The organism is Pseudomonas fluorescens (assembly GCF_041354075.1).
Classification (GTDB): domain Bacteria; phylum Pseudomonadota; class Gammaproteobacteria; order Pseudomonadales; family Pseudomonadaceae; genus Aquipseudomonas; species Aquipseudomonas fluorescens_CE.
In genome coordinates this window covers 1-56731 of record NZ_JARZGC010000021.1, presented here as the reverse complement: position 1 = coordinate 56731, position 56731 = coordinate 1, and the positions used below count along the sequence as shown (strand labels likewise).

The 56731-nt window shown below is 59.5% G+C and carries 56 protein-coding genes, 2 tRNA genes and 1 pseudogene (1 of these 59 cut by a window edge); 33 read left to right on the top strand and 26 right to left on the bottom strand.

The genetic code is table 11. The annotated features are described in order from the left end of the window. Positions 1 to 1751, bottom strand: partial view of a glycogen/starch/alpha-glucan phosphorylase gene (locus QIW53_RS22110; RefSeq protein WP_371051714.1) — the 5' portion only. Its footprint begins 700 nt before the window's first position; the window shows 1751 of its 2451 coding nt (coding positions 1-1751); its start codon is at positions 1749 to 1751; the stop codon falls past the left edge of the window. Positions 1752 to 2007: 256 nt separating this feature from the next. Here QIW53_RS22110 and QIW53_RS22105 point away from each other — a divergent pair, with 256 nt between their 5' ends. Further along, positions 2008 to 2445: a YkgJ family cysteine cluster protein gene (locus tag QIW53_RS22105; RefSeq protein WP_201193907.1), complete on the top strand. Its 438-nt coding sequence runs from the start codon at positions 2008 to 2010 to the stop codon at positions 2443 to 2445. A 209-nt stretch (positions 2446 to 2654) separates the two neighbouring features. On the opposite strand, the gene typA is transcribed toward QIW53_RS22105, so the two are convergent. Together typA and thiI are read right to left on the bottom strand one after the other, a co-directional pair. Then, the gene (gene typA, locus QIW53_RS22100; protein WP_371051713.1) at positions 2655 to 4475 is read right to left on the bottom strand and encodes a translational GTPase TypA; all 1821 of its coding nucleotides are present in this window, start codon (positions 4473 to 4475) and stop codon (positions 2655 to 2657) included. Positions 4476 to 4614: 139 nt separating this feature from the next. Further along, positions 4615 to 6069, bottom strand: coding sequence for a tRNA uracil 4-sulfurtransferase ThiI (gene thiI, locus QIW53_RS22095; protein ID WP_371051712.1), 1455 nt, complete (start codon positions 6067 to 6069; stop codon positions 4615 to 4617). 328 nt (positions 6070 to 6397) lie between these two features. Here thiI and glnA point away from each other — a divergent pair, with 328 nt between their 5' ends. The 5 genes from glnA to ntrC all read left to right on the top strand — a co-directional run bounded on the left by glnA (position 6398) and on the right by ntrC (position 11957). Continuing rightward, positions 6398 to 7804 (top strand): type I glutamate--ammonia ligase, encoded by a 1407-nt coding sequence (glnA, locus tag QIW53_RS22090; protein WP_192307541.1) that lies wholly within the window; start codon positions 6398 to 6400, stop codon positions 7802 to 7804. Between the two features lie 277 nt (positions 7805 to 8081). Continuing rightward, positions 8082 to 8591 (top strand): DUF4124 domain-containing protein, encoded by a 510-nt coding sequence (locus QIW53_RS22085; protein ID WP_371051711.1) that lies wholly within the window; start codon positions 8082 to 8084, stop codon positions 8589 to 8591. Further along, the gene (locus tag QIW53_RS22080) at positions 8588 to 9208 is read left to right on the top strand and encodes a DUF4124 domain-containing protein (RefSeq protein ID WP_371051710.1); all 621 of its coding nucleotides are present in this window, start codon (positions 8588 to 8590) and stop codon (positions 9206 to 9208) included. Before QIW53_RS22085 ends, QIW53_RS22080 begins: the two co-directional genes overlap by 4 nt. 230 nt (positions 9209 to 9438) lie before the next feature. After that, positions 9439 to 10524 carry a nitrogen regulation protein NR(II) gene (glnL, locus tag QIW53_RS22075; RefSeq protein ID WP_371051709.1) on the top strand — a complete coding sequence of 362 codons (1086 nt, stop codon included), beginning with the start codon at positions 9439 to 9441 and terminating at the stop codon, positions 10522 to 10524. Beyond that, positions 10521 to 11957: a nitrogen regulation protein NR(I) gene (ntrC, locus tag QIW53_RS22070; RefSeq protein ID WP_371051708.1), complete on the top strand. Its 1437-nt coding sequence runs from the start codon at positions 10521 to 10523 to the stop codon at positions 11955 to 11957. The genes glnL and ntrC overlap by 4 nt, the downstream gene beginning before the upstream one ends. A gap of 535 nt (positions 11958 to 12492) precedes the next feature. On the opposite strand, the gene QIW53_RS22065 is transcribed toward ntrC, so the two are convergent. Continuing rightward, a complete protein-coding gene (locus tag QIW53_RS22065) occupies positions 12493 to 12933 on the bottom strand; it encodes a hypothetical protein (protein WP_371051707.1) in 441 nt (146 codons plus the stop codon). On the opposite strand from QIW53_RS22065, the gene trmL reads away from it, so the two are divergent. Continuing rightward, complete coding sequence (gene trmL / locus QIW53_RS22060) at positions 12932 to 13387, top strand: tRNA (uridine(34)/cytosine(34)/5-carboxymethylaminomethyluridine(34)-2'-O)-methyltransferase TrmL (RefSeq protein ID WP_371051706.1); 456 nt, start codon at positions 12932 to 12934, stop codon at positions 13385 to 13387. The two genes, QIW53_RS22065 and trmL, sit on opposite strands and share 2 nt — an antisense overlap. Positions 13388 to 13505: 118 nt before the next feature. Here the strand turns inward: trmL and secB are convergent, their stop codons facing one another. The 3 genes from secB to QIW53_RS22045 are packed head-to-tail and all read right to left on the bottom strand — an operon-like array spanning position 13506 to position 14702. Continuing rightward, positions 13506 to 13991, bottom strand: a complete 486-nt coding sequence (gene secB / locus QIW53_RS22055; RefSeq protein ID WP_371051705.1) for a protein-export chaperone SecB — start codon at positions 13989 to 13991, stop codon at positions 13506 to 13508. Between the two features lie 41 nt (positions 13992 to 14032). Next, positions 14033 to 14287, bottom strand: coding sequence for a glutaredoxin 3 (gene grxC, locus QIW53_RS22050; protein WP_368556572.1), 255 nt, complete (start codon positions 14285 to 14287; stop codon positions 14033 to 14035). 1 nt (position 14288) lies between these two features. Next, positions 14289 to 14702 carry a rhodanese-like domain-containing protein gene (locus QIW53_RS22045; RefSeq protein ID WP_371051704.1) on the bottom strand — a complete coding sequence of 138 codons (414 nt, stop codon included), beginning with the start codon at positions 14700 to 14702 and terminating at the stop codon, positions 14289 to 14291. Positions 14703 to 14853: 151 nt separating this feature from the next. On the opposite strand from QIW53_RS22045, the gene gpmI reads away from it, so the two are divergent. The 4 genes from gpmI (at position 14854) to QIW53_RS22025 (ending at position 20033) form a co-directional block, all read left to right on the top strand. Further along, positions 14854 to 16383, top strand: a complete 1530-nt coding sequence (gpmI, locus tag QIW53_RS22040; protein WP_371051703.1) for a 2,3-bisphosphoglycerate-independent phosphoglycerate mutase — start codon at positions 14854 to 14856, stop codon at positions 16381 to 16383. A 237-nt stretch (positions 16384 to 16620) separates the two neighbouring features. Next, positions 16621 to 17913, top strand: coding sequence for a murein hydrolase activator EnvC family protein (locus QIW53_RS22035; protein WP_371051702.1), 1293 nt, complete (start codon positions 16621 to 16623; stop codon positions 17911 to 17913). A gap of 31 nt (positions 17914 to 17944) precedes the next feature. Next, a complete protein-coding gene (locus tag QIW53_RS22030; RefSeq protein WP_371051701.1) occupies positions 17945 to 19264 on the top strand; it encodes a S41 family peptidase in 1320 nt (439 codons plus the stop codon). Position 19265: 1 nt separating this feature from the next. Continuing rightward, positions 19266 to 20033, top strand: a complete 768-nt coding sequence (locus QIW53_RS22025) for a divergent polysaccharide deacetylase family protein (RefSeq protein ID WP_371051700.1) — start codon at positions 19266 to 19268, stop codon at positions 20031 to 20033. A 141-nt stretch (positions 20034 to 20174) separates the two neighbouring features. On the opposite strand, the gene QIW53_RS22020 is transcribed toward QIW53_RS22025, so the two are convergent. After that, on the bottom strand, positions 20175 to 20930 hold the full coding sequence (locus QIW53_RS22020; protein WP_371051699.1) for a substrate-binding periplasmic protein: 756 nt from the start codon (positions 20928 to 20930) through the stop codon (positions 20175 to 20177). A 215-nt stretch (positions 20931 to 21145) separates the two neighbouring features. Here QIW53_RS22020 and QIW53_RS22015 point away from each other — a divergent pair, with 215 nt between their 5' ends. Next, positions 21146 to 22645: a trypsin-like serine peptidase gene (locus QIW53_RS22015; RefSeq protein ID WP_371051698.1), complete on the top strand. Its 1500-nt coding sequence runs from the start codon at positions 21146 to 21148 to the stop codon at positions 22643 to 22645. A 41-nt stretch (positions 22646 to 22686) separates the two neighbouring features. Here the strand turns inward: QIW53_RS22015 and hisF are convergent, their stop codons facing one another. From hisF to QIW53_RS21985, 6 genes are all read right to left on the bottom strand, one after another. Further along, positions 22687 to 23457, bottom strand: coding sequence for an imidazole glycerol phosphate synthase subunit HisF (hisF, locus tag QIW53_RS22010; protein ID WP_007897430.1), 771 nt, complete (start codon positions 23455 to 23457; stop codon positions 22687 to 22689). A 9-nt stretch (positions 23458 to 23466) separates the two neighbouring features. Next, positions 23467 to 24204, bottom strand: a complete 738-nt coding sequence (gene hisA, locus QIW53_RS22005; protein WP_371051697.1) for a 1-(5-phosphoribosyl)-5-[(5-phosphoribosylamino)methylideneamino]imidazole-4-carboxamide isomerase — start codon at positions 24202 to 24204, stop codon at positions 23467 to 23469. A gap of 42 nt (positions 24205 to 24246) precedes the next feature. Continuing rightward, entirely contained in the window at positions 24247 to 24504 is a 258-nt protein-coding gene (locus QIW53_RS22000; RefSeq protein WP_371051696.1) for a DUF2164 domain-containing protein, read from the bottom strand. Then, entirely contained in the window at positions 24505 to 25143 is a 639-nt protein-coding gene (gene hisH, locus QIW53_RS21995; protein ID WP_371051695.1) for an imidazole glycerol phosphate synthase subunit HisH, read from the bottom strand. Next, positions 25143 to 25736 (bottom strand): imidazoleglycerol-phosphate dehydratase HisB, encoded by a 594-nt coding sequence (hisB, locus tag QIW53_RS21990; protein WP_024778052.1) that lies wholly within the window; start codon positions 25734 to 25736, stop codon positions 25143 to 25145. Before hisB ends, hisH begins: the two co-directional genes overlap by 1 nt. A 291-nt stretch (positions 25737 to 26027) precedes the next feature. Then, positions 26028 to 27692, bottom strand: a complete 1665-nt coding sequence (locus QIW53_RS21985) for an OFA family MFS transporter (RefSeq protein WP_371051694.1) — start codon at positions 27690 to 27692, stop codon at positions 26028 to 26030. 225 nt (positions 27693 to 27917) lie between these two features. Between QIW53_RS21985 and QIW53_RS21980 the strand changes: the two genes are divergently transcribed. From QIW53_RS21980 to QIW53_RS21940, 9 genes are all read left to right on the top strand, one after another. Then, the gene (locus tag QIW53_RS21980) at positions 27918 to 28322 is read left to right on the top strand and encodes an acetyl-CoA sensor PanZ family protein (protein WP_371051693.1); all 405 of its coding nucleotides are present in this window, start codon (positions 27918 to 27920) and stop codon (positions 28320 to 28322) included. Positions 28323 to 28398: 76 nt separating this feature from the next. Next, positions 28399 to 30621, top strand: a complete 2223-nt coding sequence (locus QIW53_RS21975; protein WP_371051692.1) for an AsmA family protein — start codon at positions 28399 to 28401, stop codon at positions 30619 to 30621. Beyond that, entirely contained in the window at positions 30618 to 31685 is a 1068-nt protein-coding gene (mutY, locus tag QIW53_RS21970; protein ID WP_371051691.1) for an A/G-specific adenine glycosylase, read from the top strand. The genes QIW53_RS21975 and mutY overlap by 4 nt, the downstream gene beginning before the upstream one ends. Next, on the top strand, positions 31682 to 31954 hold the full coding sequence (locus QIW53_RS21965; RefSeq protein WP_003220737.1) for an oxidative damage protection protein: 273 nt from the start codon (positions 31682 to 31684) through the stop codon (positions 31952 to 31954). Before mutY ends, QIW53_RS21965 begins: the two co-directional genes overlap by 4 nt. Positions 31955 to 32057: 103 nt before the next feature. After that, a tRNA-Phe gene (locus QIW53_RS21960) sits at positions 32058 to 32133 on the top strand. Between the two features lie 283 nt (positions 32134 to 32416). Beyond that, positions 32417 to 33475 (top strand): PDDEXK nuclease domain-containing protein, encoded by a 1059-nt coding sequence (locus QIW53_RS21955; RefSeq protein WP_371051690.1) that lies wholly within the window; start codon positions 32417 to 32419, stop codon positions 33473 to 33475. A 69-nt stretch (positions 33476 to 33544) separates the two neighbouring features. Then, positions 33545 to 34525, top strand: a complete 981-nt coding sequence (locus QIW53_RS21950) for an alpha/beta hydrolase family protein (protein ID WP_371051689.1) — start codon at positions 33545 to 33547, stop codon at positions 34523 to 34525. A gap of 19 nt (positions 34526 to 34544) precedes the next feature. Continuing rightward, positions 34545 to 34955, top strand: coding sequence for a hypothetical protein (locus tag QIW53_RS21945; protein ID WP_201193936.1), 411 nt, complete (start codon positions 34545 to 34547; stop codon positions 34953 to 34955). A gap of 6 nt (positions 34956 to 34961) precedes the next feature. Next, the gene (locus tag QIW53_RS21940; RefSeq protein ID WP_371051688.1) at positions 34962 to 35414 is read left to right on the top strand and encodes a hypothetical protein; all 453 of its coding nucleotides are present in this window, start codon (positions 34962 to 34964) and stop codon (positions 35412 to 35414) included. A 70-nt stretch (positions 35415 to 35484) separates the two neighbouring features. On the opposite strand, the gene gabP is transcribed toward QIW53_RS21940, so the two are convergent. After that, complete coding sequence (gabP, locus tag QIW53_RS21935) at positions 35485 to 36876, bottom strand: GABA permease (RefSeq protein WP_371051687.1); 1392 nt, start codon at positions 36874 to 36876, stop codon at positions 35485 to 35487. Positions 36877 to 37453: 577 nt separating this feature from the next. Between gabP and QIW53_RS21930 the strand changes: the two genes are divergently transcribed. The 11 genes from QIW53_RS21930 to QIW53_RS21880 all read left to right on the top strand — a co-directional run bounded on the left by QIW53_RS21930 (position 37454) and on the right by QIW53_RS21880 (position 47260). After that, positions 37454 to 38227 carry an ABC transporter ATP-binding protein gene (locus QIW53_RS21930; protein ID WP_371051686.1) on the top strand — a complete coding sequence of 258 codons (774 nt, stop codon included), beginning with the start codon at positions 37454 to 37456 and terminating at the stop codon, positions 38225 to 38227. Between the two features lie 13 nt (positions 38228 to 38240). Then, a complete protein-coding gene (locus QIW53_RS21925; RefSeq protein ID WP_371051685.1) occupies positions 38241 to 38987 on the top strand; it encodes an ABC transporter substrate-binding protein in 747 nt (248 codons plus the stop codon). A gap of 78 nt (positions 38988 to 39065) precedes the next feature. Beyond that, on the top strand, positions 39066 to 39761 hold the full coding sequence (locus tag QIW53_RS21920) for an ABC transporter permease (protein WP_192307511.1): 696 nt from the start codon (positions 39066 to 39068) through the stop codon (positions 39759 to 39761). Further along, a complete protein-coding gene (locus tag QIW53_RS21915) occupies positions 39758 to 40447 on the top strand; it encodes an ABC transporter permease (RefSeq protein WP_192307510.1) in 690 nt (229 codons plus the stop codon). Before QIW53_RS21920 ends, QIW53_RS21915 begins: the two co-directional genes overlap by 4 nt. Next, a complete protein-coding gene (locus QIW53_RS21910) occupies positions 40428 to 41678 on the top strand; it encodes a methyltransferase (protein WP_371051684.1) in 1251 nt (416 codons plus the stop codon). The genes QIW53_RS21915 and QIW53_RS21910 overlap by 20 nt, the downstream gene beginning before the upstream one ends. Positions 41679 to 41956: 278 nt before the next feature. Then, positions 41957 to 43198 carry a nucleoside deaminase gene (locus tag QIW53_RS21905; RefSeq protein WP_371051683.1) on the top strand — a complete coding sequence of 414 codons (1242 nt, stop codon included), beginning with the start codon at positions 41957 to 41959 and terminating at the stop codon, positions 43196 to 43198. Between the two features lie 119 nt (positions 43199 to 43317). After that, a tRNA-Thr gene (locus QIW53_RS21900) sits at positions 43318 to 43393 on the top strand. A 782-nt stretch (positions 43394 to 44175) separates the two neighbouring features. Then, positions 44176 to 45156, top strand: a complete 981-nt coding sequence (locus QIW53_RS21895) for an integrase (RefSeq protein WP_371051682.1) — start codon at positions 44176 to 44178, stop codon at positions 45154 to 45156. Then, positions 45153 to 45428 carry a hypothetical protein gene (locus QIW53_RS21890; RefSeq protein ID WP_371051681.1) on the top strand — a complete coding sequence of 92 codons (276 nt, stop codon included), beginning with the start codon at positions 45153 to 45155 and terminating at the stop codon, positions 45426 to 45428. The genes QIW53_RS21895 and QIW53_RS21890 overlap by 4 nt, the downstream gene beginning before the upstream one ends. Positions 45429 to 45665: 237 nt before the next feature. After that, a complete protein-coding gene (locus QIW53_RS21885; RefSeq protein WP_371051680.1) occupies positions 45666 to 46277 on the top strand; it encodes a hypothetical protein in 612 nt (203 codons plus the stop codon). 2 nt (positions 46278 to 46279) lie between these two features. Further along, complete coding sequence (locus tag QIW53_RS21880) at positions 46280 to 47260, top strand: DUF262 domain-containing protein (RefSeq protein ID WP_371051679.1); 981 nt, start codon at positions 46280 to 46282, stop codon at positions 47258 to 47260. 542 nt (positions 47261 to 47802) lie between these two features. Here QIW53_RS21880 and QIW53_RS21875 read toward each other — a convergent pair. The 3 genes and pseudogenes from QIW53_RS21875 to QIW53_RS21865 form a co-directional block, all read right to left on the bottom strand. Continuing rightward, on the bottom strand, positions 47803 to 48444 hold the full coding sequence (locus tag QIW53_RS21875; RefSeq protein ID WP_371051678.1) for a BRCT domain-containing protein: 642 nt from the start codon (positions 48442 to 48444) through the stop codon (positions 47803 to 47805). 204 nt (positions 48445 to 48648) lie between these two features. Further along, positions 48649 to 48931, bottom strand: a pseudogene (locus tag QIW53_RS21870) (type II toxin-antitoxin system RelE/ParE family toxin). Beyond that, positions 48921 to 49163: a CopG family ribbon-helix-helix protein gene (locus tag QIW53_RS21865; protein WP_371051677.1), complete on the bottom strand. Its 243-nt coding sequence runs from the start codon at positions 49161 to 49163 to the stop codon at positions 48921 to 48923. The pseudogene QIW53_RS21870 and the gene QIW53_RS21865 overlap by 11 nt, the downstream one beginning before the upstream one ends. A 774-nt stretch (positions 49164 to 49937) precedes the next feature. Between QIW53_RS21865 and QIW53_RS21860 the strand changes: the two genes are divergently transcribed. After that, the gene (locus QIW53_RS21860; RefSeq protein WP_371051676.1) at positions 49938 to 50144 is read left to right on the top strand and encodes a DUF6124 family protein; all 207 of its coding nucleotides are present in this window, start codon (positions 49938 to 49940) and stop codon (positions 50142 to 50144) included. 106 nt (positions 50145 to 50250) lie between these two features. Here the strand turns inward: QIW53_RS21860 and QIW53_RS21855 are convergent, their stop codons facing one another. The 8 genes from QIW53_RS21855 to aguB form a co-directional block, all read right to left on the bottom strand. Next, the gene (locus tag QIW53_RS21855) at positions 50251 to 50961 is read right to left on the bottom strand and encodes an SDR family NAD(P)-dependent oxidoreductase (RefSeq protein WP_201193955.1); all 711 of its coding nucleotides are present in this window, start codon (positions 50959 to 50961) and stop codon (positions 50251 to 50253) included. A 43-nt stretch (positions 50962 to 51004) separates the two neighbouring features. After that, on the bottom strand, positions 51005 to 51661 hold the full coding sequence (locus QIW53_RS21850; protein ID WP_371051675.1) for a DsbA family oxidoreductase: 657 nt from the start codon (positions 51659 to 51661) through the stop codon (positions 51005 to 51007). Beyond that, entirely contained in the window at positions 51658 to 51879 is a 222-nt protein-coding gene (locus QIW53_RS21845; protein WP_201193959.1) for a tautomerase family protein, read from the bottom strand. The genes QIW53_RS21850 and QIW53_RS21845 overlap by 4 nt, the downstream gene beginning before the upstream one ends. A gap of 102 nt (positions 51880 to 51981) precedes the next feature. Further along, the gene (locus tag QIW53_RS21840) at positions 51982 to 52203 is read right to left on the bottom strand and encodes a type II toxin-antitoxin system YafQ family toxin (RefSeq protein WP_371051674.1); all 222 of its coding nucleotides are present in this window, start codon (positions 52201 to 52203) and stop codon (positions 51982 to 51984) included. 150 nt (positions 52204 to 52353) lie between these two features. Continuing rightward, positions 52354 to 53640, bottom strand: coding sequence for an OprD family porin (locus QIW53_RS21835; protein ID WP_371051673.1), 1287 nt, complete (start codon positions 53638 to 53640; stop codon positions 52354 to 52356). Between the two features lie 434 nt (positions 53641 to 54074). Further along, entirely contained in the window at positions 54075 to 54287 is a 213-nt protein-coding gene (locus QIW53_RS21830) for a hypothetical protein (RefSeq protein WP_371051672.1), read from the bottom strand. Between the two features lie 246 nt (positions 54288 to 54533). Then, complete coding sequence (gene aguA / locus QIW53_RS21825) at positions 54534 to 55640, bottom strand: agmatine deiminase (protein WP_371051671.1); 1107 nt, start codon at positions 55638 to 55640, stop codon at positions 54534 to 54536. Between the two features lie 5 nt (positions 55641 to 55645). Next, on the bottom strand, positions 55646 to 56524 hold the full coding sequence (gene aguB / locus QIW53_RS21820) for an N-carbamoylputrescine amidase (protein WP_371051670.1): 879 nt from the start codon (positions 56522 to 56524) through the stop codon (positions 55646 to 55648). Positions 56525 to 56731 lie beyond the last annotated feature (207 nt).

The following is a 56731-nucleotide window of genomic DNA, read 5'->3' as shown; positions in this document are numbered from 1 at the left end:
CAGTCGATTTCAGGCTCGGCACGGATGGCCTGGTACAGCGCGACCGTGTGCAACAGGTTGAGCAGTTGACGCTTGTATTCGTGAATCCGCTTGACCTGCACATCGAACATCGCCGCCGGGTTGACCGCGATCCCCAGACGTTCGTGGATCAGGTAGGCCAGGGCCTTCTTGCTGTGCAGGCGCTGTTCGGCGAAGGCCTTGCGAAACGCCGGTTTCTCGGCGAACGGCTCCAGCTCCTGCAAACGCTCTTCCGGGTGATCCAGCAGGTCCGGACCGAGGGCATCGACCAGCATCGAGGTCAGCTCCGGGTTGGCCTGGTAGAGCCAGCGGCGGAAGGTAATCCCGTTGGTCTTGTTGTTGATCCGCTCCGGATAGAGTTTGTGCAACTCGGAGAACACCGTCTTGCGCATCAGCTGCGTGTGCAGGCCGGACACGCCATTGACGCTGTGCGAGCCAAGGAAAGCGAGGTTACCCATGCGCACGCGACGGCCATTGTCTTCCTCGATCAGCGACACCGCCCGTAGCACGTCGAAATCATGGATGCCCTTGGCGCGCAGCGAGTCGATGTGCTGGGCGTTGATCAGGTAAATGATCTGCATGTGCCGCGGCAGCATGCGCTCCATCAAACCGACCGGCCAGGTTTCCAGCGCTTCCGGCAACAACGTGTGGTTGGTGTACGACAGCGTGGCGACGGTCACTTCCCAGGCTGCGGCCCATTCGACGTCGTAGACGTCGACCAGTTGACGCATCAGCTCGGCGACGGCAATCGAGGGGTGGGTGTCGTTGAGCTGGATCGACGCGTGATCGCCCAGGGTCAGCACCGAGGTGTGCATGTTGCGATGGCGGCGCAACAGGTCCTGCAGCGATGCGGCGACGAAGAAATACTCCTGGCGCAGGCGCAACTCCTGGCCAGCTTCGGTGCTGTCCGCCGGATAGAGCACACGCGAAATGCTTTCCGCCCGGGCCACTTCGGCGACTGCGCCCAGGTGGTCACCCGCGTTGAAGCGTTCCAGGTGCAGGTCTTCCATGGCCCGGGCACGCCACAGGCGCAGGGTATTGACGCTCGCCCCGCGCCAGCCGACAACCGGAGTGTCGTAGGCAATGGCCCGCACGGTTTCCGCCGGGGACCACACTTGCCGGGCCTTGCCGTTCTCGTCGGTGACGGTTTCGACGCTGCCACCAAAACCGATCGGGTACACCACCTCCGGCCGTTCGAATTCCCACGGGTTACCGAAATCCAGCCAATGCTCGGTTTGCTCCTGCTGCCAGCCATCGACGATCGCCTGGCGGAACAAACCGTGCTCGTAACGAATGCCGTAGCCGTGGCCGGCGATGCCCAGGCTCGACATGCTCTCCATGAAGCAGGCCGCCAGACGCCCCAGGCCACCGTTACCCAGGGCCGCGTCGGGCTCCAGCAGGCGGATGCGCTCCAGGTCGACGCCCAGTTCGGTCAGGGCTTCACGGGCGACATCCAGCAGGCCAAGGTTGCTCAGACTGTCGTAGAGCAGGCGGCCGATGAGAAATTCCAGGGAGAGGTAATACACCCGCTTCTGGCCTTTGCGGTAAATCTGCCGGGTGTGGTCCATCCAGTGCTCGACCATGTGATCGCGCGCGGCGAGTGCAATGGCTTCGAACCAGTCGTGGTCGAAGGCGTGATCCGGGTCTTTGCCCACCGCGTAGGTGAGTTTGGTCAAGACGGCGTCGCGAAATGCGGCCACCTCTGCTTCGCGAACAAGTGGTTCTTGAGTCATCGATAGGACCTCGAGCGAGCGTGGAATAGTTGAGCCTAGACCGTCTGACAGACGTCGCCGGCTCTGGTTCGGCAGTTTTTCCGGTAAATGCGCGACAGGCGGCATTGGATTGTCGTGTGGTCTGAATCAATGCAGGGGCCGTGCCGGATAACCTCACGCACGACGCGGCACGGAAAAAATCTGGCGAAAGGTTGTTCAAAAATCCACCCGTCCCGGTATGATCGCGCGCCCTGATGCACACGCCTGGTAACAACCGATGATGAAGCCCAATTTGATCGCCGCCGCCGAGATCGATCGCCTCGATACCTGGGCCAAGTATTCCGCCCCGATGTGTGGTTCGTGCATGTCCAGCTGCTGCACCCTGCCGGTCGAGGTCAAGATCAAGGACCTGATCCGCATCGGCATCGTCGATGAATTCGAGCTGGGCGACCCGCCGAAGAACATCGCCAAGCGCCTGCAAAAGGAAGGGCTGGTCGAGCGTTTCAATCAGAAATCGGGCATCTTCACGCTGCAGCGCATGAGCAACAACGATTGTTATTACCTGGATCGTAAGAGCCGCCTGTGCACCATTTATGACAAGCGCCCGGACACCTGCCGCAACCACCCGAAAATCGGCCCGCGGCCGGGGTATTGCGCGTACAAGCCGAAGGAAGTGGAGCGTGAGCGCAATTCGCGGACGATCGAACGGTTCTGATCTGTCCTGAAAAATTCTGGCGGCTGACCGGCCGTCTTCGCGAGCAAGCCCGCTCCCACAGTTGATCGCATGCGTTCCGAAAGAACTCGGTCACTGTGGGAGCGGGCTTGCTCGCGAAGAGGCCGGCACAATCTCTACACAAACCCCAGACAAACAAAAACGCCCCCGGTCTCGCGACCGGGGGCGTTTTTTTCAGCCTTGGCTAAATCTTATGCCTTGGCTTTCTTGGCAGCGCGGGTACGCTCGCTTTCGTCCAGGATCTTCTTGCGAAGACGGATGGACTTAGGCGTGACTTCGCACAGCTCGTCTTCCTGGATGTATTCCAGGGCCTGTTCCAGGGTGAAGCGAACAGGTGGAACCAGAGCGATGGTTTCGTCTTTACCCGAAGCACGCATGTTGTCGAGCTTCTTGCCCTTGGTAGGGTTGACGCCCAGGTCGTTGTCGCGGCTGTTCTGACCAACGATCTGACCGTTGTAGATCTCCTGGCCGTGTTCGACGAACAGCTTGCCACGAGCCTGCAGGGTTTCCAGCGAGTAGGTCAGTGCCTTGCCGGTTTCAACCGAAACCAGTACGCCGTTCTGACGGCCGGACATGTGGCCGGACTTCACTGGAGCGTAACGGTCGAAGATCGAGGTCAGGATGCCAGCACCGTTGGTCAGGGTCAGGAACTGGTTACGGAAACCGATCAGACCACGAGCAGGGATGTTGTATTCCAGACGCACACGGCCTTTGCCATCCGGCACCATGTTGCTCAGGTCGCCTTTACGCAGACCCATCTCTTCCATCACCTTGCCCTGGGATTCTTCAGGGATGTCGATGGTGACGTTCTCGAACGGTTCCTGCTTGACGCCGTCAACTTCACGAATGATCACTTCAGGACGGCCCAGGGCCAGCTCGAAGCCTTCGCGACGCATGGTTTCGATCAGTACCGAGAGGTGCAGCTCACCACGGCCGGAAACCTTGAACTTGTCAGCCGAGTCGCCTTCTTCAACGCGCAGTGCAACGTTGTACAGCAGCTCTTTGTCCAGACGATCCTTGATGTTACGGGAGGTCACGTACTTGCCTTCTTTACCGCAGAAAGGCGAGTCGTTGACCTGGAAGGTCATGGAAACGGTTGGCTCGTCGACGGTCAGAGGCTTCATGGCCTCAACGGTCAGCGGGTCGCACAGGGTGTCGGAGATGAACAGCTCGTCGAAACCGCTGATGCAGACGATGTCGCCAGCTGCTGCTTCTTCAACGTCCACACGGTGCAGGCCGTGGTGACCCATCAGCTTCAGGATACGACCGTTGCGGCGCTTGCCGTCGGCGTCGATGGCGACCACCGGGGTGTTCGGCTTGACGCGACCACGGGCGATACGGCCAACACCGATCACACCCAGGAAACTGTTGTAGTCCAGTGCCGAGATCTGCATCTGGAAAGGACCGTCACGGTCAACAGCAGGAGCTGGAACGTGGTCGACGACCGCCTGGTACAGCGGGGTCATGTCTTCCGCCATGGCGGTGTGGTCCAGGCCGGCAATACCGTTCAGGGCCGAAGCGTAAACAACCTGGAAGTCCAGTTGTTCGTCGGTGGCACCCAGGTTGTCGAACAGGTCGAAGATCTGGTCCAGAACCCAGTCAGGACGCGCGCCCGGACGGTCGACCTTGTTGATCACGACGATTGGCTTGAGGCCAGCTTCGAACGCTTTCTTGGTCACGAAACGGGTTTGCGGCATAGGGCCGTCTTGAGCGTCAACCAGCAGCAGCACGGAGTCGACCATCGACATTACGCGCTCTACTTCACCGCCGAAGTCGGCGTGGCCCGGGGTGTCCACGATGTTGATGTGGTAGCCGTTCCAGTTGATGGCGGTGTTTTTCGCCAGGATGGTAATACCACGCTCTTTTTCCTGGTCGTTGGAGTCCATCACGCGCTCGTCGTTGAGCTCGTTGCGCTCCAGGGTGCCGGACTGACGCAGGAGTTTGTCTACCAGGGTGGTTTTACCATGGTCAACGTGGGCGATGATGGCGATGTTGCGTAGATTTTCGATCACTTGTGTATCTCGATCAGAGGATTCGGTGTGCTGACAAGTCTTGGCAGCGATTAACAGTAGCGTCCGTGAAAGCCGTTACAGCTTGACGGCGGCGTCGGGGGGCCGGTGACGCAGGCCACAGGCAAACAGCCCCGGGCACTTAGCTCGGTCGATAAACGCGCACATTGGCATGCCCCTCACTGAGCAAATGGTGGGCATGCAGGCGACTCATCACGCCTTTGTCGCAATACAACAGGTACTGGCGAGTAGGGTCCAGTTCCTTGAAACGAGCGTTCAGTGCATAGAACGGCATCGTTTGTACCTCGATGCCAGCGAGCTCCAGCGGTTCATCCTCGGCGGCATCCGGGTGGCGGATGTCGATCACGATCTGACCGGCCAGCGCGTCGCTGACTTCTTCAATCTGTACGTCCTGGCCCAGTTCATCGATCACGCGGTCGATGGGTACCAGCTTGGCGTTCTCGAGCGCCCGCTCGAGTACGGCCATGTCGAATTCTTTCTCTTCGTGCTCCACACGGTGGCGCTTGGCGGCCGTCTTCGGGTTGACCGAGATGACCCCGCAGTACTCCGGCATGTGCCGGGCAAAATCGGCGGTGCCGATTTCATTGGCCGTGTCGATGATGTCCTGCTTGTGACTGGCGATCAGCGGGCGCAGCACCAGCTTGTCGGTCACGCAGTCGATCACGGACAGGTTCGGCAACGTCTGGCTCGACACCTGGGAAATCGCCTCGCCGGTGACCAGCGCGTCAATGTGCAGTCGGTCGGCTATCTGGGACGAAGCGCGCAACATCATACGCTTCAATACGACACCCATATGACTGTTATCGACTTTGCCGAGAATTTCGCCCAACACTTCCTCGAACGGCACACTGACAAATAACACGCGTTGGGAGCTGCCGTACTTCTTCCAGATGAAATGCGCGACTTCCATGACGCCCAGTTCGTGGGCACGTCCGCCCAGATTGAAGAAGCAGAAATGAGCCATCAGACCACGGCGCATGATCTGGTAGGCGGCGACCGTGGAATCGAAACCACCCGACATCAGTACCAGCGTCTGCTCCAACGCACCCAGCGGATAACCGCCGATGCCATTGTGCTGGCTGTGGATGACGAACAACCGTTGGTCGCGTACTTCGATGCGGACTTCGATTTCCGGCTTTTTCAGGTCGATCCCGGCGGCACCGCACTGACGGCGCAACTGGCTGCCGACGTACTTTTCGATGTCGATCGAGCTGAACGGATGCTTGCCGGCGCGCTTGCAACGCACCGAGAAGATCTTGCCGGCCAATGCATCGCCGTAGTGCTGCTTGCACTTTTCGACGATGTCGTCGAAATCGCCCAGCGGGTATTCATCGATCTGCAGGAAGTGCGCGATGCCCGGCATGCAGCTCAGGCGCTCGCCCATCTCTTTCAGGGCCTTGGGGTCGCTGACGCGGGTTTCCAGCTCGAGGTTGTCCCACACACCGTTCACCACCACAGCCGGGTCCAGGTCGCGGAGCACGGCACGGATGTTCTTGGCCAACTGGCGGATGAAACGCATCCGTACCGGGCGGCTCTTGATGGTGATCTCGGGGAAGACTTTTACGATTAGTTTCATGAAAACAGCGCGCGCAGGGCCAGCCGAAAAAGGGGGGCGCGGATTATAGCGGAAATTGCTCAAGGTTTAACCAGTTAATGTGCAGAAGGTTTTGCACGCACCAAAACGGGTCGTTTTCGAATCCAGGCGCTACATTGTAGGGCGAGATTTTTCCGAATTTGCGCCCGCAAGCCTTTATAAGCCTGAAAAAGAGGCAAAAAACCCATGCTGGGGCACTGGCATGCAATTTGCTCCCTTGTGAGGCAGGTTGCCTTGGCAGAGTATTCGCGCCGGCATCACACATATCTAAGGGCATCCACTACCCGCCCTAAGCCACCCGGAGGACAGTATGTCGAAGTCGGTTCAACTCATTAAAGATCATGACGTCAAGTGGATTGATCTGCGCTTCACGGACACCCGCGGCACTCAGCACCACGTGACCATGCCGGCTCGCGATGCGCTGGATGAAGACTTCTTCGAAGTCGGCAAAATGTTCGACGGTTCCTCCATTGCTGGCTGGAAAGGCATCGAAGCTTCCGACATGATCCTGCTGCCAGACGACGAAACCGCCGTTCTGGACCCGTTCACCGAAGAGCCGACCCTGATCCTGGTCTGCGACATCATCGAACCTTCGAGCATGCAAGGCTACGATCGCGACCCACGTGCGATCGCCAAGCGCGCCGAAGAGTACCTGAAGTCCACTGGCATCGGTGACACCGTATTCGCCGGTCCAGAGCCAGAGTTCTTCATCTTCGACCAGGTGAAATTCAAGTCCGACATCTCCGGCTCCATGTTCAAGATCTACTCCGAACAAGGTTCGTGGATGTCCGATCAGGACGTGGAAGGCGGCAACAAGGGCCACCGTCCAGGCGTCAAAGGTGGCTACTTCCCGGTTCCGCCGTTTGACCACGACCACGAAATCCGTACCTCCATGTGCAACGCACTGGAAGAAATGGGCCTGACCGTCGAAGTTCACCACCACGAAGTGGCAACTGCCGGCCAGAACGAAATCGGCGTCAAGTTCAACACCCTGGTGAAGAAAGCCGACGAAACCCAGACCCTGAAGTACGTTGTGCACAACGTTGCCGACGCCTACGGTCGCACCGCTACCTTCATGCCAAAGCCTCTGTACGGCGACAACGGCTCGGGCATGCACGTGCACATGTCCATCTGGAAAGATGGCAAGAACACCTTCGCTGGCGAAGGTTATGCCGGCCTGTCCGATACCGCCCTGTACTTCATCGGCGGCATCATCAAGCACGGCAAGGCCCTGAACGGCTTCACCAACCCGGCCACCAACTCCTACAAGCGTCTGGTGCCAGGCTTCGAAGCCCCGGTAATGCTGGCCTACTCGGCCCGTAACCGTTCGGCTTCGATCCGTATTCCTTACGTGTCGAGCCCTAAAGCCCGCCGTATCGAAGCACGTTTCCCGGATCCAGCAGCCAACCCGTACCTGGCGTTCGCTGCACTGATGATGGCTGGCCTGGACGGCATCCAGAACAAGATCCACCCTGGCGACGCGGCTGACAAAAACCTGTACGACCTGCCGCCTGAAGAGGCGAAAGAGATCCCACAAGTTTGCGGCAGCCTGAAAGAAGCCCTGGAAGAGCTGGACAAGGGCCGCGCGTTCCTGACCAAGGGCGGCGTGTTCTCCGACGACTTCATCGACGCTTACATCGCTCTGAAAAGCGAAGAAGAAATCAAGGTCCGCACCTTCGTACACCCGCTGGAATACGACCTGTACTACAGCTGCTGATCCGTTGACGCCTGCGCAAGCGGCGTGACGAAAAGAGGCCTCCTTCGGGAGGCCTTTTTTATGCCCGTATTTTTACTGGGCATACAAAACCCTGTGGGAGCGGGCTTGCTCGCGAATGCGGTGTGCCAGCTACGTTGATGTCGTCTGATACACCGCATTCGCGAGCAAGCCCGCTCCCACAGGGTTCTGAAGATGTCGGTCCGATTGATAACAACTTGGGCCAATCGCCCACCCTGACCTATGCTGCAATCCAACGCTCTCGCTTCTGGTCGATTTTATGGGTCGTGGTTTTCTGTTCATCCTGCTGGTGGTCGCCCTGCCCGCCGCCGCGCAGATCTACAAGTACACCGATGCCGCCGGCAACACCGCCTACAGCAATCAACCGCCCGATGGCGTGAAAGCCGAGGCGGTCGAATTGCCGCCCCTCAACAGCGTCGAGCGCCAGGCACCTGCGGCGCCACCGGCCGAAGCGTCCAGCAGCGAACGACCGCGCTCCGCCTATGAGGTGCTGGAGCTGACCAACCTGCCGACCAGCGAAGCCCTGCGCGCCAACAATGGTACTTTCACGGTCAACGTGCTGATCAAGCCCAGGCTGCGAGGCCCGCATCTGTTCCGGCTGCTGCTGGACGACCAGCCGTATGGCCAGCCGAGCAACGTGCCGATCCTGCAACTGGTCAATATCGATCGCGGCACCCACAACCTGGCGGTTCAGGTGATCGACGGGGAAAACGTCATCCAGCAGAGCCCCAGCGTGACCTTCACCCTGCAGCGGGTCCACACACCGTGAACGGGTGGCTGCTGATCGCCTGCCTGGTCGTACTGCCAGCGTCGGCCGAGGTGTTCACCTATGTCGATGCCCAGGGCAACCGGGTCTTTACCGACCAGCCCGGCACCGGCAACGCCAAGCGCGTGCCCCTGGCGACGAGCAACCGCATGTCCGCCAACCCGACTGGCGCCGCACCGCTGAAGGCCGAGAAAAAAGCCGCCGCCAGGCCCGCGCTCCACTACGACATGCTCAGGGTGCTGGTGCCCGAGCCGGACGCCACCATCCGCAGCAGTGCCGGCGAACTGATCGTCAGCATCACCAGCGAACCCGGCCTGCAACCGGGTCACCGCTACCGCCTGCTGCTCGACGGCCAGCCCACCGCCGAACCCGGCCCCAGTCCGGTATTCGCCTTGAGCAACATCGACCGGGGCAGCCATCAGCTGTCCATCGAGATCCTCGATGAACAGGGCCGAACGGTCGAGCGCACGGCCAATCAGCCCTTTCACATGCAGCGCATCTCCCTGGCGCAAAAACGCAAAACCCAGCCATGCACACTGACCGACTACGGCCAGCGACCAGAATGCCCACTCAAGGACAAGCCGCCGGAGGAAAAGAATCCGTTCCTGCGCTTCTTTTAACGCCGTTCAGCTTGTCGCACTATATTGGTGCAAATGCATGCACCGCCCCCACCAGCCAGCCCATTTTGGTTCGAAAATACCCGCCCAAGCTGGCATAACGCCACAACATTGAGCGTAGAACGCCCGTTTCAGGCATCAAACGCTTCTTTTCGGAGCCTTGGTTTGGTTTTTGCATTTTCCGTGCATCTGCGCTGTATTCATGCGCGCGCCCTGCTCCAAAAGAGGTCCTGATGACCATTAGCGACGCACTGCATCGATTGCTACTCGACAACTTGACCACCGCCACCATTCTGCTCGACGCTGAACTGCGCCTCGAGTACATGAACCCGGCAGCGGAGATGCTCCTGGCCATCAGCGGCCAGCGCAGCCATGGGCAGTTCATCAGCGAACTGTTCACCGAGTCCACCGAAGCGCTGAATTCCCTGCGCCAGGCGGTCGAGCAGGCGCACCCTTTTACCAAGCGCGAAGCGATGCTCACCGCCCTCACCGGCCAGACCCTGACCGTCGATTATGCGGTGACGCCGATCCTGGCCAACGGCGCCACGCTGTTGCTGCTGGAAGTTCATCCCCGTGACCGCCTGCTGCGGATCACCAAGGAAGAGGCGCAACTGTCGAAGCAGGAAACCAGCAAGATGCTGGTGCGCGGCCTCGCCCATGAAATCAAGAACCCGTTGGGCGGCATTCGTGGCGCCGCGCAGTTGCTGGCCCGCGAGTTGCCGGAAGAAAGCCTGCGCGACTACACCAACGTCATCATCGAAGAGGCCGATCGCCTGCGCAATCTGGTCGACCGCATGCTCGGCTCGAACAAGCTGCCCTCGCTGGCCATGTGCAACGTCCACGAAGTGCTGGAGCGGGTTTGCCAACTGGTCGAGGCGGAAAGCCAGGGTTGCATCACCCTGGTGCGCGATTACGACCCGAGCATTCCCGACGTGTTGATCGACCGCGAACAGATGATCCAGGCCGTGCTGAACATCGTGCGCAACGCGATGCAGGCCATCAGCAGCCAGAACGAGCTGCGCCTGGGCCGCATCAGCCTGCGCACCCGCGCCATGCGCCAGTTCACCATCGGCCACGTGCGCCATCGCCTGGTGACCAAGATCGAGATCACCGACAACGGTCCGGGCATTCCTGCGGAACTCCAGGAAACCATTTTCTTTCCCATGGTCAGCGGTCGTCCGGACGGTACCGGACTCGGCCTGGCCATTACCCAGAACATCATCAGCCAGCACCAGGGCCTGATCGAATGTGACAGCCATCCAGGCCACACCACCTTCTCGATCTTTCTGCCACTGGAACAAGGAGCCACATCGACATGAGCCGTAGTGAAACCGTGTGGATCGTCGATGACGACCGTTCTATCCGCTGGGTCCTGGAAAAAGCCCTGCAACAGGAAGGCATGACCACCCAAAGCTTCGACAGCGCCGATGGCGTGATGAGCCGCCTGGCGCGCCAGCAGCCGGACGTGATCATCTCCGACATCCGCATGCCCGGGGCGAGCGGCCTTGACCTGCTCGCGCGGATTCGCGAACAACACCCGCGGCTGCCGGTGATCATCATGACCGCGCACTCCGACCTGGACAGCGCTGTCGCTTCCTACCAGGGCGGTGCGTTCGAGTACCTGCCCAAGCCGTTCGACGTCGACGAGGCAGTGTCGCTGGTCAAGCGTGCGAACCAGCACGCCCAGGAGCAACAGGGCCTGGAAGTGGTGCCGCCCTTGACCCGCACCCCGGAAATCATCGGCGAAGCGCCGGCGATGCAGGAAGTGTTTCGCGCCATCGGGCGTTTGAGCCACTCCAACATCACGGTGCTGATCAACGGCGAATCCGGTACCGGCAAAGAGCTGGTCGCCCACGCCCTGCACCGCCACAGCCCGCGCGCGGCCTCGCCGTTCATTGCGCTGAACATGGCGGCGATTCCCAAGGACCTGATGGAGTCCGAGCTGTTCGGCCATGAGAAGGGCGCGTTCACCGGCGCGGCCAACCTGCGTCGCGGTCGCTTCGAACAGGCCGACGGCGGCACGCTGTTCCTCGACGAAATCGGCGACATGCCGGCGGACACTCAGACCCGCCTGCTGCGCGTACTGGCGGACGGCGAGTTCTACCGCGTGGGCGGTCACGTGCCGGTGAAGGTCGATGTGCGGATCATCGCCGCGACCCACCAGAATCTGGAAACCCTGGTTCATGCCGGGAAATTCCGTGAAGACCTGTTCCACCGCCTCAATGTCATCCGTATTCATATTCCACGGCTGTCGGACCGTCGCGAGGACATCCCGACGCTCGCCAAGCACTTCCTCAGCCGCGCCGCACAGGAACTGGCGGTCGAGCCGAAGCTGCTGAAAAGCGAAACCGAGGAATACCTGAAGAACCTGCCGTGGGGCGGCAACGTGCGTCAGTTGGAGAACACCTGCCGCTGGATCACGGTGATGGCTTCGGGGCGCGAGGTGCACATCAGCGACCTGCCGCCAGAGCTGCTGAACCTGCCGCAGGACTCCGCACCGGTCACCAACTGGGAGCAGGCCCTGCGCCAGTGGGCCGATCAGGCGTTGGCTCGCGGCCAATCGAGCCTGCTCGACAGCGCCGTGCCGGCCTTCGAACGGATCATGATCGAGACGGCGCTCAAGCACACCGCCGGCCGTCGCCGCGATGCCGCCGTCCTGCTGGGCTGGGGGCGTAACACCCTGACGCGCAAGATCAAGGAATTGGGCATGAAGGTCGATGGCGGGGATGATGATGAGGGGGAGGAAGGCTAACAGGCCTTCAGCTCATCACCGACTGTCAGATCCAATCGCGAGCAGGCTCGCTCCCACAGGTTTTTCAGGTGTTCACACCCGTCCAATGTGAGAGCGAGCCTGCTCGCGATGCTTTTGGGGCCCCCATGCACCACAGCAAAGCACCCTGACCTGCAATCGCGCATGCCGCAGCCCGGCCAATCCCGCGAATACCGAAACAAAACCCCGCCACGCAAAAACACGAAAGCCCCGGAATCCGGGGCTTTCGTCGTTTCAGGGCGCCTTTGTGTTTCAACCTGTTAAAACCTGGCACGCCCCCTGCAATAGTCCATTCAGTGATTCAGTTCACTACCCGGTTTCGGGGACCTTGGTACAGGCAGGCCGGGGATTCCCCTCTTTACATCGGGCTCACACCGCACAAGCGACGAGCCCAGCCGTTTTGGGGCCCTTGATACAGGCAGGTCAGGGGTTCCTTCTTTACACCGGGCTCACGACGCAATGCGCGAGCCCTGCCGTTTTGGGGACCTTGGTACAGGCAGGCCGGGGATTCCCTCTTTTATTGCTCCCGGAGATGGATCTCCAGCCGCCAGCGGTCATCGACCTCACTCCCGGCCCATTCGCCTTGTAGCGGCCGGGCCGCCACCACCGACAGCAGCAAACCTTCCTTACTCTTGAGCAATCGCCAGTTCACGCTCTTGCCCTCGAGCTTGAGCTGACCGTTCTGCGCCCGGCCTTGCGCATCGAACAGCAGCGCCAGGCTGCCGTCCACGAACTCGCCATGGGTCTTGGGCTCATTGTTGAACCACACCACCAGCCCGTCGTCCGTCACCTCGATCTGCTGCAGCTCACTGGGGTCGGGCGTGGTCAGGCGACCGATCATCAGCCCCACCATCAACCCGAAAAGTGCCAGCGAGCCCATCACCCGAGGGAATAGTTTCGAACGCGGGTCCGCTTGCGGCGTAGAATGCCCGTCATCTTTACCTGCGGAGCCGTGCATGTTTCACGTCATCCTTTTCCAACCAGAAATTCCGCCGAATACCGGCAACGTTATCAGGCTGTGCGCCAACAGCGGCTGCCGCCTGCATTTGATCGAACCGCTGGGCTTCGAGATGGACGACAAACGCCTGCGCCGGGCCGGCCTCGATTACCACGAGTATGCCACCCTGCAGCGCCACGCTGACCTGGCCAGTTGCCTGGAAAGCCTCGGCCATCCACGTTTGTTCGCCTTCACCACCAAGGGCTCGCGGCCGTTTCACGATGCCAGCTTCATCGAGGGTGATGCGTTCCTGTTCGGCCCGGAAAGCCGTGGCTTGCCCGCCGACGTGCTCGACGCCCTGCCCGCTGAACAGCGCCTGCGCCTGCCGATGCGTGAAGGCTGCCGCAGCCTGAACCTGTCGAACACCGTGGCGGTGGCCGTGTACGAGGCCTGGCGGCAGAACGATTTCAAGTAGTCGCACACAAAAAATGTGGGAGCGGGCTTGCTCGCGAAAGCGGTGTGTCAGTCAGCCTATTCGTTGATTGACACACCGCTTTCGCGAGCAAGCCCGCTCCCACATTGGGACTGCTGCCTTACTGAACGGTCGGCGTCTCGCCAGCTTCCTGCATGCGTTGCAGTTCCTGGGCGTACAGCGCGTCGAAGTTCACCGGGGCCAGCATCAGGGCCGGGAACGAACCACGGGTCACCAGGCTGTCCAGGGTTTCGCGAGCGTACGGGAACAGGATGTTCGGGCAGAACGCGCCGAGCGTGTGGCTCATCGAGGCGTCGTCCAGGTTCTTGATCAGGAAGATCCCGGCCTGCTGCACTTCAGCGATGAAGGCCACTTCGTCACCGTTTTTCACGGTCACCGACAGGGTCAGCACGACTTCGTGGAAGTCGGCTTCCAGCGCCTTTTGACGGGTGTTCAGATCCAGGCCTACGCTCGGCTCCCACTGCTGGCGGAAGATCGCCGGGCTTTTCGGGGCTTCGAAGGACAGGTCACGCACGTAGATGCGCTGCAAGGAGAATTGCGGTGCGCTATCTTCTTCGGCAGCTGCAGTGTTCTGTTGGTCGGTCATCTCAGATCCTTTCTGATCCAGGGGGCTTGTAGGGAGGGCATTCAGGCCTTGAGCAGGGCGTCGAGCTTGCCGGCGCGCTCAAGGGCAAACAAATCATCACAGCCACCCACGTGGCGCTCGCCGATCCAGATCTGCGGCACGGAGGTCCGGCCGGCTTTCTGGGCCATGGCGGCGCGCACCTGTGGCTTGCCATCGACCTTGATCTCTTCGAACGCCACGCCTTTGTTCTCGAGCAGGTACTTGGCTCGCGAGCAATAAGGGCAGTAATCGCTGGAATAGACGACGACGTGGCTCATATCACTTCACCAGCGGCAGGTTGTCGCCTTTCCAGCTGGAAATACCGCCGGACAGCTTGGCGGCGGTGAAGCCGGACTTCATCAGTTCGCGGGCATGCGTGCCGGCGGTCTGGCCCATGGCATCGACCAGGATGATGGTCTTGGCCTTGTGCTTTTCCAGCTCGCCAATGCGCGCGGTCAGCTTGTCGTGGGGAATGTTCAGCGCACCGACGATGTGACCGGCGGCGAAATCCTTGGCCGCACGGATGTCGATGACGACGCCGGCGTCCTTGTTGACCAGGCCCGTCAGTTCGCCGGTGCTCAGGCTACGGCCGCCGCCTTGCATCTGATAAGCGACCAGCAGCGCCAGCAGCACGATGAAAAGACCGACGAGCAGATAGTGGTTAGTGGCAAATTCAATCAGGTGAGCAACCATCGAAGGAGGTTCCAGGGCGTTAAAATGTCGGCCAGTATACACAGCCACTATGGAGCGCCAAACCCCGTCCGGCGGTGACGCGGCCGGAACTTCGCTTTAAACTGCCACTCCCTTTTTCCATCGCCCTCTTATTCAGCCACGAGTCGAATCCATGACTACCACGCCTAAACCTTTGGTCCTGATCATTCTCGACGGCTTCGGTCACAGTGAAAGCCCTGAGTCCAATGCCGTGTTGGCGGCCAAAAAGCCCGTACTGGACCGCCTGTGCGCCACCGTACCGAACGGTCTGATCTCGGGCAGCGGCATGGATGTCGGCTTGCCGGACGGCCAGATGGGCAACTCCGAAGTCGGTCACATGAACCTGGGCGCCGGCCGCGTGGTGTATCAGGACTTCACTCGCGTGACCAAATCGATCCGCGACGGCGAATTCTTCGAGAACCCGACCATCTGCGCCGCTGTGGATAAAGCCGTGGCAGCGGGCAAGGCCGTGCACTTCATGGGCCTGCTGTCCGATGGCGGCGTGCACAGCCACCAGGATCACCTGGTCGCCATGGCGGAGCTGGCCTTCAAGCGCGGCGCCGAAAAAATCTACCTGCACGCCTTCCTCGATGGTCGTGACACGCCACCGAAAAGCGCCGAGTCCTCGATCGAACTGCTCGACGCGACGTTCCAGGCGCTCGGCAAAGGCCGGATCGCCAGCCTGATCGGCCGCTACTTCGCCATGGACCGTGACAACCGTTGGGACCGCGTGGCCCAGGCCTACAACCTGATCGTCGACGGCAACGGCCAGTTCAACGCCGCCACTGCCCAGGAAGGCCTCCAGGCAGCGTACGAACGCGGCGAAAGCGACGAGTTCGTCAAAGCCACCACCATCGGCGAACCGGTGAAGGTCGAAGACGGCGATGCCGTGGTGTTCATGAACTTCCGCGCCGACCGCGCCCGTGAACTGACGCGGGTGTTCGTCGAGGACGATTTCAAGGATTTCGAACGCAGCCGCCAGCCAAAACTGGCCGGCTACGTCATGCTGACTCAATACGCCGCCAGCATCCCTGCACCCTCGGCCTTCGCCGCCGGCAGCCTGGACAACGTGCTGGGCGACTACCTGGCGAAAAACGGCAAGACCCAGCTGCGCATTGCCGAAACCGAGAAATACGCCCACGTCACCTTCTTCTTCTCCGGCGGCCGCGAAGAGCCGTTCCCGGGCGAAGAGCGCATCCTGATCCCGTCGCCGAAAGTCGCCACCTACGACTTGCAGCCGGAAATGAGCGCGCCGGAAGTCACCGACCGCATCGTCGATGCCATCGAAAACCAGCGTTATGACGTGATCGTGGTCAACTACGCCAACGGTGACATGGTGGGCCACAGCGGCGTGTTCGAAGCGGCGGTGAAAGCCGTTGAATGCCTGGACCTGTGCGTCGGCCGCATCGTCGACGCGCTGGACAAAGTCGGTGGCGAAGCGCTGATCACTGCCGACCACGGCAACGTCGAGAAAATGGCCGACGAAGAAACCCACCAGGCTCACACCGCCCACACCACCGAGCCGGTGCCGTTCATCTATGTCGGCAAACGTGACTTCAAGGTGCGCCAGGGCGGCGTCCTGGCGGACGTGGCGCCTACGATGCTCAAGCTGATGGGCCTGGAAAAACCGGCGGAAATGACCGGAACTTCGATTCTGGTGTAAGCACTGCAATACCCCTGCAGAAGCGAGCTTGCTCGCGATAGCTATCTGACAGCCGACTAAGACGTTGAATGTCCAGACGCCATCGCGAGCAAGCCCGCTCCCACATGGCTGTGGTGGTTTTGAGAGAGTTTTTCGGGGTTTTTCAGGCCAGTTATCACACAGCCCCAATTGGGCGTTTTTTTTGCAGCGTATGGCGGGCATACTAGGCCGTCCCTTACCCTGGTGCCGCCCGCCTCTATGCTTCGCGTCCTGATAGCCCTCGCTCTGACTTGCCTGCTCCAACCGGCCTTTGCTGACGAGCGCGCGCAAACCCAGCAACAGTTGGACGCCACGCGTCAGGACATTGCCGAGCTGAAAAAGCTGCTGGGCAAGCTTCAGGAAGAAAAATCCGGGGTGCAGAAAGACCTCAAGGGCACCGAAACCGAGATGGGCAAGCTCGAGAAGCAGGTCGAAACCCTGCAAAAGGAGCTAAAGAAAAGCGAATCCGAGTTGCAACGACTCGATGCCGAGAAAAAAAAACTCCAGAGCGCGCGCACTGAACAGCAACGACTGATCGCCATCCAGGCCCGTGCGGCCTATCAGAATGGCCGTCAGGAGTACCTGAAGCTACTGCTCAACCAGCAGAACCCGGAAAAATTCGCCCGCACCCTGACCTATTACGATTACCTGAGCCAGGCCCGCCTGGAGCAGTTGAAGAATTTCAACGAAACCCTGCGCCAACTGGCCAACGTCGAAAAAGACATCGGCTTGCAGCAGGCGCAATTACTGGCGCAGAAGAGCGACCTCGACAGCCAGCGCGAGGAACTCGAGAAGGTTCGCAAGGAGCGCCAGCAAGTCCTGGCCAAGCTCAACGACGACGTCAAGGCGCGTGACCAGAAGCTCGCCGCCCGTGAGCAGGATCAGGCCGACCTGTCCAAAGTCCTGAAAACCATCGAGGAAACCCTGGCCCGCCAGGCCCGTGAGGCAGAGGAAGCGCGGCAGAAAGCGCTGATCGCCCAGCAGGAAGCCGAAAAAAAGCGTTTACGTGAGGCTCAGGCTGACGCAGAGGCCACTGACGCCCCACGTAAAATCACCCGTTCGACACCCGGCGCGCTGGTTTCCAGCTCAGGCGAAACCTTCGGCGGCGCTTTTGCTTCAACTCGCGGCAAACTTCCATGGCCGGTCGATGGTCGATTGCTGGCACGATTCGGTGAAACCCGTGGCGACGATTCGCGCACCAAGTGGGATGGCGTGATGATCGGCGCCTCCGCCGGCAGCCAGGTGCATGCCGTGCATGGCGGTCGCGTGGTGTTTGCCGACTGGTTGCGCGGGGCCGGTCTGCTGGTGATCCTTGACCACGGTAACGGTTTCTTGAGTCTTTACGGTCACAACCAGACGCTGCTCAAGTCTGCGGGTGACGTGGTAAAAGCCGGTGAATCCATCTCCACTGTCGGTAGCAGTGGCGGGCAGGATACGCCGGCGTTGTATTTCGCTATTCGTCAGCAGGGTCACCCCAGTGATCCGGCGCAATGGTGCCGCGCGCAAGGATAAGCGTGCCGCCTAATTCAGGAGTTCGTTCGACATGCTGCATTTGTCCCGTCTTACCTCGCTAGCCCTGACGATCGCCCTGGTGATCGGCGCGCCATTGGCGTTCGCTGCTCAACCAGCTCCGGCGGTCGCGCCAGCTGGCACTGCGGCAACCACCAAGGCGCCATTGCCGCTGGATGAGTTGCGCACCTTTGCCGAGGTCATGGATCGGATCAAGGCCGCCTATGTCGAACCGGTGGATGACAAGACCCTGCTGGAAAACGCCATCAAGGGCATGCTCAGCAACCTCGATCCGCACTCCGCCTACCTGGGCCCGGAAGACTTTGCCGAATTGCAGGAAAGCACCAGCGGCGAGTTTGGCGGCCTGGGCATCGAGGTCGGCTCCGAGGACGGCTTCATCAAAGTGGTCTCGCCGATCGATGACACCCCGGCATCAAAAGCGGGCATCCAGGCCGGCGACTTCATCGTCAAGATCAACGGCCAGCCAACACGCGGCCAGAGCATGACCGAAGCCGTGGACAAGATGCGCGGCAAGATCGGCGAGAAGATCACGCTGACCCTGGTCCGCGATGGCGGCACGCCGTTCGATGTGACCCTGTCCCGCGCCATCATCCAGGTGAAGAGCGTGAAGGCGCAGCTGCTCGAGTCCGGCTACGGCTACATTCGCATCACCCAGTTCCAGGTCAAGACCGGCGAGGAAGTCTCCAAGGCCCTGGCCAAGTTGCGCAAGGACAACGGCAAGAAACTCAACGGCATCATCCTCGACCTGCGCAACAACCCGGGCGGCGTGCTGCAGGCCGCCGTGGAAGTGGTCGATCACTTCATCACCAAGGGCCTGATTGTCTACACCAAGGGCCGCATCGCCAACTCCGAATTGCGCTTCTCCGCCACCGGCAAGGACGAAAGCGAAGCGGTGCCGATGGTGGTGCTGATCAACGGCGGCAGCGCCTCGGCTTCGGAAATTGTCGCGGGCGCCCTGCAGGACCAGAAGCGTGCCGTGGTCATGGGCACCACCAGCTTCGGCAAGGGCTCGGTGCAAACCGTGCTGCCATTGAACAACGATCGCGCCCTGAAGATCACCACGGCGCTGTACTTCACGCCAAACGGCCGCTCGATCCAGGCCCAAGGCATCGTTCCGGATATCGAGGTGCGCAAGGCCAAGATCACCAGCGAGCAGGACAGCGAGTACTTCAAGGAAGCCGACCTGCAGGGTCACCTGGGCAATGGCAACGGCGGCGCCGACAAACCGACCGGCTCCGGCGCCAAGGCCAAGGCCATGCCGCAGGATGACGATTACCAATTGGCCCAGGCCCTGAGCCTGCTCAAAGGGCTGAGCATCACCTCCGGCCGCTGAGATGCGCCTGAGGCTTCTCTTCGTCCTGTTGTGCTTGCTGGCGGGTGTCGTTCACGCGGCGCCCGCCCCGCAAAAGGCCTACATCAGCCTGATCATCGACGACCTGGGGCAAAACCTGCCCCGGGATCGCCGTGTCCTGGCCCTGCCCGGCCCGGTGACCACGGCGATCATGCCCGACACGCCCCACGCCACCGAGTTTGCCCGCGAAGCCCATCGCGCCGGCAAGGTCGTGATCCTGCACATGCCCATGGACCCGGCCACCGGTCCGTTCGCCTGGCACCCCGAGCTGCCGATCGACGAACTTGAAAAGCGCCTGAACGCCGCATTCAAGGCCGTGCCCTATACCGCCGGCATCAACAACCACATGGGCAGTCGCATGACCGCGCAGCCCGCCGCCATGGCGTGGCTGATGGCCGATTTGCAGCAGCGGCACAAGTTCTTCGTCGACAGCCGCACCAGCGCGCAGACCGTGGCCGCCGCCCAGGCGCAGAAGATCGGCCTGGCGAGCGTTTCGCGGGATGTGTTCCTGGACGACGAACGCACGGAAGCGGCGATCTACACCCAACTGCATACGGCGATCAACCTGGCGCGCAAGCAGGGTTCGGCGGTGATGATCGGCCACCCTTATCCGCAAACCCTGGCAGTGCTGGAACGGGAACTGCCGAAGCTGAAGGCCCAGGGCATCGACTGGATCGACATCAAGTTGATGATCAGTGTGCGCAGCAACAAGGCGACGGCCGCGCATGGCAAGGATGGGGTTTATCGCTGAAGAACCTTGTGGGAGCGGGCTTGGTCTGGGCGACATTCCGACGAAGGCGGCGTGTCAGTCGAGACATTTACAGGCTGACACACCGCTTTCGTCGGAATGCCGCCCAGACCAAGCCCGCTCCCAGAGGGGGGATGTGTGTAATCAGAGATACCGCGCCATGATCTCGTCGACTCCGCCTTCCTTGCGCAACTGATCGAGCGCCGCCTGCAGCTTGGCAACGGTCTCGTCCGGCACGTCCTTGTTCAACGCCAGGTACAGCTCGGCACTGTTGAAGCGCAGCACGGTCTTGAGCCCGGTCACGCCATCCTGACGTGCCAGATAACGCCCGGCCGGATCGCCCGTGGCCCACAAGTCGATCTGGCCATTGGTGAGCTTCTTCGCGTTGTCCTGGTCGCGCAGCACGACGATCGGCTTCAACCCCTGCTTGGCCAGTGTCTCGGCAATCGCATCACCCTTGTATGCACCGATCCTGTACTTGCGCGCATCATCCAGGGTTTCAAGGGTGATCTTGCTGTCGGCCTTGGCCAGCATGATCCAGTCATCCGGACCGATCGGGCCGACCCACTTGAACAGCTTTTCACGGTCAGGCAGCCGCGCCATCACGAACACGCCGTAGCCGGGTTTCTCGAGGGCGAGCTTGTAGATGCGTTCCCACGGGAAACGCAGCGTCAGGCTGTAGGAAATTCCGGCGCGCTTGAAGATCTCGCGGACGATGTCCACGGCAATGCCGTTGATGTTCTCGTCCTGGGCAAAGTTCTTGCCGTTCGTGGCCATGTTGTAGGGCGGGAAGTTTTCCGTCAGCAACACCAGCCCGGAGCCGGGGTGATCCGCAGCGTGTGCGCCGCCAACCAACAGGAGCGAGGCACTGGTGAGGGCAAGAAGAAGGCGTTTGAACATGTCTGGCTACCGGAATCCATGGCGTACCCAAGAGTGCCCTGCGCGTGTGACGCTGTCTACTGGCCTTTTGATCTCATTGCGATCAAGTGCTGCGGTTTGCACCCGACTATTTTTTGCACAATACATAGTTACCACCTTGCTCTGTGCAACCCCTGATTAATTACCCCTGCCCAGCGTGCGCTGGGTACATCATCAATTGATCAGAGGTTTCAAGGATGACACCGATTCCATTACTGCTTAGCAGCGCTCTCGCGCTGATGGGCTCAAGCGCTTTTGCAAACACACCTGACTATGGCGAAGGCGTAGAAAACTGGTCGACTGCAACAACCCTATACAACTCCGACGGCTCACTTGACCACTGGAAGGGCATTGGCCGCCTGACCACGAGCAACGTCTGTACCGCGACGCTACTCGATACTCAAGCCAGATCAGAGACCAACGCTCCGACGCCAGCCTATGTACTGACTTCCGGCAACTGCATTGATTTATCCAATGGAAAAATCATCACCAACCAACCCATCACTGGAACCGTGACCTTCAATTTCTTCAGCGATCGAACCCGCTTCAAACGGTACAACTTGAAGACGGTGAAATGGCGAAGCATGCAAGGCGTTGATATGGCCATCATCGAACTGGACGTCAGTCTGCAAACATTGATGAAACAAGGCATACAACCCTTGAAAATGGCTTCCGCTACTCCGACGGATGGATCAGACGTGTTGATCGTGGGTATTCCGGAGTATTCGACGTTGCAGATGGCAGCCTGCACGGTAGAGGCCGCATCTGACGTTGTAGAGGGAAAGTGGACCTGGCGTAACAACCTGACGGCACGATGCGCAGACTTTCGAAAAGGCAGTTCCGGAAGCCCGTTGCTGGATCGGTACTCCAATAACGTCATCGGTATAGTCGGCACGACAAATAACAATGCCCTGCTTTTTCCGTGCGATGAAAAAGCGCCGTGTGTCCGGACGGAACAAGACTATTTGGGAGTCCAGGGGAATATCTATGGCCATCCCGTTGCGCACCTCAATAGATGCTTCAGGAAGGGCGTGATGGTTGAGAACAGTTGCGAACTTTATCCGACATTCAGTATCGAGACAGGCGATAAAACCCCACCTTTTGTTAAGAAAATTCCGAAATCGAAAGAGGGTGATCCCATCGCGCCTACTTGGGATTATCGATTCTCCATTGATACCGCTTTCTATCGTCACAAAACCGTCAGCGTTGCGAAGCAATGCGAAAATCCAAGCAACTACTCCGCCCCGATATCCTCTGCCCAAGGCTATATCAATACCAGCGTAGGCTCGCGTGCCGGGCGCTATTTCCTGTGCATTATCGGAACGCAGACGGCTAAACAAAAGATGACGCCCGGCCTGTTGAGAAATGCGTTGTCGATACCGGTTGTCTTGACCGGCGACGAGCCCGCCCCGCGCCCGGAGTTGACGATAAAAAGGTCCGTGTACATAGAACGGTCGTCGTACGCGCATGAACACACGCGTCTTGTGTCCTACAAAGTGGGGCCTTCCAGAACGACGGACTGCAATAACCCCGAAGGCTATATGGAAAAATTCCGGTATTTTGGACTGGCTATTTCCGAAGACGATATGCCGGCGACGTTATGTACCATTGCGTATGACGTCTCGGATGTCCCGTCGGACATCAGAGTTGACCGGTTCGAGAAAACCGGGGAAGCACAATCACTCTCGCAGCGATGAGCTCGAAACACCCTCGGAGCATCCGCTCCGAGGGACAGCATTCAGCGCATCACAATCCCGCGATGCGCCATGTAGGCCTTGGCTTCCTGCACGGTGTATTCGCCGAAGTGAAAAATACTCGCCGCCAGCACCGCACTGGCGTGGCCTTCAAGAATGCCATCGGCTAGATGTTGCAGGTTGCCGACCCCGCCGGACGCGATCACCGGAATGCCCAGGGCATCGCTGATGGCCCGGGTCACGCCGAGGTCGAAACCGTTTTTCATGCCGTCCTGGTCCATGCTGGTCAGCAGGATTTCACCGGCGCCCAGGCCTTCCATTTTCTTCGCCCACTCGACGGCGTCGAGGCCGGTCGGCTTGCGCCCGCCATGGGTGAAGATTTCCCAGCGCGGCGTTTCGCCGGGGCCGGACACCTTCTTCGCGTCGATGGCGACGACGATGCACTGCGAGCCGAAGTGCTGGGCCGCTTCGCCGACGAATTCCGGGTTGAACACTGCGGCAGTGTTGATCGACACCTTGTCCGCGCCGGCATTGAGCAGGTTGCGGATGTCCTGCACGGTGCGCACGCCGCCGCCGACGGTCAGCGGGATGAACACCTGGCTGGCCATGCGCTCGACAGTGTGCAGTGTGGTGTCGCGGCCATCGACGCTGGCGGTGATGTCGAGAAAGGTAATCTCATCGGCACCCTGCTCGTCGTAGCGACGGGCGATTTCCACCGGGTCGCCGGCATCGCGGATGTTCTCGAACTTCACACCTTTGACGACCCGGCCGTTGTCCACGTCCAGGCAGGGGATGATGCGTTTGGCCAGCGCCATGGTCAGTCCTCAGCCTTTGTACGAATCGCAGAAAGCTTGCGCTTCGGCGACGTCGAGGGTGCCTTCGTAGATCGCGCGACCGGTGATCGCACCGATGATGCCCGGCGCCCTGGCGTCGAGCAGCGACTTGATGTCACCCAGGTTGTGGATGCCGCCCGAGGCGATCACCGGGATCTTCGTGGCAGCCGCCAGCGCGGCGGTGAACGGCACGTTGCAGCCCTGCATCATGCCGTCTTTGGCGATGTCGGTGTAGACGATGGCAGACACGCCGTCGGCTTCGAACTGCCTGGCCAGGTCGATGACCTGAACGGTGCTGATTTCAGCCCAGCCGTCGGTGGCGACAAAACCGTCCTTGGCGTCGAGGCCGACGATCACCTTGCCCGGGAACGCACGGCAGGCTTCGGTGACGAACGCTGGATCCTTCACCGCCTTGGTGCCGATGATCACGTAGCTCACGCCCGCTTTCACGTAGTGCTCGATGGTTTCCAGCGAACGAATGCCGCCGCCGATCTGGATCGGCAGGTTCGGGTAGCGCCTGGCGATGGCGGTGACCACTTCGCCGTTGACCGGCTGGCCTTCGAAGGCGCCATTGAGGTCGACCAGATGCAGACGGCGGCAACCGCCCTCCACCCACTTGGCAGCCATGCTCACCGGGTCATCGGAGAACACCGTGGAATCTTCCATGCGGCCCTGGCGCAGACGCACACAGGCACCGTCTTTAAGATCGATAGCGGGAATAATCAGCATCTGGCAAACCTTCAAATTCGATTGTTCAGCTTGGCTCGGGAATCAGTTTTTCTCGAGCGCCCACAGGTCGCTTTCGATGCTTTCGAACCTCTCCTTGAGGTGCGCCTGCACATCGAAAATCGCCCTGTTGTAATAGTGCGGAGCAATTTCACGGGTAAACAGCTCAAGGATTTCAGCCGCCTCGAATGAACCCAGGTCCAGTTCGAAGCGATCCTCCATGAACCGCTGGATCTTGTGACTGGCCTCGCGCTCCTGTTCGGGCGGGAGGGTCAGGATCGGCGGTTTCTTCCTGGCGGCCATTTACCAGCGACCGTCCCACGCGGCGAAGTTCTGCAGCAATTGCAGGCCATGGGTGTGGCTCTTCTCCGGGTGGAACTGCACGGCGAAACGCGAGCCGTCGGCCAGCGCGGCGGCGAAATCGACACCATAGTGCCCGCTGCCCACCACCTGACGCGCGTTGGCGGCATCGATGTAGTAGCTGTGCACGAAATAGAAACGCGCCAGGTCCGGAATGTCATGCCACAGCGGGTGATTGACCGCCTGCTTCACTTCGTTCCAGCCCATGTGCGGCACCTTCAGGTGCTCGCCCTCTTCGTGCAGGTCCTTGCCGAAGAACTTCACCGCGCCGGGAAACAGGCCGATGCAGTCGACGCCGTCGTTCTCCTCGCTGCTGTCGAGCAAGGCTTGCATGCCGACGCAGATGCCGAGGAACGGACGGTCCTGGCTGACTTCACGCACCAGCGTGTCGAAGCCCAGGCGACGGATCTCCGCCATGCAATCGCGAATCGCGCCCACACCGGGGAACACCACCCGGTCGGCTTCGCGAATCACGTTGGCATCGCTGGTGATCAGGACCTTGCCGGCACCGACGTGCTCGAGGGCCTTGGCCACCGAGTGCAGGTTGCCCATGCCGTAATCGATAACCGCAACCGTCTGCATTACAGAACGCCCTTGGTCGATGGCATCTGACCGGCCATGCGGTCATCGAGCTCGACGGCCATGCGCAGTGCGCGGCCGAAAGCCTTGAACACGGTCTCGATCTGGTGGTGGGTGTTGTGCCCACGCAGGTTGTCGATGTGCAGGGTGACGTTGGCGTGGTTGACGAAGCCCTGGAAGAACTCCTGGAACAGGTCAACGTCGAAGCCGCCGACGGTGGCGCGGGTATACGGCACATGCATCTGCAGGCCCGGACGGCCGGAGAAGTCGATCACCACGCGCGACAGCGCTTCATCGAGCGGCACGTAGGCATGGCCATAGCGGCGGATGCCTTTCTTGTCGCCGATGGCTTGGGTAAAGGCCTGACCCAGAGTGATACCGACGTCTTCCACCGTGTGGTGGTCATCGATATGCAGGTCGCCCTTGCTGACAATATCCAGGTCGATCAGCCCGTGCCGGGCGATCTGGTCCAGCATGTGCTCAAGAAAAGGAACACCGATGTCGAATCGGGCCTTTCCGGTGCCATCCAGGTTGATCGAGGCTTTGATCTGGGTTTCCAGAGTATCGCGCTCGACTGACGCCTTACGTTCGGCCATCACCAGCTCCGCAAAATCATTGGGCGAAAAAGGCAGCCATTATAGGGGTGCGGGCGGGAAACAGAAACACGAGAGGCGATATCGCTGACGGAGTGAATTCAGGGCTGCCGAGGATGTACCTGTCCATACAAGCCATTTGCAGACGCTATAAAACAAATGTGGGAGCGGGCTTGCTCGCGAAAGCGGTTTTTCAGTCGACATTCTCTTCGACTGAAACACTGCGTTCGCGAGCAAGCCCGCTCCCACAAGGTTGGGTGCATGGCCCGAACCCTCAAGTCCGGGCCAAGTCCCTTAGTGGAACAGCACCGCCGTTTTCTGCAGGGTCACCCAGATGCCCCACGCCAACGGAATGCCCACCACCAGCCACGCGGCAATCGCCAGTGGCTTGGTGCCTGGAGCCGCTTTCCACTCCAGCACGGTGCTGGCATCAGCACCCTTGTCGTGGCCCAGCGCCTGTTCGGCGGCCAGTTCAGCGTCGGTCATGAAGTACTTGTCGGCCACCGGGCGCACCAGCAGGTTGCAGATGAAGCCCAGCACCAGCAGGCCGGCGAGGATGTACAAGGTGATGTCGTAGGCCGCCGCACGTTCAACGCCGATGCTCAGCTGATATTCACGCAGGTAGTTGACCAGCACCGGACCCAATACGCCCGCCGCCGCCCAGGCCGTCAGCAGACGACCGTGGATCGCGCCGACCATCTGGGTACCGAACAGGTCAGCCAGGTAGGCTGGAACCGTCGCGAAACCACCGCCGTACATCGACAGGATGATGCAGAACGCCGCCACGAACAGCGCGACGTTGCCCAGGTGGCCGAGGTTCGGGATCAGCGCGTACAGGGCAAAGCCCAGGGCGAAGAACACGAAGTAGGTGTTTTTACGGCCCAGGTAGTCCGAGAACGAGGCCCAGAAGAACCGGCCGCCGATGTTGAACAGGCTCAGCAGACCGGTGAAACCGGCCGCGATGGCCGCGATCGAAGCGAGCTGACCGGCGTCCAGTTGACCAAACGGCAGGTCATTGCCCAACAACTTGCCGCCGAACACTTCCTGCAGCAGTGGCGAAGCCATGCCGAGGATACCGATACCGGCAGATACGTTCAGGCACAGCACCAGCCACACCAGACGGAATTGCGGGGTTTTCCACGCCACATTCACGTGCACGTGACGGTGGGTGATCATCGCGTTCGAAGCTTTTTTCGCGGGAGCGGTCCAGCCTTCAGGCTTCCAGCCGGTTGGCGGAACACGGTAGGACAGCGCGCCACCGATCATGAACACGAAATAGATCACGGCCATGACCACGAAGCTCTGCCATACGCCCACGCTGGTTGGCGAAGCGAAGTGGCCCATCAGGGCCGCAGCCAGTGGAGCACCGACCATCGCACCACCGCCGAAGCCCATGATTGCCATGCCGGTCGCCATGCCGCGCTTGTCCGGGAACCACTTGATCAGGGTCGACACCGGCGAGATGTAACCCAGGCCCAGGCCGATACCGCCGATCACACCGGAGCCGATCCACATCAGCCAGATCTGGTGCGTATACACGCCCAGCGCCGAAATCAGCAGACCACCGCACCAGCACAGGGCGGATACGACACCGGCCTTGCGTGGCCCGGCGTGTTCCAGCCAGCCGCCCCAGATCGCTGCCGAGCAGCCCAGGAAGATGAAGAACAGGGTGTAGATCCAGCCGAGCATCGAGATTGGCCAGTCGCACTCAGACGAGAAAACCTGCGCGATGAAGCTCATTTCCGGAGCGCAGGCCACAGCCTTGGTAATGCCCAGGGCTTTGGACAGTGGCAGCCAGAACACCGAGAAGCCGTAGGCCATGCCGATGCAAAGGTGAATGGCCAGAGCGGCCGGTGGAACAAGCCAACGGTTGAAACCGGGCTTGGCGATAATACGTTCCTTGGACAGGAACGAGGGCTGGTCGGCGCTGATGCCGCCCGCCGCAGTGCTAGTGCTCATTAGGTATCCCCCAATTATTAGAATGGTTCGCCAGCCACTCCTCACCCCCAGCCTCTATGCGCACGCATGACTGTTTTTTGCGGGGTGAAGCTCCATTTTGGTGCGACATCGGGTCGCAGAAGGACGGACGAACCCGCGAAGGGTACCATTTGCGCGTGACAGAAAAAGCAATCTGATATCACTTTTGCAAAGTCATCTGTATTCGTACCACTGTAAGGAACCGCCATGCCGATCATTGTCGAGCCACTGAACGAACTCACCAGCCAGGATCAGCAGGATCTGCAGAAGATCTTTCACGACGCTCCGCAGTGGCTGTTTGCCCCGTTTGATGACACGGCGCAGCTGATTGCCAGCGGGCTGCAGGACGGTGTTCTGATCGGTGGCCGTTTCAATGACCATCTATTGGGCGCGGCACGCCTGCACAGGCGCCCGGAGGTCTGGCACCTCTCCCATCTCTGCGTTCGAAAAATCACCCGCCGCCGTGGGGTCGCTGAACGAATGGTGAACGAAGCACGAAAAATGGCGTCGCAATCGGGTGCGACATTACGACTGCTGGCACCTGCCGGGCACCTCGAAGCCCAGGCACTGGCCGCCAAACTGAAAGTGCCGCTGGATGTGTCGCCGGACTGATCGATGACCGATCGTCCACTTCAGAGCGCTATACTCCCCGGCTAACTTCGAATTCGACTAATACAAGGACTCGCCCATGAAAGCGTTCGGCAAAATCCTGGGTCTGGTACTTCTCGGGCTGTTGCTGATCATAGTGGCGCTGGGCTTCGCCCTGACCCACCTCTTCGATCCCAACGACTACAAAGACGAAATTCGCCAGATTGCCCGCGACAAGGCCCACATCGAGCTGACGCTCAATGGCGACATCGGCTGGAGCCTGTTCCCCTGGCTGGGCCTGGAATTGCACGAAGCCAGTGTCGCGACCCTGGCCAAGCCCACCGAGCCCTTCGCCGACTTGCAGATGCTTGGCCTGTCGGTGCGTGTACTGCCGCTGCTGCGCCGTGAAGTGCAGATGAGCGACGTGCGGGTCGAAGGCCTCAACCTGCGCCTGAACCGCGACAAGGATGGCCACGGCAACTGGGAAGACATCGGCAAGGTACCGGCCTCCGCCACACCGGCTGCAACGCCGGGCGAACCCGCCCCTGCGCCGCAGACCACCGCGCAGGCGGAAAAACCGGCGCAGCCTATTCGCCTGGACATCGACAGCCTGACCGTCAACAACGCCCGGGTCGAATACAGCGACGAACAGACCGGCAAGCAATTCAGCGCCGAGAGCATCCAACTGAGCACCGGCCCGGTGCATGACTCCACCAACATCCCGGTCAAACTCACGGCGTTCCTGGGCAGCAGCCAACCGGTTTTGCGCGTGCGCACCGAACTCAATGGCCAGCTGCGCTTCGAACGAGCGTTGCAGCGCTACAAGTTCGAAGACATGAAACTGTCTGGTGAAGTGGCCGGCGACCCATTGCAAGGCAAGACCATGACCTTCGCCGCACAGGGTCAGTTGCTGCTGGATAAGGCGGCGAACGTCGCCGAATGGACTGGCATCAAGATTTCCGCCAATCAGTTGCGCGCCTTGGGCGAGCTGAAGGTCAACGATCTCGACAAGACCCCTCAGGTCAGTGGTGGCATCTCCATTGCACAGCTGGACCTGGCGAAATTCATCGACAGCATCGGCCAGCAACTCCCGGCCATGGCCGAGGGCAGCCTGAGCAAGGTCGAACTGGTCAGCCGCGTCGCCGCCACGCCCACCAGCCTGTCGCTGGACAACATCAACCTGAAAATCGATGACAGCAGCTTCAGCGGCCGGATCGCCATCGAGGATTTCGCCAAGCAGTCGCTGCGCGCGGTGCTCAAGGCCGATACGTTCAACGTCGACCGCTACCTGCCGCCAAAATCGGCCGAAGCCAACAGTGCCACGCAAGTGCGCCAGGCCGAAGTGGCCAGCACCGAAGCCGACGCCATGGCGAGCGGCGGCAGCACGCCGCTGCCGGACAAACCGACCAAGGGCGCGTGGAGCACCGAGCGCCTGTTGCCGGTGGAGCGCTTGCGCAAACTGGATGTCGAGGCCGACCTGACCTTTGGCCAACTGACCCTGGAAAAACTGCCGATCCACAACGCCGTGCTCAAAGCCACTGGCAAGCAGGGCCTGCTGACCCTGGAGAACCTGCGCGGCGACCTGTACGACGGCAATTTCGAGGCCAAGGCCACCGTCGACGCACGCCCCGACGTGCCGACCCTGAACCTGCAGACCAACATCAGCAAAGTGCCGGCGGAAAAGATCCTCGAAAGTCAGGGCAAGACCCCACCGGTCAAGGGCCTGGTCACGCTCAACAGCACGCTGACCGGCAATGGCAACAGCCAGAAGGCACTGATCGACACCCTCAACGGCAACGCCAGCTTCGTCATCAACAACGGCGTGCTGCTCAATGCCAACCTCGAACAACAACTATGCAAAGGCATCGCCACCCTCAACCGCAAAACCCTCAGCGGCGAGCCACGCGGCAAGGACACCCCGTTCCAGGAGCTCAAGGGCAACCTGACCTTCCGTAACGGCGTGGCCAGCAACCCGGACCTCAAGGTGCGCATCCCGGGCATGACCGTCAACGGCGACGGTGATATCGACCTGCGCGTGCTGGGCATGGACTACCGCGTCGGCATCATCGTCGAAGGCGACACCAGCGCCATGCCGGACCCGGCCTGCCAGGTCGGCGACAAGTTTGTCGGCATCGAATGGCCTCTTCGCTGCCGTGGCCCGTTGGAGCTTGGCGCCAAGGCCTGTCGTCTCGACAACGAACGCATGGGTCAGGTCGCCAGCAAACTGGCCGGGGACAAGATCAGCGAAAAAATCGACGAGAAGTTGGGCGACAAGGTCAGCCCGGAACTGAAAAATGCACTGAAGGGACTGTTCAAGCGATGAGGGCCGAGCAGTTTTCAACGGCGGTGCTGGACTGGTTCGACCGCCATGGCCGTCACGACCTGCCCTGGCAACAGGGCATCACCCCGTATCGGGTGTGGGTTTCGGAGATCATGCTGCAACAAACCCAGGTGAGCACGGTGCTCAATTACTTCGACCGGTTCATGGCCTCGCTGCCAACGTTCGAAGCCCTTGCTGAGGCGCCTGAAGACGAAGTGCTGCACCTGTGGACCGGCCTGGGCTACTACACCCGCGCCCGTAACCTGCAGAAGACCGCAAAGATCGTCGTCGCCGAGTACGGTGGCGAGTTTCCGCGGGATGTGGAAAAACTGGTTGAGCTGCCGGGGATTGGCCTGTCGACCGCCGGCGCCATTGCCAGCATCAGCATGGGCCTGCGCGCGCCGATCCTCGACGGCAACGTCAAGCGCGTGCTGGCGCGCTTTACCGCCCAGGAAGGTTACCCGGGCGAGCCGAAGGTGGCGAAACAGCTGTGGGCCAACGCGGAACGCTTCACGCCCCATGACCGGGTCAATGCCTACACCCAGGCGATGATGGACCTGGGCGCCACGCTCTGCACCCGCAGCAAGCCGAGTTGCCTGCTGTGCCCGCTGGAAAAGGGCTGCGAAGCGCACATGCTTGGCCTGGAAACCCGCTACCCGATTCCCAAGCCGCGCAAGGCCGTGCCACAGAAACGCACGCTGATGCCGATGCTCGCCAATGACGAAGGCGCAATCCTGCTTTATCGCCGGCCCTCCACGGGGCTGTGGGGCGGGCTCTGGAGCCTGCCGGAACTCGACGACCTCGACGACCTGCCACACCTCGCCGCGCAGCACTCGCTCGAACTGGGCACGCAACAGGCGCTGCCGAGCCTGGTGCACACGTTCAGCCACTTTCAGTTGTCCATCGAACCCTGGCTGGTTCAGGTCCAGGAGGCCGGCCATCACGTGGCCGAGGCCGACTGGCTCTGGTATAACCTCGCCACCCCGCCGCGCCTGGGCCTTGCCGCCCCGGTCAAAACCTTGCTCGAACGCGCGGCCGCCGTATTGAACGCAGGAGAGTCCTCATGACCCGCACCATCATGTGCCGCAAGTACAAAGAAGAACTGCCCGCCCTGGAGCGCGCCCCGTTTCCCGGCGCCAAGGGCCAGGACATTTTCGACCACGTCTCGGCCAAGGCCTGGGCCGACTGGCAGAAACACCAGACGCTGCTGATCAACGAAAAGCGCCTGAACATGATGAACGCCGAAGACCGCAAATATTTGCAGGGCGAAATGGACAAGTACTTCTCGGGCGAGGATTACGCCAAGGCAGAAGGCTACGTTCCGCCGGCAGAATAATCCCGCTGCACCGGGGGCCGGAACGTAAGCGACGGTAATAATTAAATATTTTTTGAAAACTTGCTTGACGACCCCCTGAAAAACCCGTTTAATGCGCCCCGTTGCCCAGATAGCTCAGTCGGTAGAGCAGGGGATTGAAAATCCCCGTGTCGGCGGTTCGATTCCGTCTCTGGGCACCAAATACCGAAAACCCTGAATCGCAAGATTCAGGGTTTTTTTATGCCTGGGATTTATTCCTGGCCCCCCCCGCCAAGCCAAAAACAGCCGAGATCAGATTTTATTAGTACTCGTGGCCATCGCGAATCGGACTACAAGCCGTATTGCTAAAACGCCTAGCGCGCCGGAGCGATCCCGCGAAGCACATTGAGCTTTCGTTCCGATTTACCGGCCAGAGCTGGCATCGCTTCCCCCGCCTCACCTGCAATCCTCTTCCGCCTGTTCACTCCACAGCGGAAGCCTTCCATGAGCGCACTCATCCCCGAAAACAATCAAGACCCGCAAATCGCTTCGCTCCTCGGTCATCTGGGCGAGCTGATTCGTGATGCACGACAGAAATTGCTGCGCACGGTCGATACCGTCCAGGTGCAGACTTGTTGGCAGATCGGCAGGCATGTCGTGGAGTACGAACAGCAAGGAGCTCGGCGGGCAGCCTATGGCAAACAGCTTTTGGCAATGCTGGCGAAAAGTCTGACGGCAGAATTCGGCAAAGGCTTTGACGAAACCAACTTGCGTAAAATGCGCCTGTTTTATCAGGCATTTCCAATTCGAGACGCACTGCGTCTCGAATTGAGTTGGACCCACTACCGCAGGCTGCTGCGGGTCGACAGTGACGCGGCGCGGGCCTGGTATATGGATGAAGCCGCCAACCAGAACTGGTCGAGCCGCGCATTGGAACGCCAGATCAGTACCCTTTACTACGAGCGCTTGCTGATGAGTCGAGACAAATCAGCCGTCATGACAGAAGCCGCATCGAACATCCATGCAATGAATAACGCTCCCAGAGGGTTCGTCAGGGATCCTGTGATGCTGGAGTTTCTTGGGTTACCTGATACGGGAATTGTGCTGGAGACCGACCTTGAGCAGGCACTCATAAAACAGCTTCAGGGCTTTCTACTTGAACTGGGAAAAGGTTTTGCTTTCGTGGCCCGACAACAACGAATAAGCACCGAGGGAAGAGATTTCTTTATTGACCTGGTGTTCTACAACTATCTACTCAATTGCTTCGTCATCTTTGATCTCAAACGTGGTGAATTAACCCACCAAGATGTCGGGCAGATGGATATGTATGTACGTATGTACGACGATCTCAAGCGCAAGGAGGGAGACGGACCGACTGTTGGCATCATTCTTTGCGCTCAAAAAAACGAATCCGTAGTGCGGTACTCGGTCTTGCAGGGACACGAGCAGCTCTTCGCGAGCAAATACAGACTCGTGCTGCCGAGCGAAGACGAACTTCGTGTAGAAATGGATCGGGAGCGCGAGGCATTGGAAGAGCGCCTGCTCGATCAAATCCCTCTTTAGCCTGGCCCGCATTGCTCAACCACCGTCCGCAGACTATCGTTGGCAGCTCCCCGCAGAGGTCCGCATGTGATGAACTCGCAGGACATGCCACAGGCCCCCACTCAAGTCGAGTTGCCACTGGCCAACGCCGTCTACGGTGAGCCGTTCAAGGAGCCCGCCGCAGACGGCTTCGTCCTCGGTGGTTTCACCTGGCGACACGCCGACCATGATGCTCGACGCCCGGTGGTGATCATCAACGCGGCCACCTCGGTGCGCTGCCGACATTATTCGCGCTTCGCCGATTATCTGTTCGCCAACGGCTTTGACGTCATCACCTACGACTACCGAGGCATCGGAGAATCGCGGCCCCGTTCACTGAAGGGGTTGCGAGCATCCTGGTCCGATTGGGGCGCTCTGGATTTCGAAGCGATGCTCAAGCGCGCCCAGCGAGACTTCCCCGGCCAGCCCATCGACGCTGTCGGCCACAGCTTCGGGGGCTGCGCAGCGGGCCTGGGGGCCTCCGGACAGGTTATTCGGCGTCTGGTGACCGTCGGCGCTCAATTCGCCTACTGGCGCGACTATGCGCCCGCCCACCGCTGGCGGATGTTCGGCAAATGGCACCTGGTGATGCCGCTGCTCACGATGATCTACGGCTACTTCCCCGGCAAACGCCTCGGCTGGCTGGAAGACACGCCCGCCGGCGTGGTTCGCGACTGGTGCACGCCAACCGCTCGCTACGAAAAGCGTCCCAGCGGTCGCGCCCTCCTTGCCCGCACCGGCTCACTGCCTTTCGCCGCGATGCGCGCCGCCACGCTGGCCATCAGCATCACCGACGACCCCTACGGCACGATTCCGGCCATCGAGCGCCTGCTCGGCTACTTCACCGGCGGCACGAATACCCACCTGCGCATTGCCCCCGAAGACATCGGCGAAGAAGAAGTCGGACATTTCGCCTTTTTTCGCAGCGCATACCAAGCCACACTATGGCCCATCGCATTATCCTGGCTGCAAGACGGCAAGCTGACCTCTGATACTCCGGGGCGGCTGGTACCGCGCGGCGAATCCTTTTAACGCACCACGGATCAACATCATGGCTTCCGCCAACAAGCAGCAAAAACGTGCCACCCGCGCCAAAGCCAAGGCCAAGCAGAACCGCACCCAGCGGGCTGCCGCGCCGGTCGAGCTGGACCCTAACGACGATCGCATCGACTTTGAATCGGTGGACCTGACCGAGCTGTTCAAGGAAATGATCGACGCGGCAAAAATCAGCCAGCAGGCTATGTGCCAAGTCTTTCTTGAACACCCGTTGCTCGCCCTGGTACTGGAGCAGGAAGGCGAAGAAACCGCCACGGACTTCATCATCGCCGCGCTGATCGAGTATCGCCAATGGTCGACCGAGACCGACGAAGCCGGCGCCCTGGCGTGGATCGAATCCCCGGCCTTCCAGGCCGATTACGTGGCTGCGTCCGAAGCCATGCAAATTCAACAGCAAGCAGACTGAGTTCCCATGGCCTCGCCGAACAAGCAACAGAAACGCGCCAAGCGCGCCAAAGCCAAAGCGAAACAAATCCGCATGGTCGGCCGAAAACCCGCCGCGTTGGACGATGACCTCGGTCATCTGGCAGAACCCATCCCGGAATACACCCTGGCCATGTTCAGCAAGATGCGCGACGCCGAAGCCGTCAGCCGCAGCGACATGCTCTCGGCCCTGCTGAACAATCTCTCGGGGATCATCAACGATCACCCCGAGCTGCTGGACCTGGAAAACGCCGACAACGAAGCCATGGCCGCCACGCACCTGGCCGCCGACATGCTCATCGACTACCGGATGTGGGCCGACGGCATGGACCGTGAAGCTGCACAGGCCAGCCTGAGCGACCCGCAGTTCATCAGCGATTTCGGCGATGCGCTGGACGTCTATCGCCAGTCGCTGGAAGCGCAGGAAGAAAAGGGCGAGTGAGTCGAACGCCCCGAATGAAAACGGCCGCTTGTCATCCCTGACAGCGGCCGCTCTGCATCACCTGTAACGATCAGCTCAACACCACTGCACCGCTCTTCTGCAGCTTGCGACGGCGAGCCACCAGCAGGCCGGCGGCGACTACCATCAGGCTGAGCAGACCGGTCGCGAGGATTTCCACGCGGTGGGCTTCCTGGAAGCCCATGATGGTCAGGGCCGCGATGATGAAGATGATCACTGCGTAGGTCAGACCCGGGAACAGCCACATACTGAAGGCGATTTTCTCGCCACGCGCCACGCGCTGTTTGCGCATGCGCAATTGCGAGAACGCGATCACCAGGTACACCAGCAACGCAATGGCGCCGGAGCTGGCCAGCAGGAATTCGAACACGGCGGCCGGGGCCACATAGTTGGCGAAGGTCGCCAGGAACGCCGCGCCGGTGGACAACATCACCGCCCAGTAAGGCGTGCCGCTCTTGTTGGTGCGCGTGGCCACAGCCGGTGCGTCGCCGCGCTTGCCGAGGGAGAACAGCATGCGCGAAGAGGTGTAGAGCGCCGAGTTCAGGCAACTGGTCACCGCAACGAGAACCACGATGTCGACGATCATCTTGGCGTTAGGGATGCCCATGCGCTCGAGCACGGTCTGGTAGGAGCCGAGGCTGGCCAGCATCGGGTCGTTCCATGGCACCAGCGCCACCACGATGAAGATCGACACGAGGTAGAACAGACCGATCCGCCAGATCACCGAGTTGGTGGCCTTGGAGATTTGCTTGCCAGGGTTTTTCGATTCCGCAGCCGCGATGGTCACGATTTCGGTGCCCATGAAGGAGAACATGGTGGTCAGGATGGCGCCCAGCACCGCACCCATGCCGTTGGGCAGGAAGCCCTGGGTGTCGAACAGGTGCGATACGCCGCTGACCTGGCTGCCCGGCAGGAAGCCGAAGATCGCCAGTACGCCGAGAATGATGAAACCGATGATCGCCACCACCTTGAGCAGGGCGAACCAGAATTCGAACTCACCGTAGTTTTTCACGCTGAACAGGTTGGTCACCGTCAACAGCATCGTGATGACCAAAGCAAACGCCCAGATGTCCACGCCGGGGAACCAGGCATGCAGGATGGTCGCGGCGGCGTTGGCCTCCAGCGGGATGACCAGCACCCAGAACCACCAGTAGAGCCAGCCGATGGTGAAACCGGCCCAGTGACCGATCGCGCGATCGGCGTAGGTCGAAAAGGAACCCGTGTCCGGCGAGGCAACCGCCATTTCACCGAGCATACGCATGACAAGAACCACCAGCATGCCGGCGGCGGCATAGGCCAGCAGTACGGCTGGGCCAGCGGCGGCAATGGCGTGGCCGGAGCCGACGAACAGGCCGGCACCGATAACCCCGGCGATCGACAGCATGGTCACATGACGCGGTTTGAGCCCCTGTTCGAGGCCGTTGGAGCTTGGGGTACTGCTCATTGAAACTACCTTTGTAAAGGAAAGCGATGTGCATCTGCCCGGCCTGGCATTCCTTCTCGTAAAAAGAAACCAACAGGGCGTTTCGGATTCTGCACGCAAATTTTGCGCCAAAATGTTTCACAGCCTTCAGGCGCGGGGCCTCCAGCGCGACCGGACAGTCATCGCAACCCATTGAGATTACTGGCAATTTGCCAGAACGTTACCCTGCGACCCACTTTGGGAACGAATCGGCGCACCAGAAACACACTGAAAAAAGGCTGGACGCACAATAAAAGTGCGGATCGGTAAAGTTTGGCCGGTTAGCGCTTCCAACACCCCGCCAAAGCTGGCAACATCGCGCCCCTTTTGCGAATGCCGCCGCGCTATTCATCTGGCTTTTCATTTGAATGCGGGCTTCAAACGGCTGTTCGGTTGATAGCAGCGCGACAGTCTGCTGTGCCGATGCGACAACCTGCCGCACGCCGTCCGATTACCGCCTGTGGCGCTGTTGGCTGGCATTCAGACGCTATGCTAGGTTGGCCGCCTCGTCAGGAAGGCCCGCCAACAGCAGGAGCGCAACACACTATGAGGAACGCACATGGCTGAGGCCACGCCCGCGCTTGAAATCCGCAACTTGCACAAACGCTACGGACAGCTCGAGGTGCTCAAGGGCATATCGCTGACCGCCCGTGACGGCGATGTGATCTCGATCCTGGGTTCCTCCGGTTCCGGCAAGTCCACGTTCCTGCGCTGCATCAACCTGCTGGAAAATCCGCATCAGGGCCAGATCCTGGTGGCCGGCGAAGAGCTCAAGCTCAAGACCGCCAAAAATGGGGAGCTGGTCGCCGCCGATGCCAAGCAGATCAACCGCCTGCGCAGCGAGATTGGTTTTGTGTTTCAAAACTTTAATCTGTGGCCGCACATGAGCGTGCTCGACAACATCATCGAAGCCCCGCGCCGCGTCCTGGGCCAGAGCAAGGCCGAAGCCATCGAGGTCGCCGAAGCCCTGCTGGCCAAGGTCGGCATCGCCGACAAGCGCCACGCCTACCCGGCGCAACTCTCCGGTGGCCAGCAGCAACGCGCCGCCATCGCCCGCACGCTGGCGATGCAGCCCAAGGTGATCCTGTTCGACGAACCCACCTCGGCCCTTGACCCGGAAATGGTCCAGGAAGTACTTAATGTCATCCGCGCACTGGCCGAAGAAGGCCGCACCATGCTGCTGGTCACCCACGAAATGGGCTTCGCCCGCCAGGTGTCCAGCGAAGTGGTGTTCCTCCACCAGGGCCTGGTAGAAGAGCAAGGATCGCCACAGCAGGTGTTCGAAAACCCGCTTTCGGCGCGCTGCAAACAATTCATGTCCAGCAACCGCTAACGGAGCTACCCGCATGCAGAACTACAAGAAGGTCTTCCTGGCCGCCGCCGTCACCCTGGCCTTCAGCGCCGGCGCCATGGCCGAAACCTTGAAGATGGGCATCGAAGCGGCTTACCCGCCGTTCAACAATAAAGACGCCAGCGGCAACGTCGTCGGCTTCGACAAGGAAATCGGCGACGCCCTGTGCGCCAAGATGAAAGTCGATTGCACCGTGGTCACGTCCGACTGGGACGGCATCATCCCGGCCCTGAACGCCAAGAAGTTCGACTTCCTGATCTCCTCGATGTCGATCACCGACGAACGCAAGCAGGCGGTGGACTTCACCGACCCGTACTACTCGAACAAGCTGCAGTTCATCGCCAAGAAAGACGCTGACTTCAAGACCGACAAGGACTCGTTGAAAGGCAAGGTGATCGGCGCCCAACGTGCGACCCTCGCCGGCACCTGGATGGAAGACAACATGCCGGGCGTCGAAGTGAAACTCTACGACACCCAGGAAAACGCCTACCTCGACCTGACGGCTGGCCGCGTCGACGGGATCCTGGCCGACAAGTACGTCAACTACGAGTGGCTGAAAAGCGACGCCGGCAAGTCGTACGAATTCAAGGGCGACCCGGTGGAAGAAAGCGACAAGATCGGTATCGCTGTACGCAAAGGCGACCCGATCCGCGAGAAGCTGAACGTTGCACTGAAAGAAATCGTTGCTGACGGCACCTACAAGAAAATCAACGACAAGTACTTCCCGTTCAGCATCTACTGATCCTGACGTGCCGGACCGGCGCCGTCCTGTGACGTCGCCGGTCCCCGGCCTTGCCTGCCGCGATTTGAAAAGAAATCCATGATTATCGACCTCTACGGATTCGGCCCGGCGCTCGCCGCCGGTGCGCTGATGACTGTGAAACTGGCGCTCTCGGCCCTGTGCCTGGGACTGGTGCTGGGTTTGCTCGGCGCCCTGGCCAAGACTTCCCCGTACAAGCCGCTGCAATGGCTTGGCGGCACCTATTCGACACTGGTTCGCGGCATCCCGGAATTGCTCTGGGTGCTGCTGATCTACTTCGGCACGGTCAACCTGATGCGTGCCCTGGGCGAGTTCTTCGGCAAGCCCGACCTTGAACTCAACGCCTTCGCCGCCGGCGTGATTGCGCTGGGGCTGTGCTTCGGCGCCTACGCCACGGAAGTGTTCCGCGGCGCCATCCTCGCCATTCCCAAGGGCCATCGTGAGGCCGGCGTGGCCCTGGGCCTGTCGAAGTGGCGGATCTTCACCCGGTTGATCATGCCGCAGATGTGGCGCATCGCCCTGCCCGGCCTGGGCAACCTGTTCATGATCCTGATGAAGGACACCGCGCTGGTGTCGGTGATCGGCCTGGAAGAAATCATGCGTCACGCGCAGATCGGCGTGACCGTCTCCAAGCAGCCGTTCACCTTCTATATGGTGGCGGCGTTCATGTACCTGGGCTTGACCGTTCTGGCCATGACCGGCATGTATTTCATGGAAAAACGCGCCGCTCGCGGCTTCGCCAGGAGCACCCAATGAACTGGGAAGTCATCATCAAGTGGCTGCCGAAACTGGCCCAGGGCGCCACGCTGACCCTGGAACTGGTCGCCATCGCCGTGATTGCCGGTCTGCTGCTGGCGATTCCATTGGGCATCGCTCGCTCGTCGCGCCTGTGGTGGGTGCGGGCATTTCCCTACGGCTACATCTTCTTTTTCCGCGGCACGCCGCTGCTGGTTCAACTGTTTCTGGTCTACTACGGTCTGGCGCAGTTCGATGCGGTCCGCAACAGCGTGTTGTGGCCGTACCTGCGCGATCCGTTCTGGTGCGCCACGGTCACCATGACCCTGCACACCGCCGCCTATATCGCCGAGATCCTGCGCGGTGCAATCCAGGCCATTCCACCGGGCGAGATCGAAGCCGCGCGGGCGCTGGGCATGTCCCGGAACAAAGCGCTGTTCTACATCATCCTGCCCCGTGCCGCGCGCATCGGCCTGCCGGCCTACAGCAACGAAGTGATCCTGATGCTCAAGGCCAGCGCCCTGGCCAGCACGGTGACCCTGCTGGAGCTGACCGGCATGGCCCGCACCATCATCGCCCGGACGTATTTGCCGGTGGAAATCTTCTTCGCCGCCGGCATGTTCTACCTGCTGATGGCTTACGTACTGGTGCGCGGCTTCAAGCTGCTGGAGCGCTGGTTGCGCGTCGATGCCTGCCAGGGGCGTTGATGCCGGTGTGCTGACGGGCGAGGCCCTGCTCGCCCGATTTCAGGCGCTGGATGCATTCCTGATCGAACACCAAGCGCTGTGGAAGCCTCGACCGTTTACTCATCTGCACCTTCCCTGGGAAGCGTCCTACCCCGAGCTGGCTTCATGGCTACGCAGCCGCTCGCTGGAAGACGCGGAAAACGCGCATAACCAACCGGCGCTGCTGGACGCGCCGGAGCCGTTTGCCTCACTGGCGGCGCGGTCTGTTGCATTGAGCGCGGTAGGACCATTGCCCGCGCATGCACTGGAAGCCGCCGGGCACCGGTTGAACGTCGACGTGCCGGGGCGCAAGTGGCAACAGATCGAAGCGTTTGCCAGCCGCCTATCGTTCGCCAGGTCGCCCACGCACTGGCTGGACTGGTGTTCCGGCAAGGGTCACCTGGGACGACGGCTGCTGCAGACCGACCAGCAACTCACCTGCCTTGAGCACGACCCGGCGCTGGTGGCGGCCGGCCAGGCGCTCAGCCTGCGTCATCAGTTGCCGGCGCAGCATGTCGAGCAGGATGTGCTGGCGCCCGATGCCACCTCATTACTGAGCTCCGTACACACGCCCGTGGCCCTGCACGCCTGTGGCGACCTGCACGTGCGCCTGATCCAGCTCGCCAGCGCCGCAGGCTGCAAGCAAATGGCCGTCGCGCCGTGTTGCTACAACCGGATCGATCGGACGCACTATCAGCCGGTTTCCTCGGTGGCGGCTCGCTCCAAGCTACAGCTGAGTCTCGACGACCTGTCACTGCCGATGAGTGAAACCGTTACCGCGGGCGCTCGCGTGCGACGCCAGCGCGACCTCTCCATGGCCCGGCGCCTGGCATTCGACCTGTTGCAACGGCAACTGCGAGGCGTTGATGAGTACCTGCCCACGCCGTCGCTGCCCAGCGCCTGGCTGGACAAACCCTTTGCCGACTACTGCCATCATTTGGCCGCGCTCAAGGAGTTATCCACAATCGGTAAGCAGGACTGGTCAGCTCTCGAGGCGGCTGGATGGCAGCGGCTGGCAGAAGTGCGCAATCTGGAGCTACTTCGCGGACTTTTCCGACGCCCACTGGAGCTTTGGCTGGTGCTTGATCGAGCACTTTTCCTTACCGAGCAGGGTTACACCCTTCGCCTCGGCACCTTCTGCGAAACACCGCTCACGCCGCGTAATTTACTGATGCTCGCGGAGCGCGATCAAGCCGTCGCAGCCTGTGGATAACTCTGTTGATGAAATATCATGGATCCAATATTTACAGCTGTTTCAGGCTTGAAACCAATTTGTTCAATTTTCGTACACAGGTAGAAAAAACCACAAAAACAGGTATTTGCAACCAAATGAGAACGGATCCACATTTTTGTGCCGCTTCAAGTGCGCCGGGCAGCCCGTTGTGCATAAGCGTTAAGCCAAAACAACATAAACACTCGGAAAATCCTCGACTATCTTTGCCAGGCGTCAGAATTCTCTGACCTCAGGGACCAGCAATGAGCTAAGCAATCATGAGCACATTGAACAGTGCGCAGGAAGCCGTCGATACCGTCGCCAATCAAGCCATTTACGCGGCGCTGCAACAGACCTTCGCCGTGGGCGGCGCCATCATCAACAACGCAACGGGCGAGCTCATCGCCGCTTTGCACAACAACGTACTGATGCCTTTTCCCGGCAACACCACCACCTGGTTTCTGCCCCACGACCCGACCGCCCATGGCGAGCGACAACTGGTGGACCGGTATTACCAGAATGCGGTGCGCCTGAACCTGCCCGCACCCGATCAGTTGACCGTGGTCACCACGCTGGACCCCTGCGCCATGTGCGCCGGTTCGCTGCTGACCGCCGGATTCAACGTCGCCGTCAGCGCGATCGATGACTACGCCGGCATCAACTACAACAGCCAGTTCAACTTTCCGTCCTTGCCACCGACAATCCGCCAGCAAGCCCAGGGCACCTGGGCTTACTACGCCGTTGCGGCGCCGGTGAGCCGCCCCTACCAAGGCTCGACCCGCCCGGTGTTCGGCGGCGAGAGCATCGACTCGGCGGGGTACTTCCTCTGCAGCTCGATCTTCTCCGCCAGCGTCAACACCGTACGCGACGCCAGCAACAACAGCGGCCTGCCACCGGACCAACTGCAAAACCCGGCCACCCTGCCCGCCAACAGCAAAGTGCGCCAGGCACTCACCGCGCTCAGCCCGTTCGCCCTGACCGTGCAATCGGCCAACCCCCGCGACCCGGGCGTAGAACTCGCCGCACCCCTGCTGAAAACGGCTCAGCAAAGCCGGGTGTTCAATGCGGTCGCGCTGATCGACCCCTTCGGCAACCTGCTGGCGTGCCTGGGCGGTGCGGAAGACCAGTCGCCGATTCGTACCGCCTTCATGGAAACCACCCGCAACTACGCCGTCATGCGCTGGACCCTGATGAATGACCCCGACCCCGCCGTCCGCGCCGAAGCCGGGCACTACCTGACCCACCCCAAATACGGCACCTTCGTCTTCCTCTACGCCCCCGACCCGACCACGCCGCAAGCCGTCATGACCTTCGGCGCCTACGGCTCCACCATGGAAGGCCCGGTGCCACAAAGCTACCCGTCCAACCTGCAATACGTGCTGCTGCCGGGCAACACCACGGTCCAGGCACTCTCGACCCTGGCCCAGAACCTCCCGCCGTTCTACACCCAAAGCGTCCAGGTCGCCCCTGCCCAGGTGCTGAGCCAGGACCTGATCAACGCCGTCAGGAACGGCGTGTAACACCACCCCGGCCAGCCCCGTGGAAGCGTCTGCGGGGCGGGTCTGGCGAGCGCGTAAAAATAGTCTGAATTCAGGGGTTTACAGAACCAACCCAATCGCTATAATCGTCGCCCTAACACGCCGGTATAGCTCAGTTGGTAGAGCAACTGACTTGTAATCAGTAGGTCCCGGGTTCGACTCCTGGTGCCGGCACCATACAAAACGAAGCCCCTGCAGAAATGCAGGGGCTTTGTTGTTTCTGGAACGTCCACTTTTCGTCCACACCTTGGAACCCGTGGGAGCGAGCCTGCTCGCGATGAGGCCGTCAAATCCAACGACGATCTACTGACCAAACAGAACCTTCAAGGCTACGCCACACAGTGGTGGTCTCCCAAAGTGCGATTAGCGTCCGGCGGCTCGCACAGTCACAGCGATGTGATGGATGCCTACTTTTACCAGCGTGCCCACTGCGGCAACTCATTCCCTTTCATAGCTGCCCTGCAGCAACCTATCCGCTTGGCCATTTCATTGCGCCAACCTGCGCCCGTCTCTTTCTCCCGGAAAGAGACGGGCGCTCCTACCGCTGCTGCAGCCCACCTCGTACAAGGCATTGCGGCATTTCCCCTCGTGACAATCGGCATGACAAACACCGAAGTCACCAGCAACAGCGATGCCGATGATGGTGCCGCAGCCCACGGAATGGACTGCACCTGACTGACAGTCAGGCATGTCCCTGTCATCGCGTTGCTGCCCCCCGTCCGACTCAGGATCTCCCGGCGCTGGTCTCGTCAGCCAGTGCAGCCTCCGCCCGCCCACCGGTAATGGTGCTCAGGAGGCCAGATCATGAGATGCCCGTGCTCCCGGTCGTAAAGAGCCGCCAGTCCCGCGTAGAGGACATTCCCCACAGGTCGCAGGGGCCTTGATCCCTGATAACACTCAGCATTCTTGGCGGGATGACGTGGGGCGAGGACTGGAGAGCAGAAGATGAGGTGACCGATATGGCATTGGTGGGTAGACGCGATGGCCGCAATTTCGGCTACGGCAGGCAACTGAGCTATGCAGGGCCGCAGGCGTTGAAGGACATGTTCGGCAGCGGCCACTACGGCACGGTGAAGGCACACTGTGATCGGTGGCAGGCATTCGTGAAGTGGTGCCGCTCAGAACAGGGGCCGGGTATCAATGATGCGCGGCAGATTGATCGGAAGGTACTGGCGGACTATGCGGCGTATCCGCGCGACGTGGTTAGGCGCGGCGACCTTGCTGTCAGTACCGCACAAAACCGCCTATCCAGCGTTAACAGGACCATGGCGGCGCTGCGCGGTGACCAGCATGTGAAACTGCCAAGTCCGAGCAAGGCGTTGGATATGCAGCGCACCGGGGTTCGCCAGTCTGTGCCACAGGGCCAGGACCGCGAACAGGTGAAGCAGATCGTCGATGCGCTTTGCAGCCAAAATCTGCTCCGGGCCGCCGCGATCGTTCTGTTGTCGCGAGCCACCGGAATGCGCTTGCGTGAGGCCATCTTGGCTGATCTGCCACGGCTGAGCCGTGAGGCTAACGATCTAGGCAGGATTAATATTCAGGATGGCACTAAAGGCAGCCGTGCCGGCGCCTCGGCGCCGCGTTGGATTACGGTGGACGACGATGTTCGCGAGGCGCTTGGGTTTGCACGGCATTTATCGCCTGTGGGTAGCCACAACCTGGTTGCGCCGCACGAAAGCTACCGGAATCTTGTGCAAGAAATTATCCGCCCTGCGCGGGACATCCTGCATGCAAACAACTTCAAAGGCTTCCATGAGCTAAGAGCGGCGTACGCATGTGAGCGCTATGAGCAGATCACCCAGCATCGCGCACCTATCAACGGCGGCCGCTGTTGTCAGGTAGATCGGAACCTTGATCGTGAGGCACGCTGGCAAATCAGCTTTGAGCTGGGAAACGGGCGGATCGACGTGGTCGCAGCCTACATTGGTGGCCGAGCATGAGTAAGCCATTCGATATGGAACTGTTCTTGGCTGGCGTTGTGACCGGCTCGCACGCTACCCGGCAACGCCACGTTCGCCAGGCGAAAATCATTCAGGCTGAGATTGCAGAGCGCTGGCAGCGAGCAACACCTTGGACTTGGCAGAGAAAGCATGTGGCTTGGTTCCTCGAGCATCACTTAGTGAGGTACAGCCGGTCGACGCAGTATTACTATCTGCTCACGGTCCGGCTGCTGGCCCGGCGGCTGGGATCGTCATGGACTTTCAACCTCTGAGTGCACGCTGATCCGCTAGCCTTGCAGCTGCAGTGATTACCGAAGCATGACTCGACTTACTCGTAATATTGGGAGAAGTCTGCCACTATTTCGCCATCATCAGCCGTCACGGCGCTGGTAGAAAAACCGTGCTTCGGATCATCGGAGCAGGATACCCATTATGGTAGATTTGGGCGTGGTTGCTCCCCCTAAGCATCTAACGGCTATAGCACTTCTTCAGATTAAATGGATGTTCACTTGGACCTAGAAAGCTTTAGAACTAAGCTAGCCGTAGCGAAAGAACAAAACGAATTACTCGACTTTTGTAGAAAACATGTTCTACACGGTATTCCTTTTGTTTTTGAGAACAGGCCGGACGAATACTATGACTTTAAGAAACTCATAACAAATGAATTTCACATTTCATTTCATGAAGTCTACATCACAGGCTCTGGAAAGCTAGGGTTTAGCCCGCACAAGGGCACAATATTTGACTACGACTCTGATATTGACGTAGCCATTATTTCGTCGAAGCTCTTCGACACCATAATGGCTAAAATATCAGAATATCAAATGCAAATAAGAAAAAACAAACGCGTTGTCAGGGAAGCAGAACGCGAAATGTATCACGAATTCCTAGAATATTCCGCAATGGGTTGGATAAGACCGGACAAATTGCCTATATCTTTTCAAATGGACGTTTTGAAGCAAGCTTGGTTTCGTTTCTTTGAGTCTATTTCCTACAATAAGTCGCCTGTTGGAAACTACAAGGTATCAGCTGGTGTATTTCGCACCTACGAGCACCTCGAAACCTACATTGTCAGCGGACTGGAAGGTCTGCGCCACAAAAATCTTAAGGACGAAAAATAAGTATGCAAATCAAGCCTTCTGTCACGAACCCAACTATCGCTGATATCTATGAGAAGATTGATACCAAGCGTCTGGATCTGCGCCCTGACTTTCAGCGAAAATTTGTTTGGACTCAGGAACACCAAGAACAGTTCTTGGACACAATTTTACATGGATATCCATTTCCGGAAATCTATGTTTGCCAGGGCGAAACTGATCTGAAGAAGATGAGAACTAGCCAAATAGTAATCGACGGGCAACAGCGACTTACTACAATTCAAAACTACGTAGAAAACACTTTCGACAAGCCGCTTAAGCTTATCAAGGCGTTTGCTGATCTCACTCCGGATGAGCGAGAAGCTTTCCTTTCTTACCAGATCGTAGTCCGAGACATCGGCAAGGTAGGAGACGATTTGGTCCGCGAGATATTCCGCAGGATTAACCTTACCAAATTTAAACTTGAAGACATTGAAATTCACAATGCGGTTTATGATGGAAAATTCATTCAGGCGGCTAAATCCATCGCTTCAGATATTGGCCTAGAGAATTACGGTGTATTCCACGAGTCTGAATTCACGAGAATGGCAGACCTTCACTTTGTTCTACAAGTCATGTCAACTCTAGAAAGAGGCGGATACTACAACAGGGATAATGAAATAGAAAAGTGTGTGGCCGAATTCAACGAGGAGTACCCCCTCGCGAATGCAAGGAAGGCGGAAATATTAAAGACCTTTAGCATTATCGAAAATACCGGACTAGACATAGACTCAATCTGGTTCAGAAAGTCAAACTTCTTCACCTTGGTCATTGAACTGACAAAAGCTAAAAAAATACCGTCCGATCTGAAAAAACGGCTTGAAATCATGGGCGAAGAAGTACTTAAAAGCAAGAACCTTCCGGAAACCGAACTCGGGGTTTACTTCTCGTACATGTACCAAGGCACTAACAATAGAAAAGCACGGGTCATCCGAGCTGAGATATTTGAAAAATATATTCTGGCTTGATACATTATACTGAACTTTAAGTTCCTACTCTCCGAGGATCGTAGTCAATAGTCGAAGCCCGCTTTATCGGGCTTCAGACAAGCTGCCGCGGGACGGATTATGCCCATTCTGACCCAGAGCAGCGTCGACCTATCGTATCCTGGGGTTATTTACTGGCGCATACTAACTACAGCCAGGCCTCTGCGGCATGCAGCACCATGACTGCCATGCATCAAGGACACGGGTTACGATTATGATTTTCATTCGTCTGCGGACAGACTAGAGCGTGTCACGGGATATTTTTAGAGATAGAGCTTTATCTGTAGAAAAATAAAAACATTATAAATCATCTGTTTACTCTTTTTTTCGACTCCTGGTGCCACCATACAAAACAAAGCCCCTGCAAAAATGCAGGGGCTTTGTTGTTTCTAGAACGTCCACTTTTCGTCCACACCTTGGAGCCCGTGGGAGCGAGCCTGCTCGCGATGAGGCCGTCAGACCCAACGACTATCTAGTGACCAGACAAAGGGCTGCCTTTTCAGGGCGCCAAGAAAGAAGCGATCTCAACCAAACAGCATCCTTTGCCAATGATCCTCACCCACAATGGCAATCGAAGCTCCTGCCTCTCGCAGTTCCACTGCCTTCATGATCTTCGTTCCATAAGTGCTGTGGCGCCACTGCTCATTACCCACGCTCCCGACCACCAGGTAATGCACTTTCTTACTCACACCGCCCCCAATCAAACCACCTCGTTCTTCGACTAGAGCCTGACAATCCTTACGCGGCCCATAGGCCATGACACCCGTAAATACAAACATCCGGCCATTCCACACCAAATCGGGGGTCGGTGAATCGAAAGGAAGGTCCGTAGGAGCTACGGCAACAGCACCGCCGACCTTCGCTCCCTCAATGCCCACTCCAGAAAAACCACGCAGTATGTTAAGCAGCTCCAGAGATTCATCCTTGTCTAGAGCATCGTCCTGAAGCATGCACGCCAAACGCGAATACAGCAGATTGATCACCGGATCATTCAGATGCGCGAGATTGTTTTCCAACCATTGCTTTAGAAAAACCGCTTCTGTGATGTTCACATCACCGTCGGCCGTAATCCCAGCGGCCAACCCGACCAAGGCATCGGCGGCACGTCGATCGATACGCGCGCGGTGGAAAAATTTGCTGCTCTCGAACTCGTGGTGTAGATCCATTACGGGTTTTCCTTGGGTGGGTACAGGCTCATTACCGAAGCATTTGTGGGTAAATGTTGTGTTCAACGCTAGCACCACTGCGCGCAGACACCCAACTTTAGCCGGGAAAATAGATCCGTTTAGGGAAGTATTGGCAATTCGGCCACTACGCATCGGACGGCAGGAAGACGCATTTCATTCTGACCAGAGCGTTTTTACGCGCCTTCACCACTTGGTGCGAGGGCGTTGCCGTGTGTGAAACACACCGAGGATTTGGAGGCGATCACCACGTACCCGAAAGGGAATGAGATAGGACCAGTTGGGCACTGCCCATTCGCGCGTATCTTTGACTCGACCTTCACGGCCCATGGCTGGAAATTGGGCCAGCTTGTCTACGCTGGCGAAAATTGCATCTGAGAAATCATCAGCAGCCTTGGGGTTTTCAAGGGCTATAGCTCGCTTCGTCTTCCAGGTTTTTGAGGGCTTTTTCAAGCCATTCAAACCGCATTTTTGTCCCAGCGGCGGGCGCGCATTGCCGCAACTTGGTCATCGGTGGCGAATTTACCTTCATCAGCCTCTTCAACCGCCCGTTCAATCTGCGCAGTCAAAGCTCTCTCGTGCTCGATGTAGTCGCGAAGGACATCCATCGCCAGATAGCTCACGGTTTGGCCATTCGTCTTAGCCAGATCGGAGAGCGAGTTCGAAAGGTCTTCCGGCAGGTTCAGGGATATCCCGGTCATGGCAGCCTCGATGGTGAGCGGTTGATGAACATCTTAAACCGGCAAGCGCTCACTTGGATTAGCAAGTCGTCGCAACGATATTTCAATTTTTCGCAGTGCCGGATTTTTCCGGAAGTGGTCACGCGAATTGATGGATCAAAGAGAAGCGGGGAACTTGACGGTGATGGGCTTTCCATATGATTGGAAACGTCAGCAGCAATGGGCGCTGGTGTAAGGGAACCGTCGGAAATTTCCCCTTCGCTCTATGGAAATACTCCGCTGACGGATTTGTTTGTCGGATGTTTGGCTCTTGTTTAATCACGCTGCGCGTCACGTCCTGAAAGCTACAGAACCTTGCGGCGTTGCCTACGGTTACGCCAGAATCCGCCGGCTTGTGAGGCTTCACCGTGGGTTTTATCGTTGACCTGCCACTGACGTTCAGTGGTCGGGTTTAGTAGCCCGTGGCATTTGAAGTTCGCACTTGCGTCCGTTATCAGGTATCTCGATGCCTGAACTCGATGGTGGCTGTGCGTAGGGCGCCCTAGGGCGCGCCGGCTTTCTTCTTTTCCCCGGTCTACTAACCTGCGTACAGCCGCCACCCCACGTTTAGTAGCGTGGGAGGGCGCATCACTTCAGGAAAAGACGATTATGGTTAAGCCCACACCGAACCCGCCGGGGTCCGAACAATCTCCACCGCATCAAAGCTCCGCATCAGAAGATCTCAATGAGGGCGATGATCTTGAACTCGATCGAAACACCTTCGAATTCAAATCCACCCCCCGCACCCCCTGCTCCATGTACACCGTCAACCCGGACATCGACGTGCAAACCCTGCTCGGTTGTGTCAGCGAGTCATTGGCGTCCGCGAGCGTCATCACCATGGACATTGCCGACCGCGAATCGGGCCCCAGTCGTAATTCTCTGCTGGGCATTCACCAGATCATCATGCTGGCGGAAATCTCGGTGAACCGCGCACTGGATCAGCTCGATCCGATTGAATGAACCACGGCATACCCCGGAAACGGTAGCGGATGATTTTTCGACCCTGCAAAACGAAGCCCTCGTATCGCTACGAGGGCTTTGTTGTTTGCGCTGTGGGCAGCCGATCTTAGTGACCTGCGCTCTGGCCACCGTCGACGTGGAGGATTTCGCCGGTGACGAAGTGGGCGCTGTCCAGGTAGACGACTGCCTGGGCGATGTCGCTGATTTCGCCCATGTGGCCGACCGGGTGCAGGGCGCCGAGGGCGGCGTGGGTTTCTTCGCCGTGCATCGGGGTCTTGATGATGCCTGGGGATACGGCGTTCACACGGATGCCGCGTTTGGCGTATTCGATGGCCAGGGATTTGGTCGCGGCGTTCAGCCCACCTTTGGTCAGGGAAGCCAGGACCGACGGCACGCCGTCGATGGCGTGGTCGACGAGGCTGGTGGTGATGTTGACGACGTGGCCGCTGCCTTGTTTTTCCATCTCGGCGATGGCGAGTTGGGTGATGTAGAAGAAGCCGTTCAGGTTCACCGACAGGACGTTGGCGTAGTCTTCAGCGGTGTATTGGGTGAAGGGTTTGGCGACGAAGATCCCGGCGTTGTTGATCAGGGTGTCGACGCGGCCGAAACGTTCGATGGCTTCACGGATGACTTTCTGCGCGACTTCCGGGTGACCGATGTCGCCAGCCACGGTGAGGATGTCCGGGTCGGTGGACGGTTGGATCGAACGCGAGGTGGCGACGACTTTGTAGTCTAGGTCACGGAAAGCCTTGACCATGCCTGCGCCGAGACCTTGGGAAGCGCCGGTGATAACGATGACTTTTTTCGAATTGCTCATGATGAACCTCTGCTAATTGATAAATGTTTGAAAAAATAAGTAATCAGGCTTCGGCGGGGGCCTTCGCCATTTGTCTCAACATCTGCTCGTAGTACTCGACCGACTGTGAACCGGACACCAGGTGACGACCGTTGAGGATCATGGCCGGCACCGAGTTGATGCCGCGCTGTTGGTAAAAGCCTTCCAGCTCACGCACTTCTTTGGCGAATGCGCCGGAATCCAGCACCTCTTTCGCGGCGGCTGCGTCCAGGCCCGCTTCGGCGGCCAGCTGAACCAGGGTTTCGCGATCACTCGGGTTCTGGCCGTCGGTGAAGTAAGCGCGCAGCAGGATCTTCTTCAGTGCCACTTGCCGCCCTTGCTGCAGCGCCCAATACAACAGTCGATGAGCATCGAAGGTGTTGTAGAAGTGGCTGCGCTTCTCCAGGTCGAAGGTGAAACCGATGGCCTCGCCACGGGCGATCTGCATGGCTTTGCCGGCGGCGACGTCTTCGGCGGTGCGCCCGTACTTACGCATCAGGTGCTCGACGGCTTTCTCGCCCTCGGGCGGCATGTTCGGGTTCAGCTCGAACGGCTTGTAGGTGAGCACCACCGAAACTTCACCGGCGACGTTCTCGATGGCCTGCTCCAGCGCCGTCGCACCCAGTGCACACCAGGGGCACACCACGTCGGAGATGAAGTCGATGGACACCTGGCCCGTCACGATTTGCCCTCCTGCTCAGCCAGCTGTTTACGGTACTGAGTGGTGGTAATCCCGGCGTAGCCCCAGTTATCGGTGTCGACTTCTTCGATCACGATGTGGGTCAGGTGCGGGTCTTTCTTGAGCACGCGTTGCAGTGTTTCCGTGATTTCGGCGATCACCTGAGCTTTCTGCTCAGAGGTAACGCCGTCGCGGGTGATACGTACGCTTACGAAAGGCATGAGGAAGATCTCCAGTGACCTGCTCATCGGGATGATGGGTAGGTGTTGGAGCCAAATGTAGGCGCATGGGGGGTGGGGATAAAGATGGGGGCGGGAACTTCATTAGTTACGTTGTGTAATGGGTAGCCACCCTGTCAACGCATGGTCCAGATACTCTGCTGGCAGAGGCTCCCCGAGAAATAACAAGACCATTACCTGACGAACTTCATTCATGTCACGTCGTCCGGCACGTTTGTAGCGCTCCCAGGATTTCCTGAATTCCGACGTTTGCGCACACTGCCTGGGCCGCTCAGCGCGCTTTTGTCTTTTCTCCGGTTTCGCCATCAGTGTCCCTCAGCAAGTCGTCTATCGAATCGAATTGCTGGCGAATTTCTCGCGCTTGCAAATGCCAATTCGCACCCACAAAAAAGCCCCGAACCAGTCGGGGCTTCCTTTACCTCAGCCTTGATCAGGCTTCGATGCAACAACCCATCATCAGAAAATGTTGATCGGGTAGTCGACGAACACGCGCAGTTCGTTACCGCTGACGTTGTACTCGCTGGATTTCTGCGACACGCGCAGAACCGAGCTGCGCAGTTTCACGCTCAGGTCTTTGGCCGGGCCGCTTTGCACGACGTACTTGAACTGGTTGAAGATTTCGCGCTCGGTGCCGCCTTCGCTGGTGGATGTGGTGATGTTGTCACCACGCACGTAGGCGAAGTTGTAGCTCAGGCCAGGCACGCCGAATGCGCTGAAGTCCAGGCCGTAGCCCAACTGCCAGCTGCGCTCGTCTTCGGCGTTGAAGTCGGACCAGTAGGAGTTCGCCAGGTAGATGGTGTTGCCGCCATCACCGACACGACCTTGATCTTTCTGGTAGCCGCCGTAGGCGTAGCCCAGGTTGCTGTCACCGGTGCTGCGCTGGTGGGCGACGGTGAACGAGTGCGGGCCGGTGGCGAAGGTGGCCGCCAGGCTCCAGATCTTGTTATCGTCGCCGGTCACACCGTTTTCGCGGACGTAGGAATTGTCCAGCTTGGTGCGGTAGCCGTTGAAGTCCAGGGTCAGGGACTGTTCCTTGTCGATCGGGAACACGTAGTTGGCGTTGACGTATTGCTTCTTCAGCACGTCTTCGACGTCGGAGGCGTACAGCGCAGCCTTGAATTGTTCGGTGAACTGGTAGCTACCGCCCAATACGTTGATCGACTTCAGGCCACCACTATCACGGCCTTCAGCGCTTTTGCGCGATTCGGCGGTGAAGCGGCCGGCGTTCAGTTCCAGGCCCTTGATCTCTTTCGAGGTGATCAGGGTACCGGTGTAGCTTTCCGGCAGCAGGCGCACGTTGTCGTAGCTCAGCACCGGCAGTGCTGGCATTTGGTCGCCGTAGGTCAGCACCGTGTTGGACACACGGAACTTGACCGCTGCGCCACCCTTGGACAGGTCGTCGGCGGCATTGCCGCTGTCGCCCTTCTTGAAGAAGTCGATGCCTTGCGCGCCGGTGCGGCCCTTGCCGCCGTCCAGACGAAGCGCGTACAGACCGAACGCGTCCACACCCACACCCACGGTGCCTTGGGTGAAACCGGACGAGAAGGTGCCGATCGCGGCCTGGCCCCATTCGGCCTTGTCCGCACGACCATCTTTGTAGTCACGGTTGATGTAGGCATTGCGCAGCAGCACTTTGAGGCTGCTGTCTTCAACGAAACCCTTGGATTCGGCCTGGTCGTTAGCCATTGCCGATGTAGCGCTCAACATCCCCAGAGCGATCAGACTGATCCGCTTATTCAACATTTTGTTCTTTTCCTAATGACGGGTGGATACGCGCTGTGTCGAACGGCTGAATCGGCGCTATCGCACTCTTTTTTCATCCCGAAACAAAAAGCCCGCCCACGAATCATCGCGGCGGGCCTTTTTATTATTTTGAGTCATGGCGGTTGGCCACAGGCGTTGGACGGCATCCTAGTCGGGCCCGGAAGCCTGTGTCAATTTCATGAATCTTCTGAATATAGGCGAAAAAGGTCTAAGGGTACTTGTCTGCGACCAATGGCTAAAGGAGCGAGCCGGCTCGCGAAAGTGTTTCTCCATCAGCAGGGTTGTTGAATGGGAGACCGCATCGCGAGCAGGCTCACTCCCACCATTGGATCTGCTGTGCCCCTGGTATAAACACCCGCCCATAAAAAACGCCGCCATCCTGGCAGCGCTTTGCTCAATCCGTTGTTTTCTTCTTATCCTTCCATCACATCCCGCAACGCATCCAGTTCCGCTTCGCTGAACAAGCCAGCGGGGTAGCGCTCGATCATCATCCGGCGCGGATCAGGTTCCCTGATCTGACGCGTTCCATTGGACTTCAACCAGTGCGCCAGGACCTGGAGCGATTCTCTGTTTACGGCCAGGGGATGCGGAGCCCGCTCATTCAACATATTCACTTCAGCGTTCATTTCCGCGCTCTCTCCCGGTTTGTGAGCGGCTAACTTATCCAAGGTTTATGACAGAACATCGAAGCTCTCTCCCTCCCCGTGTCACTTCAGGACAGATACAAGAGCTGTGCCAATGTGTCGCGACGCTCGACCAGCGGAGAGAGAAAAGCCCGCAGTCCTTGCGGGCTGCGGGCTTCTTGCACGGCTTCGCGGGAAAGCCGTTACCTGAGTGTTTTTTGCAGGAAACTCAGACTGTTACAACTGCACTCACTCTTTGTGCGGCGCGGGTTGCTGCTGGGTAAGGCAATGGATGTTGCCGCCACCCAGTAACAGTTCGCGACCCGGCACCATCACCACCTCGTGCTGCGGGAAAAGGCTTTGCAGAATCTCCTTGGCCGGGCCATCCAGCGGATCGTCGAAGCTCGGCGCGATGATGCCGCCGTTGACGATCAGGAAATTCACGTAGGAACCGGCCAGGCGCACCGACGGGTTGCGTTCCTGGGTGCCATCCACCGGATCGACACCGGCACATTCCTCTTCGGTGGCGTACAGCGGCCCAGGAATCGGCATCTTGTGCACCGTGAACGGGCGCCCCTTGGCGTCCGTGCTGCTTTGCAGGACCTTCATCGCGGCCTGGCAACGGGCGTAGTTCGGGTCCTGCGGATCATCGGTCCAGGCCAGCAATACCTCACCCGGACGCACGTAGCAGCAGAAGTTATCCACATGGCCGTCGGTTTCGTCGTTGAACAAACCGTCCGGGAGCCAGATGATTTTATCCACCGCCAGTTGCGCGCTGAGCACCGCTTCGATTTCCTCGCGACTCAGGTGCGGGTTACGGTTGCGGTTGAGCAGGCATTCTTCGGTGGTGATCAGGGTGCCTTCGCCGTCGACGTGGATCGAACCGCCCTCCAGCACGAAGCCTTCGGTGCGATAACGCGGGCTGCGTTCGATCTCGAGGATCTTGCCGCCGACCTGCGAATCACGGTTCCACGGTGAATACAGGCCACCGTCGAAACCGCCCCAGGCGTTGAAGTCCCAGTTCACGCCGCGCACTTCGCCGCTGTTATTGATGACGAAGGTCGGGCCGGTGTCGCGCACCCAGGCATCGTCGCTGGACATTTCCACCACGCGGATATTCGGCACGTCGAGGCGCGCGCGGGCGTTTTCGTACTGGCCGGCGGAAACACCGACGGTCACCGGTTCGAACCGGGCAATCGCCTTGGCGACGGCGACGTGGGCGGCTTGCGCCGGTTTGCCGCCCAGGCGCCAGTTGTCCGGGCGCTCGGGCCAGATCATCCAGGTCTGGGTTTGGGGGGCCCACTCGGCCGGCATGTGAAAGCCGTCGGCGCGTGGCGTGCTGTTTAATGTGGTCATGACGATCAGGACTCCAGAGAACCGTCGAGGGTTTTGAGAGCACCATACAGGTTCGGACGGCGGTCACGGAAGGCGCCCCAGGCGCTGCGGATGTGTTCCAGCTCGTCGAGGTCGAAACGATGGACCAGCACGCCCTCTTCGGTTCTGTCGAGTTCCTCGACTTTCTCGCCGAACTGGTTGGCGATGAACGACGAACCATAGAAGGTGATGTCGTAGCCGTCCTGCTCCTCGTTGCCGATGCGGTTGCTGGCGACCAGCGGCATCAGGTTGGCGCCGGCATGGCCCTGCTGCACGCGCTGCCAGTGATCGCGGGAGGAAATGCTCTTGTCGTGCGGCTCGCTGCCGATGGCGGTCGGGTAGAACAGGATCTCCGCACCCTGCAACGCCATGCTACGCGCGCATTCCGGGAACCACTGGTCCCAGCAGATGCCCACACCGATTTTTGCGTAACGGGTGTTCCACACTTTGAAACCGGTATCGCCTGGGTTGAAGTAATACTTTTCGTGATAACCGGGGCCATCCGGAATATGGCTTTTCCGATAAATCCCGAGGTTGCTGCCGTCGGCATCGATGATCGCGATGCTGTTGAAGCGCGCACGCCCGGCCCGCTCGTAAAAACTGATCGGCAACACCACCTGCAGCTCTTTGGCGACCTTCTGGAAATGCTGGATGGCAACGTTGTCTTCAACCGTGGTGGACAGTTGCAGGTAATCCGGGTTGGGCTTCTGGCAGAAGTACGGCGCCTCGAACAGTTCCTGGATCAGGATGATCTGCGCGCCTTTGGCCGCTGCCTCGCGCACCAGCCTCTCAGCGGTTTCAAGGTTGGCTTCAAGGTCCCAGGAACAGGCCATCTGGGTGGCGGCGACGGTAACGATGCGGCTCATGAAACATCTCCGGGCAAGTGCGTGAGAGTCGGGCATGGTTGATCCACGCCTCGTTATTGGCGACTTTATAGCCGATAAATATCGGCTTTAGAAGCACCCATCGTCACAAAACCGAAAACAATTCAAAATTAAACCGATAAATATCTGTTTGAACACATTACCCCTTGTGGGAGCGGGCTTGCTCGCGAAGGCGGAGTGTCAGTTGAT

Coding starts and splice junctions, on each gene's coding strand:
- QIW53_RS22105 (WP_201193907.1), top strand. CDS start 2,008: ATGATGAAGCCCAATTTGATCGCCGCCGCCGAGATCGATCGCCTCGAT.
- thiI (WP_371051712.1), bottom strand. CDS start 6,069: ATGAAACTAATCGTAAAAGTCTTCCCCGAGATCACCATCAAGAGCCGC.
- glnA (WP_192307541.1), top strand. CDS start 6,398: ATGTCGAAGTCGGTTCAACTCATTAAAGATCATGACGTCAAGTGGATT.
- QIW53_RS22085 (WP_371051711.1), top strand. CDS start 8,082: ATGGGTCGTGGTTTTCTGTTCATCCTGCTGGTGGTCGCCCTGCCCGCC.
- glnL (WP_371051709.1), top strand. CDS start 9,439: ATGACCATTAGCGACGCACTGCATCGATTGCTACTCGACAACTTGACC.
- ntrC (WP_371051708.1), top strand. CDS start 10,521: ATGAGCCGTAGTGAAACCGTGTGGATCGTCGATGACGACCGTTCTATC.
- trmL (WP_371051706.1), top strand. CDS start 12,932: ATGTTTCACGTCATCCTTTTCCAACCAGAAATTCCGCCGAATACCGGC.
- QIW53_RS22065 (WP_371051707.1), bottom strand. CDS start 12,933: ATGCACGGCTCCGCAGGTAAAGATGACGGGCATTCTACGCCGCAAGCG.
- secB (WP_371051705.1), bottom strand. CDS start 13,991: ATGACCGACCAACAGAACACTGCAGCTGCCGAAGAAGATAGCGCACCG.
- grxC (WP_368556572.1), bottom strand. CDS start 14,287: ATGAGCCACGTCGTCGTCTATTCCAGCGATTACTGCCCTTATTGCTCG.
- QIW53_RS22045 (WP_371051704.1), bottom strand. CDS start 14,702: ATGGTTGCTCACCTGATTGAATTTGCCACTAACCACTATCTGCTCGTC.
- gpmI (WP_371051703.1), top strand. CDS start 14,854: ATGACTACCACGCCTAAACCTTTGGTCCTGATCATTCTCGACGGCTTC.
- QIW53_RS22035 (WP_371051702.1), top strand. CDS start 16,621: ATGCTTCGCGTCCTGATAGCCCTCGCTCTGACTTGCCTGCTCCAACCG.
- QIW53_RS22030 (WP_371051701.1), top strand. CDS start 17,945: ATGCTGCATTTGTCCCGTCTTACCTCGCTAGCCCTGACGATCGCCCTG.
- QIW53_RS22025 (WP_371051700.1), top strand. CDS start 19,266: ATGCGCCTGAGGCTTCTCTTCGTCCTGTTGTGCTTGCTGGCGGGTGTC.
- QIW53_RS22020 (WP_371051699.1), bottom strand. CDS start 20,930: ATGTTCAAACGCCTTCTTCTTGCCCTCACCAGTGCCTCGCTCCTGTTG.
- QIW53_RS22015 (WP_371051698.1), top strand. CDS start 21,146: ATGACACCGATTCCATTACTGCTTAGCAGCGCTCTCGCGCTGATGGGC.
- hisF (WP_007897430.1), bottom strand. CDS start 23,457: ATGGCGCTGGCCAAACGCATCATCCCCTGCCTGGACGTGGACAACGGC.
- hisA (WP_371051697.1), bottom strand. CDS start 24,204: ATGCTGATTATTCCCGCTATCGATCTTAAAGACGGTGCCTGTGTGCGT.
- QIW53_RS22000 (WP_371051696.1), bottom strand. CDS start 24,504: ATGGCCGCCAGGAAGAAACCGCCGATCCTGACCCTCCCGCCCGAACAG.
- hisH (WP_371051695.1), bottom strand. CDS start 25,143: ATGCAGACGGTTGCGGTTATCGATTACGGCATGGGCAACCTGCACTCG.
- hisB (WP_024778052.1), bottom strand. CDS start 25,736: ATGGCCGAACGTAAGGCGTCAGTCGAGCGCGATACTCTGGAAACCCAG.
- QIW53_RS21985 (WP_371051694.1), bottom strand. CDS start 27,692: ATGAGCACTAGCACTGCGGCGGGCGGCATCAGCGCCGACCAGCCCTCG.
- QIW53_RS21980 (WP_371051693.1), top strand. CDS start 27,918: ATGCCGATCATTGTCGAGCCACTGAACGAACTCACCAGCCAGGATCAG.
- QIW53_RS21975 (WP_371051692.1), top strand. CDS start 28,399: ATGAAAGCGTTCGGCAAAATCCTGGGTCTGGTACTTCTCGGGCTGTTG.
- mutY (WP_371051691.1), top strand. CDS start 30,618: ATGAGGGCCGAGCAGTTTTCAACGGCGGTGCTGGACTGGTTCGACCGC.
- QIW53_RS21965 (WP_003220737.1), top strand. CDS start 31,682: ATGACCCGCACCATCATGTGCCGCAAGTACAAAGAAGAACTGCCCGCC.
- QIW53_RS21955 (WP_371051690.1), top strand. CDS start 32,417: ATGAGCGCACTCATCCCCGAAAACAATCAAGACCCGCAAATCGCTTCG.
- QIW53_RS21950 (WP_371051689.1), top strand. CDS start 33,545: ATGAACTCGCAGGACATGCCACAGGCCCCCACTCAAGTCGAGTTGCCA.
- QIW53_RS21945 (WP_201193936.1), top strand. CDS start 34,545: ATGGCTTCCGCCAACAAGCAGCAAAAACGTGCCACCCGCGCCAAAGCC.
- QIW53_RS21940 (WP_371051688.1), top strand. CDS start 34,962: ATGGCCTCGCCGAACAAGCAACAGAAACGCGCCAAGCGCGCCAAAGCC.
- gabP (WP_371051687.1), bottom strand. CDS start 36,876: ATGAGCAGTACCCCAAGCTCCAACGGCCTCGAACAGGGGCTCAAACCG.
- QIW53_RS21930 (WP_371051686.1), top strand. CDS start 37,454: ATGGCTGAGGCCACGCCCGCGCTTGAAATCCGCAACTTGCACAAACGC.
- QIW53_RS21925 (WP_371051685.1), top strand. CDS start 38,241: ATGCAGAACTACAAGAAGGTCTTCCTGGCCGCCGCCGTCACCCTGGCC.
- QIW53_RS21920 (WP_192307511.1), top strand. CDS start 39,066: ATGATTATCGACCTCTACGGATTCGGCCCGGCGCTCGCCGCCGGTGCG.
- QIW53_RS21915 (WP_192307510.1), top strand. CDS start 39,758: ATGAACTGGGAAGTCATCATCAAGTGGCTGCCGAAACTGGCCCAGGGC.
- QIW53_RS21910 (WP_371051684.1), top strand. CDS start 40,428: ATGCCTGCCAGGGGCGTTGATGCCGGTGTGCTGACGGGCGAGGCCCTG.
- QIW53_RS21905 (WP_371051683.1), top strand. CDS start 41,957: ATGAGCACATTGAACAGTGCGCAGGAAGCCGTCGATACCGTCGCCAAT.
- QIW53_RS21895 (WP_371051682.1), top strand. CDS start 44,176: ATGGCATTGGTGGGTAGACGCGATGGCCGCAATTTCGGCTACGGCAGG.
- QIW53_RS21890 (WP_371051681.1), top strand. CDS start 45,153: ATGAGTAAGCCATTCGATATGGAACTGTTCTTGGCTGGCGTTGTGACC.
- QIW53_RS21880 (WP_371051679.1), top strand. CDS start 46,280: ATGCAAATCAAGCCTTCTGTCACGAACCCAACTATCGCTGATATCTAT.
- QIW53_RS21875 (WP_371051678.1), bottom strand. CDS start 48,444: ATGGATCTACACCACGAGTTCGAGAGCAGCAAATTTTTCCACCGCGCG.
- QIW53_RS21865 (WP_371051677.1), bottom strand. CDS start 49,163: ATGACCGGGATATCCCTGAACCTGCCGGAAGACCTTTCGAACTCGCTC.
- QIW53_RS21860 (WP_371051676.1), top strand. CDS start 49,938: ATGTACACCGTCAACCCGGACATCGACGTGCAAACCCTGCTCGGTTGT.
- QIW53_RS21855 (WP_201193955.1), bottom strand. CDS start 50,961: ATGAGCAATTCGAAAAAAGTCATCGTTATCACCGGCGCTTCCCAAGGT.
- QIW53_RS21845 (WP_201193959.1), bottom strand. CDS start 51,879: ATGCCTTTCGTAAGCGTACGTATCACCCGCGACGGCGTTACCTCTGAG.
- QIW53_RS21840 (WP_371051674.1), bottom strand. CDS start 52,203: ATGGCGAAACCGGAGAAAAGACAAAAGCGCGCTGAGCGGCCCAGGCAG.
- QIW53_RS21835 (WP_371051673.1), bottom strand. CDS start 53,640: ATGTTGAATAAGCGGATCAGTCTGATCGCTCTGGGGATGTTGAGCGCT.
- QIW53_RS21830 (WP_371051672.1), bottom strand. CDS start 54,287: ATGAACGCTGAAGTGAATATGTTGAATGAGCGGGCTCCGCATCCCCTG.
- aguA (WP_371051671.1), bottom strand. CDS start 55,640: ATGACCACATTAAACAGCACGCCACGCGCCGACGGCTTTCACATGCCG.
- aguB (WP_371051670.1), bottom strand. CDS start 56,524: ATGAGCCGCATCGTTACCGTCGCCGCCACCCAGATGGCCTGTTCCTGG.